The following is a 55,910-nucleotide window of genomic DNA, read 5'->3' as shown; positions in this document are numbered from 1 at the left end:
CCCGTAGAGCTGGATGATGTCGAGCGTCGCCATGGCGAGGCCGGCGCCGTTGACCATGCAGCCGATGGTGCCGTCGAGCGCGATATAGGCAAGATCGTACTTGGACGCTTCGATCTCCTTGGCGTCCTCCTCGGTCTCATCACGCAGCTCCATCAGCTCGGGATGGCGGTAGAGCGAGTTGGAGTCGAACGAGACCTTGGCGTCGAGGCACTTGACCTGGCCCTGCGTCGTCACGATCAGCGGGTTGATCTCGAGCATCGCCATGTCCTTGCCGACGAAGGCGGCATAGATCTGGCCGAGCACGCTCGCGGCCTGCTTGGCCTGGTCGCCGGAGAGCTCGAGCGCCTTGGCGACGGTGCGGCCGTGATGCGGCATGATCCCGGTCGCGGGATCGACCGAGAAGGTCAGGATCTTCTCGGGCGTGTCATGGGCCACCTTTTCGATGTCCATGCCGCCCTCGGTCGAGACCACGAAGGCGACGCGCGAGGTCTCGCGATCGACCAGCGCCGAGAGGTAGAATTCCTTCGAGATGTCCGAGCCATCCTCGATATAGAGGCGGTTGACCTGCTTGCCGGCCGGGCCGGTCTGCGCCGTCACCAGAGTATTGCCGAGCATCTCCTTGGCGTGGCTCTCGACCTCTTCGATCGACTTGGCGAGCCGCACACCGCCCTTGGCGTCAGCCGGCAGTTCCTTGAACTTGCCCTTGCCGCGCCCGCCGGCATGGATCTGGCTCTTTACCACATAAAGCGGTCCGGGCAGCTTCTTCGCGGCCTCGACGGCCTCCGCCACCGATAGCGCCGGGAAGCCGGCGGAGACGGGCGCGCCGTACTCCTTGAGAACCGCCTTGCCCTGATATTCGTGGATGTTCATGCCTGATGTCCTGTGCCGGTAAAGGGAGAGGCGACGGCGTGTTGGCCGAAGACGTTGCCGCCGGCCATCACGCCATCCGTCTGTCTCACGCCAATGACGCGTCGATGCTCTTGCAGGCGTCGATAAGACCCTGGACCGAGGCGACCGACTTGGCCAGCATCTCCTTCTCGGCGCCGTTGAGGCGGATCTTGACGACCCGCTCGACACCCTTGGCGCCGATCACCACCGGCACGCCGAGGAACATGTCCTTGACGCCATACTGGCCCTTGAGCGCGGCGGCCGCCGGCAGGACGCGCTTCTGGTCCTTGAGATAGCTCTCGGCCATGGCGATCGCCGAGGCGGCCGGGGCGTAGAAGGCCGAGCCGGTCTTGAGCAGGTTGACGATCTCGCCGCCGCCCTTGCGGGTCCGGTCGACGATCGCGTCAATGCGCTCCTGCGTCGTCCACTTCATCTTGACGAGGTCGGGCAGCGGGATGCCGGCGACACCCGAGTAACGGACCAGCGGCACCATGTCGTCGCCATGGCCGCCGAGCACGAAGGCCGAGACGTCCTTGACCGAGACCTTGAACTCGTCGGCGAGGAAGTGGCGGAAGCGGGCCGAGTCGAGCACGCCGGCCATGCCGCAGATCATGTTGGGCTTGAGGCCCGAGAACTTCTGCAGCGCCCAGACCATCGCGTCGAGCGGGTTGGTGATGCAGATCACGAAGGCCTTGGGAGCATACTGCTTGATGCCCTCGCCGACCGACTTCATCACCTTGAGGTTGATGCCGATCAGGTCGTCGCGGCTCATGCCCGGCTTGCGCGGCACGCCGGCGGTGACGATGATCACGTCGGCGCCCTTGATGTCCTCATAGGACTGCGTGCCCTTGTAGCCGGCGTCGAAGCCGTCGACCGGAGCGGACTCGGCGATATCAAGGCCTTTGCCCTGGGGGATACCCTCGGCGATATCGAACAGGACGACGTCGCCCAGCTCCTTGAGGCCCGCGAGGTGCGCGAGCGTGCCGCCGATCTGTCCGGCGCCGATGAGGGCGATCTTCTTGCGGGCCATTGCCGAATCCTTGTTGTTGGATGCGAGAGCTGTTGCAGCCGAAAAGCCGTGGGTTCTTTGACCCAAGCCGCTCTCGGGCTCAACCCTGTCGAAAATTGGACATTGGAATGTCCCCAAGCGGCGATTTCGGCCCTCCGATCACGGAATGCCCAGCAAAACCAAGCTGTTAAAAGCTACCCGACGAAAATGCCCCGTCAACCTGCCTCGAAAACGAGCAGTTACATATTACAAAAAATGTCATTTTTTCAGATGACGCCGGTCGCGAGCGTGCGCAGCGCCACCCTGATCAGGGTCGCGAGCCTGGCGTCGACCGAGGCCTGCGGCACATCCGCCTCCAGTTCCAGCGAGGCAGGATGGATGAAACGGTGGGTGGCGTCGATCACGAAGGCGATCGCGCGGTCGCGGTCGCGCGGCTCGAAGGCCCCCGTGGCGATACCGTCGTCGATGACGCGCTCGAACAGGGCGCGTACCCGGGTTCGGTTGCGTCGGCTGATCGCATGGCGCTTCGCCACGGCTTGCGACAGCGCCGCGAACAGATGCGGCTCCTCGTGCAGCAGGGTACGGTTCGCCTTTGCGAGCGCCAGGATCAGGCGCTCGAGCTTGTCCTCAGCCGGATCCGGCCCGTCGGCGATGTCGGCGAGCGAACGCTCAGCCGCCTTCAGCCAGACATCGACCACCGCATCGATCAGCGCCGTGCGCGAGGGAAAATAGCGATAGACATTGGCATGGGTCATGCCCGCCTCTTCCGCCACCGCGACCACGGTGAAACGGCGCAGGCCGTGCCGGCGCAGATGCTCGCCGGCAACCGAGAGAATGCGCATCTCGCTCGGCTCGCGTGACACCATCAGCGCTCAGCCTTGCTCAACCACGGAAGGGAGCGACTTCGCCATCACGATCACCCGCTCCTGCCCATGAAGCTCGTCGCGCAGATGCGCGAACCCCAGTCGACGATAAAAGCCTTCGGCATTGATCGATGATGGCACGAAGAGCTGCCCGATGGCCTGCGCGTCGGCGCGTTCTTCGATTGCTGTCATGAGCCGGGCCCCGATGCCCAGCCCCTGTCGGTCGGGACGCACGAAGACGCTTCGCACCCAGCTGCCATGCAGGCTCGCGGTACCGGCGATCACGCCTTCGACGATGGCGACCAGAACAATCCGATCGATCAGCCTCGCAGCGACCTTCTCTGGAGAAAAACTCTCGACGGCAGAGGCGATGATATCAGCGGAATAGTGTTGCGCGTTGCTCTCGCGCAGACAACGCAGCACCACCGCGCTGATCTCCTCCACGTCTGTGGGCGTCGCCTGCCTGATATCGGCCACACCAAGAGACACGGGACACGCCATCACGTATCGACCAGGCCCGTGGTATCGCCGCTCGCCGCCGAGTCGGCTTGCCCATGCGGCAAAGCGAGATATTCCTCAGAGCGCATTTCGATCAGGCGCGACACCGTCCGGTCGAACTCGAAGGCCTCGCGGCCGTTCTGCGCGACATAGAGGCCAGTCGGCTCCGCCGCCGCCGAGGCGACGAGCTTCACATGGCTCTCATAGAGCGTATCGATCAGGATGATGAAGCGCTTGGCCTCGTTGCGCCGCTCGATGTCCATGATCGGGATGTCGTCGAGGATCAGCGTATGGAAGTGCTGGGCGAGCGCGAGATAGTCGGAGGCGCCATAGGCCTGGGCGCAGAGGTCCTTGAAGCTCGCTCGCGCGACGCCGCCCGCCGCCTGAGGCAGCTTGAGCTCATGACCCTTGATCGCGATCGTCGTGGGCGCGCCCTGCGCCACGCCGGTGAGCTGGCTGAAGGCCTTGTCGAGCGCGGCCTTGGCCCTGTCGTCGGCCGGGACGTGATAGGTCGGCGCGCCACCGAGCTTCTCCAGCCGGAAATCGGTGCGCGCCTCCAGCTTGATCACGTCGACCTTGCTGGCGAGCAATTCGATGAAGGGCAGGAAGAGAGAGCGGTTGAGCCCGCCCTCATAGAGCCGCGATGGCTCGACATTCGAGGTCGCGACCACGATGACGCCGTCGGCGAACAGCTTGGTGAACAGCCGCCCGAGGATCATCGCGTCGGCGATATCGGTGACGGTGAACTCGTCGAAGCAGAGCAGGCTCGCTTCTTCAGCCAGTTCCGCCGCAACCGGCCCGATCGGATCCGGTTCCTTGACCGTCCCTGCCTTGAGTGCCTGGCGGTAGGCGTGGATGCGCTCATGCACATCGGCCATGAAAGCGTGGAAATGCACGCGCCGCCGCGCCGCGACCGGGACCGTCTCGTAGAACAGGTCCATCAGCATGGTCTTGCCGCGGCCGACCGAGCCCCAGATGTAGAGCCCTTTGACTGCCTCCGCAGCCGGCTGCTTGCGGCCGAACAGCCAGCCGAGCGCGCTGCTTTTCTTCGCCAGCTTGCGGCTGGCAAGGGTTTCGGACAGCGCCTGCAGCCGCCTGACGACGGCGATTTGCGCCGGATCGCGCTCGATCGCGCCCGAAGCGACCAGGGCGTCATAACGTTCGGGGAGCGTGGCGGACATGGCCTGGGGGCGGGATAGCAAGAAGGGACGTCGATTTCCGGGTTACGGCAGGGCGGCCCGCCTCGCAACCCTCGGTGAAGCCTGCGGGCTATGCGGCCTGCCGCGGGCGCTGCCAGCCGGCGCGCAGATGGCGGGCAAGCTCACGCGCCGCTTCCGAGGGCTGCGAGCGCGACAGATGCAGCGTGATCGCGAAGGGCGGCAGCTCGGGCAGGCCCTCCGATGACCCGAGAATATCGAGATCGGGCGGGACCGTGCAGGCGAGCCAGGCGGTGATCGCAAGGTCGGTCCTGACCGTCGCGGTGGTCGCATCGATATTGCCGTTCTCGAAGACGCTGCGCCAGGCCTTCCCCTGGCCATCGAGTGCCGCCGTCACAGCCGGACGGAAAGCGCAGCTGTCGGCGACCAGCGAGAGCGGCAAAGGCCGCTTCAGATGGGCCGTGCCGGCCCTGGCGCCGACCCAGACCAGCCGTTCGATGCCGAGGCATTCGCCGCCCGCCGCCGCAAGCGGCTCTTCGACGAGAGCAAGATCGACCTCGCCCTTGCCAAGAGCCTCCAGCAATTGCGGCGAGGAGGCGCAGACCAGCGAGATCTCGATCAGCGGGCTCGCTTCGGCAAAGCCCTTCAGGATCGGCGCGAGCGCGGTGCCGACAAGGTCATAGGGCACGCCGAGCCTAACCGTGCCGGCGCAGCCCGTGGTCATCTCGGCCCAGATCTCGTCATTGAGACCGATCAGCCGGCGCGCCTTCGCGAGGAGGCGATCGCCCGAGGCCGTCAACTTCAGCCCGCGCCGCTCGCGCAGGAACAGGGCCTGTCCGAGCCGCCGCTCGAGCCGCATGATCTGCTGGCTGACGGCGCTCTGCGTCAGATGCAGCGCATTGCCGGCAATGGTCATGCTGCCATGGTCGGCGACGGCGACGAAGGCCCGGATCAGTTCGAGGTCGAGATTGCGCATGCCTTGCATTATGGATCGTAATGCTGAACCGCTTCAACATTCGTTTTTATCATTCGCCTGACGAACCTAATGCGATGGCTCCCAACCGGAGCCGCCCCATGTCGCCGGAATCGATCCTGCCGCTCATCGCCTTCGCCGCCATCTCGACCGTGACACCAGGCGCCACCACGACCCTCGCTACCGCCTCTGGCGCTCATTTCGGCTTCCGTCGCTCCCTGCCCTTCATGATAGGCGTCGCGATTGGATTGGCCGGAATGGCAGTCGCGGCTGCGGCCGGGCTCGCTGGTCTGCTGCTGGCTATGCCCTCGCTCGAACTCGCGATGAAGCTTGCCGGCTCCGCCTATCTGCTCTGGCTCGCAGTCAGGATTGGCCGCAGCGGCCCGCCACATCTCGACAGGAGCATCGCCAAACCGACCAGCTTTCTCGGCGCGCTCTGGATCCAGCTGCAGAACCCCAAGGGCTGGGCGATGACGCTCGGCGCTGCCGCCTCCTTCGGTGAGCTCGCCCGCGGTGCAGGAGAACTCGCCGCCCTGCTCGGCACCGTCTTCGGCGTCCTCGCGCTGTTGTCGCTGATGCTCTGGTGCGTCGCCGGCCTGCTTCTGGCGCGGCTGCTGACACAGGCTTGGCAGTGGCGCGCCCTCAACATCGCCCTCGCCCTGATGCTCGCAGCTTCGATTGCCACGATGTGGCGATAGCGCGCAGTCTTGACCATTCCGGCCATTTTTACAGGCATTTAGCTGTAAATTGCCGCAATCGCGCCACTTGTATTCCCAGATCGGAAGCGCATCTTGCTCTCCGAGTTAGGGAAGACACGCCTCCTTTGGGCAGCGCAACCGCGCTTTCACAGGAGCTGCAATTGAATCGTTCGATCAAGTCTGGCGCAAAGGCCAGGCATGGCGAGGTCAGGCGTCTCTGGCCTGCCGAGCGCGACCTCTTCACCGCCCATCTGCTTCGTCTCGACGCCGGCACTCGGCGCGAGCGTTTCGGGACGGCGGTCAACGATGATTTTCTCCGCGCTTACGCCGAAACCACCTTCGGCGTCGGTGGGCTGGTCTACGCCTATGTCGAGGCCGGCGAGATCCGCGGCGCCGCCGAGTTGCGCGGGCTGGAGGAGATCATCGTCCAGACGGGCGAAGCCGCCTTCAGCGTCGAGCGCGACTGGCGCCGGCGCGGCATCGGCGGAGAGCTGTTCAGCCGCCTGATCACGGCGGCCCGCAACCGCAATATCCGCACGCTCTACATGACCTGCCTGCCGGAGAACGCGGCGATGCGGAATCTCGCGCGCAAGTTCGAGGCCGAAATGGTCGGCGGCTACGCCGATGTCGAGGGCCGGATCGCCACCGGCGCGCCGACGCCGTTCACCCTGCTCGACGAAGCCCTCGACAATGCCCGCAGCTTCGCGACCCTCTCGCTTTCGCTGCAGCGCAAGTTCTGGCCGCAGGCGCTGTTCAGCCGGAGCGCATCACGGCACTGACGCCGCCTCGCAACGACGACGGGCGCCGTGCTTATCGATTCATCGAGAGCCCGGCGCCCGATTTGGTGATCGCGCCGTTCATGGCACCGCCGCTGCCGACGCGCAGGCGCGCCACCACCGAACCGCCGCGCTGATAGAGATAGACCTCGCCGTCGCGGTAATCCCAGGCGTTGACCTGCTGCAGGTCGCGATTGCTGCAGCCCGTGGCGTTGGCGCGGTAGAGGTCGAGCGAAGGTGAGCTCGAGAGCTGCACCCGGCAGGACCCACCGGTCGCCTCCTGCGCCGTCCAGTTGCCGATGACGCCGTCGCGGTTCGAGACCGCGCCGCCGCGCGTCGAGCCGCCGCCGGGCGCTGCGCCTGGATTGGCGTTGGCGATCTGATTGCTCGGTGGCGCCGGCTCGGCCGGGCGCTGCTGCTGCACCGGCGACTGTTGCCCCGGCTGCGCCGCCTGCGGATCGAAGAATGGATCGTTCTGGGGCGGCATGCCGCCCGCGCCCGGCGCGGAGCCGCCAGGGGGATAACCACCCGCCTGCGGTGGCGCACTCGGATAGCCGCCCGGCGGCGGCAGGGGCTCGGAGGTAATCGGAGCCGACTGGATCGGCGGCGCCGACTGGACCGGCTCGCCATAGACCGGCGCGCGCGCGACGGCCTGGCCCGAACCCGAGCCATATCCACCGAAGCGCTGCGATCCCGCGCAGGCGGTCAGCAGCACAAGAGGCAGCAGGCTCGCGGCCCGCAGCAGTGCAGAAGTCCTCAAGCTCATTCCCACCATCTCGACCAGTCGCCCGTCCGCGGCATTGTGCCCATGCCGCCTGAACGCGGCATGAAATATCCGGCGTGCGCGCGGTTCAAGGCTGCAAAACGCACATCGGTCAAGTCTCAACATGGTTTTGCAGCACGCATATGGCGTGGCAGAACGGTGCCCCCGTCATACGGACTGTCTGATGAAGCCGCTCAACCCCTCTTCGACCCGCGCGCCCTTCGCCCGCTACAGCCACGGCATCGAACTGCCGTCCAGCCAGCGGCTCGCCTTCTGCTCCGGCCAACTCGGCATCGCCGCCGACGGGACGATTCCGGAAGGAGCCAGGGAGCAGGCCGATCTCTGCTTTTCCAACATCGCCGCGATCCTGGGCGAAGCCGGGATGACGCTGAAGGACATCGTCCGCATCAACGCCTACGTCACCGACCGCGCCCATATGAAAGGCTATATGGAGTCGCGCGACGCCCATGTCGGCACCCCGCCGCCGGCCTCGACCCTGATGATCGTCTCCGGCTTCACCCTGCCGGAGTTCAAGGTCGAGATCGAGGTGGTCGCGGCCGCACCCGAAAAGCGGCGCAAGCCGACGCGCAGCAAGAGCGCGCCGCAGTTCTAGCCGGTCGCCCTCAGCTCGCGTCGGGTGCCCGCCAGGGGAAGCTCCAGGTCTCGGTCAGGGTCTTGCTGCCGCTCTTCAGGAAGGCGCGCATCTCGGCGAGCTGGCCCGGCTCGACCACGATGTCGATGAAGGCGCGGAAGCCCTCCGTCTTCGGATTCGGCACCAGGAAGGCCCGGTTGATCCGGCCATAGGCGATCGAGGGCACGATCTCGACCTTTTCCGGCTGCTTCAGATAGTAGCCGAGATCGCCGCCGGCGAAGTCGACGATGAAGCGCCTTGTATTCTCGGTCACCGCCTCACCGGAGCCGAGCGCCTTCGGCTTGGCCTGATAGGTGTTGATCGCCCGCCCGCCCGGATGCAGATCGCTGGAGTCCAGCATTGCGGTGAGCTTGTAGCCGAAGCGGAACTCGCGGCCCGGCTCCAGCGCCTGCTTCGGCGCCCAGAGCGCGACGATGTTGTCGTTGGTCTCGTCGGTAGTCGGCAGTTCGATCAGCTCGACCACGCCCTCGCCCCAGTCACCCTGCGGCTCGATCCAGTAGGACGGCCTGAGCTCGTAGTTAAGGTCGAGGTCCTGATAGTGCTCGAACACCCGGTCGCGCTGCATCAGGCCGAAGCCGCGGACATTGCGCTCGACGAAGGAGGAGGCTGCCGGGACGCGGGCGTTGCGCAGGGGGCGCCAGATCCACTCGCCGGTGCCGGAATGGATCAGGAGCCCGTCTGAATCGTGCAGCTCGCTGCGGAAATCATCGTGGAAGCGCCGGTCGTTCTCGCCAGTGAAGAACATCGAGGTCAGCGGCGCCAGGCCGAGCTTCTCGATCGGCTTGCGCGGGAACAGCGCCGCGCCGACATCGATCACGCTGTCGCCATCCGGATAGATATGGAAGCGATAGGCTCCGGCGACGGAAGGCGAATCGAGCAGCGCATAGACCGTGATGCGATCGGCATCGGCTGCCGGCGTCTCCACCCAGAACTCGCGGAAGATCGGAAACTCCTCGCCGCCCGGCACGCCTGCGCCGATCGAAAGGCCGCGCGCCGAGAGGCCATAGCGCTGCCCGCGCCCGAGCACGCGGAAATAGCTCGCGCCGATGAAGGAGATCAGTTCGTCGAAGACGCGCGGATCGTTGAGCGGGTAGTGCAGCCGGAAGCCGGCGAAGCCGAGATTGACCGGCAGCGGCTTGTCGAACTTGGTTCGCCCGTAGTCGAAGAGATTGGCGGCATAGGGCACCGGCGTCGGTACGCCGTCGCGGATCACATTCACCGTCACCGGCCGGGTGAACAGGAAGCCGGGATGGAACATCTGCATGCGGAAGCCGGAATTCGACTGGGCGAGCAGCGCCCGCTCCGGCCGGAAGCGGATCTCGCGCCAGGCGTCGAAATCGAGCCGCGTCAGCGCTTCCGGCAATGCCGGCCCCGCTTCATAGGGCACGGCCGCGATCTCGCGGGCCCGGCGCACCACCTCGTCGAAGCCGAATCGCGGCTGCGGCGGCGCCTGTTCCGGCTGCTGCGCCAGCAAAGCCTGCGGCGCGGCGGTGGCGCACAATGCTGCGCTCAGCCCGGCGAGAACCCGGCGGCGATCGGTAACAGTCATGATCGAAGCTTGCCCCATGGATATAGGCGCGCGAAGGCGCACTACGCCAACGACTTAGGCGATGAAATGGGGCTGGTCTAGGGCGCCGCCATGGCCTCGGCGAGCCAACGTTAAAAGGAAATGAGAGCGGCACCCCGCCGCACCGCCCCGTCCTGTAAAAAATCCGGTCCCGGCCGTCAGAAAAAACTTGAAGCGCGGGGCACCGGTCCGTATATGGGGCTCACCCAATTCGCACGTGCCTGTGGCCGCGTGCTGGTCGGTGGGCATCCGGACAAGAGGCCGGACAGCCGCCAGGGATGGGAAACGGATGGAGGGGGATGGATATCCCCTCAAATCACGCTCCCGGCTCTCGCAAGAGGGCCGCTCCCGAACAGCGACCAGCAGCCGGAGGCGAAACCGGCGAACCCCGAATCTCCACGGGGGACGTAGCTTAAAGCAACGACGGAGCGGGCTTTTTTGGTCTCGTTGGTCCTCCAAAGGCCAACACCGAAGAGGCTTGTCCTTCATTGCCGGGCGTGCGGGGTTAATCTCCCAATCGACGGTGTTTCGGGTCCGGACGTCTCGTCCGCAGTCCTAAGGCGTCTCCACAGCGCCTCGGGTCGCGGTCGCTTCAACCGGCTACACGTCGTATCGGCGCCGCTTGCGTCGAAGAGGAGCAGCGTCTCATGACCGAGCGCATCCGTGAATTTCTGCGTGACCGCCGCGAGGATGGTCCCTGCGTCGTGATCGACCTCGAAGTCGTGCGCGAGAACTATGTCGCCTTCTCCCGGGCGCTGCCGGACACCCGCGTCTTCTATGCGGTCAAGGCGAACCCGGCGCCGGAAGTGCTGCGCCTTCTCGCCAAGCTCGGTTCCTGCTTCGATTGCGCCTCGGTCGTCGAGATCGAGCTGGCGCTTTCGGCCGGCGCCACGGCGGACCGCATCTCCTTCGGCAACACCATCAAGAAGGAGCGCGACGTCGCTCGCGCCATGGAGCTCGGCGTGCGCCTGTTCGCCGTCGACTGCCAGGCCGAGGTCGAGAAGATCGCCCGTGCCGCCACGGCCACCAAGGCCGAGGGCGCACGCATCTTCTGCCGCATCCTCTGCGACGGTGCCGGCGCCGACTGGCCGCTCTCGCGCAAGTTCGGCTGCGTGCCCGAAATGGCCGCGGACGTGCTCGAGCACGGCCATCGCCTCGGCCTGCAGGCCTATGGCATCTCGTTCCATGTCGGCTCGCAGCAGGCCAATGTGAACGCTTGGGATTCGGCCCTGGCCTCGGCCTCGGCCGTGTTCAAGGAGTGCGCCACCCGCGGCCTGTCGCTGTCGATGGTCAACCTCGGCGGCGGCTTCCCGGCGCGCTATCTGAAGCCGATCCCGGGGGTGCCGGCCTATGGCGATGCGATCTTCCAGGCGCTGTCGAAGCATTTCGGCAACCGCCTGCCTGAGACCATCATCGAACCGGGCCGCGGCATGGTCGGCGAAGCTGGCCTGATCGAGGCCGAGGTCGTGCTGATCTCGAAGAAGAGCGAGGACGACCAGGTCCGTTGGGTCTATCTCGACATCGGCAAGTTCAACGGCCTTGCCGAGACGATGGACGAGGCGATCCGCTACCCGATCCGAACGATCCGGGACGGCGACGCCACGGTTCCCTGCGTGCTCGCCGGCCCGACCTGCGATTCGGTCGACGTCATGTACGAGAAGACCCCGTACATGCTGCCGTTCAGTCTAGAGATCGGCGACAAGGTCCTGATCGAAGGCACCGGCGCCTATACGACGACCTATGCGGCCGTTGCCTTCAATGGCTTCCCGCCGCTGAAGCAGTACGTCATCTGACGAAACGGGAGGGCTTGCCGCCCTCCCTCGCTCATCGGGTCCGGCGAAGCGCCCTGCCACCTATCGCAGGCTGCCCGTGAAACCGGGCGGAGCGTTCGTGCCTCCAAGAATGGAGCGCGGACGTGGCTCCCGCCGGCCCCTCTTCCACACAATCCCTAGTTTGTGGCCGCGCTCGCGCGGCGCCGGGAAGGTCCGCGACGAGGCGGACGCTCCGGCAGGAGGTGCGTCATGATCACGATCCGCGACGAGATCGAGACCGATATCCCGGGCCGCGAGGTCCTGCTCGACCGCTGCCTCGGCGAGCGCCGCACGACCAAGTCGAGCGAGCGTCTGCGCGAAGGCCGCCTACCGGCGGAAGGCCTGGCCCTGACCGCCGAGCGCGATGGCGCGATCGTCGCGACCGTCCGCCTCTGGCACGTCGAGGCCGCCGGCAAGCCCGCGCTGCTGCTCGGCCCGCTCGCGGTCTCGCCGGAACTGCAGGGCGAAGGCCTCGGCAAGGCGATGATGCGCGAGGCGATCTGGCGCGCCGCCTGCCGCGGCCATGGCGCGATCCTGCTCGTCGGCGACGCGCCCTATTACGAACGCTTCGGCTTCACCTCCGAGCCGATAGCCGATCTTTCCATGCCCGGCCCGTTCGAGCGCGAGCGCTTCCTCGGCCTGGAACTCCGCGACGGCGCGCTCCAGGGCGCGAACGGCGTGCTCAAGGCCACGGGGGCACTCGTGCCGGCCGCCGGAGCGGAAGGTCTCCGACGTCGCGCAGCCTGAGCTACCGGACACGGCACCATCCTTGACGGGCAGGCCTTAGGGTCTGCCCGTTCTGCGTTTGGGCGATCGTTATTTCACCAGCATCGTCGCCGAAACGTCATCTTGCTTTCACCGGACTGTCGTCCGGCACCGCCATCACCCGCCGCGAAGGCGGGAACAATGGCAGACACGGTTCTGACGAATAGCTTGGTACGGCCTCAAGCTGTGCGGTTCACGAACTGGCGGCCACGCCGGTCGACGCTGCTCGCCTTCGGCTTGCTGGCGCCTTCGCTGATCCTGCTGACACTGTTCACCTACTGGCCGGTCGCGCAGGTCTTCTGGCAATCGCTGCACAACCAGCAGAAGGTCGGTGGGCCGCAGGGCTTCGTCGGGCTCGCCAACTTCGCCGCGCTCTTCGCCGACGCAGCCTTCCGCAAGGCTCTGACCAACAACCTGCTTTACGCGATCGGCACCGTGATCCCGAGCCTCGTGCTGGCGCTCGGCTTCGCCATGGCGCTGGTCCGGTCGAGCCGCGTCAACGCGCTGTTCCGCTCGCTTTTCTTCCTGCCGGTGCTGATCCCGCTCGTCGCCGCCGCTTCGATCTTCCTGTTCATCTTCCTGCCCAATGCCGGTCTGCTCGATTACCACCTCGCCAAGCTCGCGATCTCGGGCCCGAACTGGCTCGGCGATCCTGACATCGCCCTGTACTCGATCATGGGCCTGACGATCTGGAAGAACGCCGGCTACTACATGCTGTTCTTCCTCGCCGGCCTTCAGGCGGTTCCCGCCGATGCCTATGAAGCGGCGATCCTCGACGGCGCCAATCCCTGGCAGCGCCTGCGCTACGTCACCCTGCCCTATCTCAAGCCGACGATCGGCTTCGTGCTGGTGATCGGGCTGATCAATGTCGTCACGCAGGTCGACCACGTCTTCGTGCTGACCAAGGGCGGCCCGTCCGACTCCACCAATCTGCTGCTGTTCTACGTCTACCAGCAGGCGGTCGAGAGCTATGACGCTGGCCGCGCCGCCGCCGGCACGCTCGTCATGCTGGCGCTGCTGCTCGTCATCTCCGCGAGTTCGCTGCGCACGATCGAGCGCTCCTTCGGGGAGCGTGACCAATGATCGAGGCCTCGACCGGCGTCGCCAATCGCGAGATCACACCCAGGCTCGGCTACGCCGCAACCTTGCTGCTCGCGGCGCTCTGGATGGTGCCCTTCCTCTGGATGCTGGTCGCCGCCTTCAACCCGCACACCTATGGCGGCTCGGGCATGGCTTCGCTGATGCCGTCCTATGTCCCGACGCTCGGCAACTTCGCCGAGGCCTGGGGCTCGGCCGATTTCCCGCGCTACGGCCTCAACACCACGATCATCAGCTTTGGCATCCTGGCCGTGCAGATCGTCACCATCACGCTGGCGGGCTATGCCTTCGCCCGCATCAATTTCCCCGGCCGGACGCTCTGCTTCTACCTTTTCCTGCTGCAGCTGATGCTGGCGCCGGTCGTGCTGATCGTCCCCAATCTGGCGATGATCGCCAAGCTCGGCCTCTATGACAGCCTGCTCGGCGTGATGGCGCCCTATTTCGCCTCCGCCTTCGGCACCTTCCTGATGCGCCAGGCCTTTCTGGCGATCCCGCGCGAGCTCGAGGATGCGGCGCTGATCGACGGCGCCAGCGTCTGGCAGCGCATCGGCTTCATCTACCTGCCTTTGGCGAAGCCCTCGCTGATCGCCTTCTCGATCGTCTCCGTCACCAGCCACTGGAACGAGTTCCTCTGGCCGCTGATGGTGATCAATTCGCCGGACCTGCGCCCTCTCACCGTCGGCCTCGCCTCGTTCACGCGCGGCGCCGAGGGCGCGCAGGCCTGGGGCGTCATCGCCGCCGGCACCCTGATGGTCAGCGCACCGTTGCTGATCGCCTTCGCGCTGTTCCAGCGCGCCTTCGTCAATTCCTTCGTCTCGTCAGGCATCAAGTAAGGGGTCCAGACAATGACCAGCACCACCCGCAGATCGGTCCTCGCCAGCGCGGCGCTTGCCGCTTCGTTCGCGGTCGCACCCGCTTTCGCGCAGGCGCCGACCGAGATCGAGCTGTTCTTCCCCGTCCCGGTCGACGGGCAGCTCGCCCGCGACATGACCGCGCTGATCAAGGAGTTCAACGAGAAGAACCCTGCGATCAAGGCGACGCCGGTCTACACCGGTTCCTATGACGAGACGCTGATCAAGACCCGTGCCGCGATGAAGGCCGGCAAGCCGCCGGCGGCCGTGATCATGTCGGCCAACTTCCTGCTCGACCTCAAGATCGAGGGCGAGATCCAGAAGCTCGACGACCTGATCAAGGCCGACGGCAAGACCAACGACACCTATATGGGCCAGTTCTTCCGCGCCCTGCACGGCAATGCGGTGCTCGACCGCTCGGTCTACGGCGTGCCCTTCCACAATTCGACGCCGCTGCTCTACGTCAACGCCGACCACTTCAAGGAAGCCGGCCTTGATCCGGAGAAGCTGCCGACGAACTGGGAGGAGCTTGCCGCTGCCGCCAAGAAGCTGACCAAGCGCGAGGGCGACCGCGTCATCCGCTGGGGCATCATGGCGCCCTCGAACTACGACTACGGCGGCTGGATCCTGCAGGCCCTGACCCAGTCGAATGGCGGCCAGTGGTTCAATGTCGATTACGGCGGCGAGGTCTACTATGACAGCCCGTCCATGCTCGGCGCCCTGACCTTCTGGTCGGACCTCGTCGCCAAGCACAAGGTCCACCCGGCCGGCGTCCAGGCGGGCGGCGCGGTTTCGACCGCTTTCCTCTCCGGCCAGGCCTCGATGATCCTGCTCTCGACCGGCTCGCTGACCCATATCCGCACCAACGCGAAGTTCCCCTACAAGGTCGCCTTCGTGCCGAAGAACGTGAAGAACGAGGTGCCGATCGGCGGCGCCTCGCTCGTCATCCCGACCGGCGTCGAAGGCGAGCGCCGCAAGGCCGCCTGGACCCTGATCAACTGGATGACCTCGCCGGAGAAGTCCGGCTGGTGGAGCCGCGCCACCGGCTATTTCGCTCCGAACATGGCGGCCTACGAGCTGCCGGAGATGAAGGACTTCATCGCCAGGAACCCTGACGCCGGCATCGCCGTCAGCCAACTCGCCTACGCCAAGCCCTGGTTCGCGACCTACAAGACGGTCCCGGTCCGCAAGGCGATCGAGGACGAGCTCCAGGCCGTCCTCTCCGGCAAGAAGCAGCCGAAGGAGGCGCTCGTCTCGGCCCAGAAGACCGCCGACGAGATCATGAAGCCTTATGTCGAGCAGACCGCGCTGAAGCTGCCGACGCAGTGAACCGACAACAGAGCCGTATCCGGACCCAGGCCCGGATACGGCTCGCTCCTCTCCCGAAATGGCCGATCAGAGCCCGGCCGTGACGCCTCCTTATCGGACAAGACGACTATGCTGATCGCCCACATCACCGACCTGCACATCCGCCCGCTCGGCAAGCCGGCCTATCGTGTCTCCGAGACCAACGCCCTGACCGAACGCGCGCTCGACGTCGTCGCAGCCCTGCGCCCGCAGCCGGATGCGCTGGTGATCACCGGCGATCTCACCGATTGCGGCCTCACCGAGGAATACGGACTGCTGGCGAACCTGCTGGAGCGTGTCGAGGTGCCGGTTCTGCTGCTGCCGGGCAATCATGATCGCCGCGAGACCCTGACGGCCGGCCTGAAGCTCGGACCGCACGCCGTGCTCGACGACGGCTTCATCCAGTTTTGCGCCGATCTCGGCGATGTCAGGCTGATCGGCCTCGACACCCTGCTGCCCGGCCAGAGCGCCGGCGCGCTCTGCGACAAGCGCCTCGGCTTCCTGGAGAAGGCGCTCGCCGGTGCGAACGGCAAGCCGGTCGTCATCTTCATGCACCACCCGCCCTTCGACTGCGGCATCATCCACATGGACCGTATCCGCCTGCTCGAAGGCGCCGACGGCTTCCGCGAGATCGTCGCCCGCTACCCGAACGTCGAGCGCATTCTCTGCGGCCACCATCACCGGCCGATCACGACGCGCTTTGCCGGCACGATCGCGCAGATCGCGCCGAGCGTGACGCATCAGGTCACGCTAGACCTCGCGCCCGAGGGGCCGGCGACCTTCCATATGGAGCCGCCGGCCTATTACCTGCACAGCTATCGCGCCGGCACCGGCCTCGTCAGCCACATGGCCTATGTCGAGCGCTATCCCGGCCCCTACCCCTTCGTGCTCGACGCCGACTATCCCGGCGCGCATGCCTGACATCGCGGCCTGGCGCCCCTTCCGGTTGACCCTGGGGACGCCAGGCCATACCAGCGTCCGCTTGTCCACAAACGAACAACCCAGGAGTTGAAAAGAATGACGGATTGGCCCGTATACGGCGAGATCAGCGGCCCGATCGTGATGATCGGCTTCGGTTCGATCGGCCGCGGGACGCTGCCGCTGATCGAGCGGCATCTCAAATTCGACAAGAGCCGGTTCGTGGTCATCGCGCCCGACGACGACAACCGCGCTTTGCTGGACGAACGCGGCATCCGCTTCATCCAGGAAGCCGTGACGCTCGAGAACTACAAGACCATGCTGGAGCCGCTGCTGACCGCAGGCGGCGGGCAGGGCTTTTGCGTCAACCTGTCCTGCGACACTGGTTCGCGCGACCTGATGGAATTCTGCTCCAGCCTCGGAGCCCTCTATATCGACACGGTCAACGAGCCCTGGCTCGGCTTCTATTTCGACGAGACGAAGGGCCCGGGCGAGCGCTCGAACTATGCGCTGCGCGAGATGACGCTCGCCGCCAAGCGCGCCCGTAGCCCCGGCTCGACCACGGCGGTCTCCTGCTGCGGCGCCAACCCCGGCATGGCCTCCTGGCTGGCCAAGAAGGCCCTGCTGAACCTCGCTGCCGACATGCGCCTCAACGTGCCGCAGCCGACCACTCGCGAGGAATGGGCCGGGCTGATGAAGCAGGTCGGCGTCAAGGGCATCCACATCGCCGAGCGCGACACGCAACGCTCGAAGAACCCCAAGCCGCCGGGTGTCTTCGTCAACACCTGGTCGGTCGAGGGCTTCATCTCCGAGGGCGTGCAGCCGGCCGAGCTGGGCTGGGGCACCCATGAGAAGTGGATGCCGGACAACGCCCGCACCCATGAGGCCGGCTCGCAGGCCGCGATCTACCTGATGCAGGCCGGCGCCGAGACCAAGGTGCGCAGCTGGTGCCCGACGCCGGGCCCGCAATACGGCTTCCTGGTGACGCATAACGAGTCGATCTCGATCGCCGACTACTTCACCGTGCGCGACGAGGCCGGCAAGGCGATCTACCGGCCGACCTGCCACTACGCCTATCATCCGGCCAACGATGCCGTGCTCTCGCTGCACGAGATGTTCGGCAATGCCGGCCGCCCGCAGGAGGAGCACCACATCCTCGAGGAGAACGAGGTCATCGACGGCATCGACGAGCTCGGCGTGCTGCTCTACGGCCACGACAAGGGCGCCTACTGGTTCGGCTCTCAGCTCTCGACGGACGAAGCGCGCAAGCTCGCTCCCTACCAGACCGCGACGGGTCTGCAAGTCACCTCGGCCGTGCTCGCCGGCATGGTCTGGGCGCTGGAGAACCCCAAGGCCGGCATCGTCGAGGTCGAGGAGATGGATCTGGACCGCTGCCTTTCGATCCAGATGCCCTATCTCGGGCCGGTGCAGGGCTACTACACTGACTGGACGCCGCTCGATGGCCGCCCGGGACTGTTCCCGGAAGACATCGACACCAGCGATCCCTGGCAGTTCAAGAACATCCTGGTGCGCTGACCTCAAGCTTTTCCGGCAAACCATGGTTTGCCGGAAAAGCTCAGTCTCTTTTAGTCTTGACGCAATTCCGGACGCTGAACCGCTGCACACTTCCGCTGGAATTGCTTTGCAAAGCAAAAGGCCCGCCTCACGGCGGGCCTTTTCATTTCAAACGCGGCGCTCAGTAGCGCGGCGTCGAGAAGCTGTTGGCGAACGGATTGGCGCCCGAGCCGATGCGCGAGGGCAGCGTACCCTCGCCATAAAGCTCGCCCGAAGCCGAATAGACCGGGCTCGCCACGATGTTCTGGGTCGCATAGCGGTTCATGCTGCCGACCGGCACGACATTGCCGGCGTCGAAATAGCTGCGCTTCTGGACGGTGACACGCAGCGGACGGCGCTGCTGCTGCGCCTCGGCCACCGAGGCGGCGAAGGTAACCGCTGCAACGGACAGGGCCAGGCCGGCGGCGAGACGGGAAAGCGAACGCATGACGATCTCCTGAGGCGGTTGCCCCCGCCGAGGCTGCGGCGGATCGGCTATCGCGGACGATACAATTCCAGAGTTAATGCTTTTGTTGCGCTGCGCCAGTGCAGGGTGGCCACACGAGGCCGTTACCGCGCCTGCGCCTGCTTGCTGCTGGTCGGCCGCAGTGCCGGGGCCTTGCCGTCGGCATCGAGCCAGGACCCCTTGCGCCCGGTCGCCGCCAGCCGCGGCACCGAGCAACCCTGCCGGCGGTTGAGCTCGGTGCGGGCGAAATTGGCGCGCAGCTCAGGATCGTCGCCGGCGCTCAGAAGATCGATCCGGTCGATCAGGCAGATCAATTGCGCCCTGTCGGCCGGCCGTGCCTCGCTGCCGCACCACCAGCCGGAGAAGGACAGATGCGCCGCCCCGTCGAGATGGCGGAAGGCGATGCAGGCTCGCCCGGCTTTGCCGTCGCTCAGGCCGATATCGGCGGTCTCGACGGTGCCGAACTTGGTCTCGATCGTGGTGGCCGCGCCGCTGCGCCCGATCGAGAGGCCGCGGGCCGCGCTCTCGCGCACCAGCGTGATCACGAAGGGTTGCGCCAGCCCGGCGAGCGCCTTCTGTACCTGCGCATCGCGATTGACCTGGAACTTGAGCGCCAGGAAGGATTTGCTGTCGCCGAATTCACCGAAGCTCAGCATGTCCTCGCGGCGCTGGCCGTCCTGGCTGCGCCGCGCCTCATAGGCGCTGCGCTTGTCGAGCTCAGGCGACTCCAGGCCGAACAGCGCGATCGGACGGCCGATCATCACCCAGCCTTCCTGCCCGGCGGCGATCGGCAGCGCTTGCAGGCGAACGTCACGGACGAGCGGTGCGGTCGAAGTTTCGGTCGGTGAGGCGAGGCTCGCCAGCGCCGGCTCCGAGGAGCCCGAGGAAAGACCGGCGACGAGCACCGCGGTCAGGCTGACCCCGGTCAGCGCAGCTAGGCCGCGCCAGACAAGGCCGCCGGTCAAGCCGATCGCGCTGGAACGGAAGACACGCCGCACCGGCCGCATGATCCGTGCGAAGCCGGTCTCGGCTGCATCGGCGAGATCCACCAACCGTGCTGCGAGATCGAAGCGGCTCGGCGTCGCATTCGCCAGGCCCTGCAGGTGCGGCTGAAGGCGTTGCCCGCTTTCCTGCAGGCGCAGCTTGAAGCGCTGCCAGATGGCGCTGATCTCGTCCCCGGACACGACAATACCCAACCCGTTGGACGGCCCGCACCCCTGCAAGCCGCTTCGTCCCACTTGCAGGCGAGCTTTCGCCGGGCGCGATGAGCAGCTGGTTACCGGGCGCGTTCCATCGCGAAACAGGGTCAATGGCCGGTAAGGAGGCAGGGTTAATGCCGGTGCGTTAGCAGGACGATTGACTTTTTACGGCAGCTTGTGTTTGGGATTGCGGGCCGGGCACCTATCTCCCGGTTTCGCGATGATGCTCAGGTTGGCTCTGTGACGTTCCGTCTGACGACGAAAACCACGACCAAAACGACGGCCGAGAAAACCCGGACGTCGCACTGACACGTCGCCTCGATTCCGGGATCTCCCTCCCGGCCGGGGTCAACCGGCCGAACCCGCGATAGAGATGAGCGGCGACGGCCTCCCCGGGGAGACTGAACCGGTTTCGCCAGAAGGAATTACCAGAATGAGCTTCAAGGTCGCGATCGTCGGCGCCACGGGCAATGTCGGCCATGAGATGCTCGACATCCTCGCCGAGCGTGCTTTCCCAGTCAGCGAGGTCGTCGCCCTCGCCTCCTCCCGTTCGATCGGCACCGAGGTCTCCTTCGGCGACAAGACGCTGAAGGTGAAGGCGCTCGAGCACTACGACTTCTCCGACACCGACATCTGCCTGATGTCGGCGGGCGGCGCGGTCTCGAAGGAATGGTCGCCGAAGATCGGCGCGCAGGGCGCGGTCGTGATCGACAACTCCTCGACCTGGCGTATGCACCCCGATGTGCCGCTGGTCGTGCCGGAAGTGAACGCCGCCGCAGCCGCCGGCTTCACCAAGATGAACATCATCGCCAACCCGAACTGCTCGACCGCGCAGCTCGTCGTGGCGCTGAAGCCGCTGCATGACCGCTTCGGCGTCAAGCGCGTCGTCGTCTCGACCTATCAGTCGGTCTCCGGCGCCGGCAAGGAGGCGATGGACGAGCTCTTCAACCAGACCCGTTCGGTCTTCGCCGCCGGCGAGGTCGAGGTAAAGAAGTTCCCCAAGCGCATCTCTTTCAACGTCATCCCGCACATCGACGTCTTCATGGAAGACGGCTTCACCAAGGAAGAGTGGAAGATGATGGCGGAAACCAAGAAGATCCTCGATCCGAAGATCAAGCTGACCGCCACCTGCGTGCGCGTGCCGGTCTTCATCGGCCATTCCGAGAGCGTCAACATCGAGTGCGAGAAGCCGGTCACCGCCGATGAGGCACGCGAGGTGCTGCGCACCGCCCCCGGCATCCTCGTCATCGACAAGCACGAGCCCGGTGGCTACATCACCCCGCACGAGGCTGCCGGCGAGGATGCGACCTATATTTCGCGCATCCGCGAGGACGCCACGGTCGAGAACGGCCTCGCCTTCTGGTGCGTCTCGGACAATCTGCGCAAGGGTGCCGCGCTCAATGCGGTCCAGATCGCCGAAGTGCTGGTCAACCGCAAGCTGATCCAACCGCGCAAGCAAGCAGCCTGAGTTCAGGCCGGCTGATTTAAAGAAAATTTCAAGGCGGGCCTCGTGCCCGCCTTTTTCTTGCGCGCACGCATGGCGGCCGTGCCGGATTTGCGCGAGGGATCGCCCCGATCATCGGCTAGGGTCGGCTTCTCATCGAGATTCGCCGAAGACCTTGCCCGACACCTTGACCAGAGTGCCTCTGCCGGTCGAACCAGCCCCGGCCGAGCCGCCGCAACGTCCCGCGCCGCGACGTGACAACAGCCTGCGCGGCATCGGCCTGATGCTGCTCGGCAGCGTTTTCCTCTCAGCCGCCGACGTCGCCTCGAAATACCTCACCGCCACGACGCCGGCGATCCAGGTCGTCTGGCTGCGCTATGCCGCCTTCGCCCTGATCATGCTGGCCGTGGCCGCTCCGAGCGGCTTCAAGCAGCTGAAGCCACGGCGCGCGAGCATGCAGATTCTGCGCGGCGTCGCCGTCACGGTCTCCTCGATCCTGTTCGTCTCGTCGCTGAGATACCTGCCGATCGCCGACGCGACCGCGACGAGCTTCGTCTCGCCGCTCTTCGTCACCGCCTTGTCGATCCCGATCCTCGGCGAGAAAATCGGCTGGCGGCGCTGGACCGCGACGGCGGTCGGCCTGATCGGCGTGCTGATCGTCGTGCGTCCCGGCGGCAGCGATTTCCAGACAGCCTCGATATTGCCGGTGCTGTCGGCCGTGACCTGGGCCTTCGCGCTGATCGTCACCCGGATGATGAGCGCGACCGAGAACCCGGTGACGACGCTCGCCTGGTCGGCAGTCGTCGGCTGCATCGTGCTCTCCGCGCTCCAGCCCCTGACCTGGCAGCCCTTGTCGACACAGGCGCTGCTGGTCGGCCTGTTCATCGGCGTCTCCTCGACCGTCGGCCACTGGTTCGTGATCCAGGCCTTCCGGCATGCCGACGCCTCGCTGCTGGCGCCATTCTCCTATGTCCAGCTGCTCTGGGCTTCCGCCTTCGGCTTCATCCTGTTTTCAGTGCTGCCCGACGCCGTTACCTGGTTCGGCTCGGCGATCATCATCGCGTCAGGCCTCTATACTGCCCATCGCGAACGCATCAGAGCCCGCAAAGTCACCGGGCGATAGGCGCGGCCTGCATCCGGTTGGCGGGTAGCGCTCTATCCAGAGTCTCGCCCTCATCCTAGCCTCGCAGCACAATGACCTCTCTCATCCGGCTCGGCCGCCGAGCCTTCCTCGCCACCGGCTCGGCCTTGCTATCGGCCTGCTCGCCGCTCGGCTTGCTCAATGCGTTCACGCCGGCCGATGCCGGCAGCCGCCTGGCTGCGAGCGGCATCGCCTACGGCCCGGACGAGCGCCACAGGCTCGATATCTACCTGCCGGAGCGAGGCGCGGGCCAGGCGCCGGTCCTGGTCTTCCTCTATGGCGGCGGCTGGAACAACGGCGAGCGTGCCGATTACGCCTTCGTCGGCCGCGCCTTCGCGGCGCGGGGATTCGTCACCGTCATTCCCGATTATCGCCTCGTGCCGCAGGTGCGCTTCCCCGCGTTCGTCGAGGACGGTGCGCTGGCCCTGCGCTGGGTCCGCGACCAGATCGCGTCTTATGGCGGAGATGCCAGCGGCATCGCGCTGAGCGGTCATTCAGCCGGGGCCTACAATGCGATGATGTTGGTGCTGGACCGCCGTTTCCTCGCTCGCGTCGGGCTACGCCCGGGCTTCGTGCGCAGCGTCTCCGGGCTCGCCGGCCCCTACGATTTCCTGCCGCTCGACGACCCCCGCAGCATCGCCGCCTTCGGCGAGTTCCCACGCCTCGCCGAGACACAACCGGTCACCTTTGCCAGCGCCCTTGCGCCACGCGTCTTCCTTGCCACTGGCGATGAGGACGAGACGGTCAGGCCGCGCAACAGCGTCTCACTCGCACAGAAGCTCCGCGCGGCGGGGGCAACGGTCGAACTCAGGACCTATCCCGGCCTCGGCCATGCCGGCATTCTGCTCGCGCTCAACGCCGGCTTTCGCGACCGCGCCCCGGTCCTTGCCGATATGGTGCGCTTCACGCGCGCTCAGGCGCCCTTGGCCACGACGCCATAGCGCGCCATGAAGGTCGCCACCGCCTCGCCGACGACGTAAGCGATCTCGTCCTCGCCCGGCGGCATGCGCTCAGCATTGAACAGGCGTGGGCGCATCAGGGTCGACTGCGAGAGATCGACGAACTGCGCCGCCGCCAGGGCCGTGTTCTCGATCGCCAATTCGCCCTTGGCGACGCGCTGGTCGAGAAAGGCCGCCAGATGCTGCGCGCCCTGCATCGGGCCGCGCTCGTAGAATTCGCGACCGAGATCGGGCATGCGCTCGGCGACCCCGAGTACGATGCGATGGGCGCTCAGCGCGAAGGGACCGGTCAGCAGGCGCACCAGTCCGCTGCCGAAATTCATCAGCGCCAGATCGAGATCGGGCTCTTCGGCCAGGACCGCATACATGCCCTGCTTCTGCTTCTCGCGCTCGCGCTCGATCAGCGCGACGAAGAGATGCTCCTTGTCCTCGAAATAGACATACAGCGTGCCCTTGGAGACATTCGCGGCCGCAGCGATGTCGTTCATGCTGGCCGCATCGAAACCGCGCGCCGTGAACACGGCATGCGCCCCTTCGAGGATCTGGTGGCGTTTCTCGGGATCTGCACCGGCGACCCGCCGGTTGCGGGAAATCGCCTTGACATGTCGCGGCTCAAGCGTCGCGCTCATCCTGTTCCATCCGTCTCGCGCATGATCGCGCTTGCAAAAATAATCGAACCGACCGGTTCGATTTCCTCTTGATATGCACCCCGGACGGCGCTATTTCAAGCGCAATCGAACCGAGCGGTTCGAAACCAGATTGTCAGGGCATTGTCACCATGACTGCCGAAACCACCATTGAAAAGCGCCTTGAGCCACGCCGCGACCGTTTGAAGCTGGTCGATCCTGCGCTGGAACAGACTCCCGCGCCCGTGGAAGGCCGCAAGGCGAGCGAGGATGTCGCCGCTCCGTCCCAGGCCGCCGAAAAGCCAACGCGCAAGCGTAGCGGTGTCAAGCGCGTCGCGCTAATCCTCGTCGCCGGCACGGCGCTTACCGCCGGTCTCTGGTATGGCATCGACTGGTGGCGCAATGGCCGCTTCATCGTCTCGACCGACGACGCCTATGTCGGCGCCGAGATGGCGACGATCTCGGCCAAGCTGCCCGCCAACATCGCCACGATCGCGGTGACGCAGAACCAGGAGATCAAGGCCGGCCAGCCTCTCGTCAAGCTCGACGATGGCGACCAGCGCATCGCGCTGGAGAGTGCCCAGGCCAAGAGCGCCACCGCCAAGGCCACGCTCTCGCGCATCGACGCGCAGATCGAAGCTGCCCGCGCCAGCCTGCAGCAGGCCCAGGCGCAGCAGATTTCGGCCGAGGCCGCCGTCACCCGCACCACCGCCGATTTCGACCGCGCCCACAACCTCGCTGCCAAGTCCTATGGTTCGCAGGCGACGCTCGACGCCGCCACCGCCGCGCGCGACCAGGCTGCCGCCTCGCTCGCCAGCGCCAAGGCCGGCGTTGTCCAGGCACAGGCCAATATCGAGGTGCTGAAGGCACAGCGCGTCGAGGCTGCCCGCCAGATCGACGAGCTCAAGGTCGCCGAGGACAAGGCCGCGCGCGATCTCTCCTTCATGTCGATCTCGGCGCCGATCGACGGTCTCGTCGCCAACACCAACATGCAGCTCGGCGACCTCGTCAGCGCCGGCAAGCGCCTGATGTCGATCGTGCCGCTCGACAAGGTCTATGTCGACGCCAACTTCAAGGAGACGCAGGTCGGCCCGCTGAAGATCGGCGACAAGGCGAAGATCACCGTCGACGCCCTGCCCGGCCAGGCTTTCGACGGCACCGTCAGTGGCATTGCCGGCGGCACCGGCTCGGTCTTCACCTTGCTGCCGCCCGACAACGCCACCGGCAACTTCACCAAGATCGTCCAGCGCGTGCCAGTCCGCATCGCCCTGTCGCCGGAATCGGCCGGCAAGCACATTCTGCGCCCGGGCATGTCCGTCGTGGTCTCGATCGATCCGCGCGGGAACGTCGCGAAGTAACCAGAGCCCGTTCCGATCGGCTTGCACGCAAGCTGATCGGAACGGGCTCTTACTCAAAGTGAGAGGCGGATTCACCGATCAGGTCGTTCCGGCCTGATCGGATCCGGCTCTCGCCGGGCCCTCGACCCGAGGAGCCATTTCCGACCGGGAAATGGCGATGTGCCAAGGCTCAATCGCCCCTTCTGAGCCAAAGCGCACCGCGCCTCACGGCGCTCCTCGGGCCGGGGGCCCGGCTCCGTAAACCAGACAGAAATCTCCTGTCGAGGAGGCCGCATGGYCACCGCCACGACCGCCATCCCAGCCGCCGCCGCGCCGGCTGCCGACGCCATTCCGCTGCGCCGGATCTTCGCCTTCCTGGCGATGGTCTTCGGCATGTTCATGGCGATCCTCGACATCCAGATCGTCTCGGCCTCGCTCGCCGAGATCCAGGCCGGCCTGTCCGCGTCCAGCGACGAGATCGCCTGGGTCCAGACCGCCTACCTGATCGCCGAAGTCATCATGATCCCCTTGTCCGGCTATCTCAGCCGGGCGCTCTCGACCCGTGTCTTCTTCTCGATCGCCGCCGCCGGTTTCACGGTCGCGAGCATCCTCTGCGCCACCTCGAGCTCGATCAACGAAATGATCCTCTGGCGCGCGATCCAGGGCTTCATCGGCGGCGGCATGATCCCCGGCGTCTTCGCCGCGGCCTTCACCATCTTCCCGGCCTCGAAGCGGCCGATCGTCTCGCCGCTGATCGGCCTGATCGCCACGCTCGCCCCGACGATCGGGCCGACCGTCGGCGGCTATCTCAGCCATGCTTTCTCCTGGCACTGGCTCTTCCTGGTCAATGTCGTGCCCGGCATCGCCGTCACCATCGCCGCCTGGACGTTGATCGACTTCGACAAGCCTGACCACAGGCTGCTGCGCCGCTTCGACTGGGTCGGCCTCGGCGCCATGGCCGCCTTCCTCGGCAGCATGGAATACGTGCTCGAGGAAGGCACGCGGCTCGACTGGTTCGAGAGCCACGAGATCGTCCTGTTCTCCTTCGTGATGGTGATCGGCGCCGTGCTGTTCTTCTGGCGGGCGCTGACGCGCGACGATCCGCTGGTCGATCTCTACGCCTTCAGGAACCGCAACTTCGCCTTCGGCTCGCTGTTCTCCTTCACCATGGGCATCGGCCTCTACGGGCTGACCTATCTCTATCCGGTCTATCTCGGGCGCATCCGCGGCTATGATGCGCTGATGATCGGCGAGACCATGTTCGTCACCGGCCTCGCCATGTTCCTGACGGCGCCGATCGCCGGGCGCCTCTCGGCCAAGCTCGACCCGCGCATCATGATGATGATCGGCTTCGGCGGCTTCGCGCTCGGCACCTACATCGCCTCTGGGATCACCGCCGATTGGGACTTCTACGAGCTCCTGGTGCCGCAGATTCTGCGCGGCTGCTCGCTGATGCTGTGCATGGTGCCGATCAACAACCTCGCCCTCGGCACCTTGCCGCCGCAGCAGCTCAAGAATGCATCCGGCCTCTACAACCTCACCCGCAATCTCGGCGGCGCGGTCGGGCTCGCCGTCATCAACACCTTGCTCAACAACCGCACCGACCTGCACATCACCCGTCTGCACGAGGTTGTCGCCGCCGGACGCCAGATCGCCGAGGAGAACCTCGCCTTGATGACGCAGCGCTTCATCGAGTATGGCGACGCCGCCCAGTCGATGGCGCTGAAGCTGCTGACGCAGCGGGCCCACAAGCAGGCACTGGTCATGGCCTTCGGTGACGTCTTTCTCGGCCTGACCGTGATCTTCGGCGCTCTGGTGCTGCTGTCCCTGTTCATGACCAAGCCGCCGGCTGCCAAGCCGGCAGGTGGCGGCGGCGGGCATTAAAGCTCTCCATCGTCTTTCCGGGGCAGGCCGCAGGCCTGAGCCCGGAACCCAGAACCGATGCCACCTCCGGAAGGGCGCGTCGATCGTAGCGGCAAGATTGCTACCGGCATCGGTTCTGGGTTCCGGGCTCGCTGCTGCGCAGCGCCCCGGAATGACCGCTCCTGCGCCGTGGACAACCCCCTGATGCGTCTTGCCGCAGGTGCGAAGAGATTGACAGTCGGCTTTGGAGAAGGCAAAAATACTAACAATATCAGTAGTTTAGATAAATTCTAAACTACAGTGGCACCGATCTTCGAGTTGGAAGGCGTTCATGAGCATTCTGTCCCTCAAGGATGGCAGCCCGGCGCGGGCCCAGGCGGAGCAGATCCCCTGGCCGCAGAAGGCCCCGGCTGCCTGCCCGATCAGCGCGGTCAAGGCACGCCTGCGCAGCGTCGGCCTGCGTCCGACCCGCCAGCGCATGGCGCTGGGCTGGCTGCTCTTCGCCAAGGGCGATCGCCATGTCAGCGCCGAGATGCTCTATGAGGAGGCGTTGCGCGCCCGCGAGCCGCTCTCGCTCGCCACCGTCTACAACACGCTGCGTCAGTTCTCCGAGGCCGGCCTGCTGCGCCAGGTCTCGGTCTCCGGGCCGAAGACCTTCTTCGACACCAATGTCTCGGAGCATCACCACTTCTACAACGAGGACGACGAGACCGTCGTCGACATCCCCGGTTCCGAGATTCACGTCTCGGGCCTGCCGGTCGCGCCGGAAGGCATGATGATCTCCTCGGTCGAGGTGATCGTGCGCCTGCGTCGCGCCGATGGCGAGGAGACGGTGACGAAGGTCGCCGGGGGCCACCGGGCGTGATCGTCTGCTCCTGCAACGTTCTTTCCTGCCGGCAGATCAAGGGCACGATCGCCCCTGACGGCAGCGGTCCGCGCACTGCGGGCGAGGCCTATGATTGCCTCGGCTGCAGCCCGGATTGCGGACGTTGCGCCCGCGAGGTCCGCTCCTTGCTCGCTGAGGCGCGCGCCGCTTGCGCCAGCCAGTGCCATAGCTGCGCCGGCCGCGATATCGAATGCGCCGTGCATGTCTCGGTCGGCCTGATGATGGCCGGCCTCGAGGAGAACGACGACCGCGTCGCCGCCTGATCCGGCACAACGCGTTTTCTCGCGCCAGGCGCGCAATCTGCCCTTCCCTTTCCGGTCGAGCCGCTCTACATTAGGATCATTCTAATGTAGTTGATTGCGAGGAGAGCGGCATGAAGGGCGACAAGAAGGTCATCGAATACCTCAACAAGGGCCTGCGCTCCGAGCTCACGGCCATCAACCAGTATTGGCTGCACTACCGGATGCTCGACAATTGGGGGCTGAAGGACATGGCCAAGACCTGGAAGAAGGAATCGATCGAGGAGATGGTCCATGCCGACCGTTTCGTCGACCGCATCCTCTTCCTCGAAGGCTTCCCGAATCTCCAGACGCTCGACGCGCTGCGCATCGGCGAGAACGTCAAGGAAGTGATCGAGTGCGACCTCAAGGCCGAGGTCGAGGCGCGCGCGCTCTATCAGGAAGCGGCGAAATACTGCCGCGATGTCGGCGACTACCCGTCCGAGGACCTGTTCAAGGCCCTGATGAAGGATGAGGAAGGCCATATCGACTTCCTCGAGACCCAGCTCGACCTGATCGGCCGCATCGGCCTCGAACTCTACACCCAGAAGCATGTCGGCGGGCTCGAGGGCGACGAGCACTGACCTGCGGCAGCCGTTTCAAAGGGGCGATCGACCGGGCCTGGTGACAGGCCCGGTTTTTTGTTGCGCATAGCATCGGACCGAAAAGTGGAATCCACTTTTCGGAAGAATCCGATGCGATGACAATGTGATAGATCATCGTGACCGCATCCATCCGGATGCGCGATGATCTAAGCGCCTCCCCAAACACCGCAACGCGTGTCAGAAACCGGCCACCCTGATGGAGGACCGAACGAATGGCTGAGATCGTCGCCGTAGCTCGGGATGAAGGCCACCGCTTCAGCAAGCCGCTCCTGCCGGCGATTCGCCTGCTCACGAGCCTCGGCGTCGAAGGCGATGCCCATTGCGGCGGGACGGTGAAGCATCGCTCGCGTGTCGCCGTCGATCCGACGCAGCCGAATCTGCGCCAGGTCCATCTGATCCATGCAGAGCTTTTCGAGGAGCTCGCCGCCGGCGGTTTTTCGCTCCGGCCCGGCGATATGGGCGAGAACGTCACCACGCGCGGGCTCGACCTGCTCGCTTTGCCCGCCGGCGCCCGCCTGCGGCTCGGTGCCGAGGCGCTCGTCGAGATCACCGGCCTGCGCAATCCTTGCGTCCAGATCGAGGCCTTCCAGCCCGGCCTGCTCAAGGCCGTGCTCGGCCGCGATGCGGACGGAAAGCTGATCCGCAAAGCCGGCGTCATGGCAATCGTGCTGGAGGGCGGCGAGGTCCGTCCCGGCGATTCGATCGAAATCAGCTTGCCCGCTTTGCCGCACCGGGCCCTAGAACGCGTTTGAGGCGGCGGAGCCTTTCGGCCCGCCGCCTCACCGAAGCGTCAAGATCATAGACCGGTCAGGCTGATGCAGCCTGACCGGCGAGATGCGCTCGCGACCAGCTTCTCAGATGAAGCTGATGTTCGCGGCCTCGGGGCCCTTCTTGCCGGCGCGGATCGAGAAGCGCACGCGCTGCCCGTCCATCGGCGGCTGCAGGCCGCTGCGGCTCAGCGACGAGACGTGCAGGAACACGTCCGGCCCGCCCTTGTCGGGGGCGATGAAGCCGAAGCCGCGGTCGGTGTTGAAGAACTTCACTGCGCCGTCGAACGGGCCTTCCATCGGGGCGCTGGCGCCACGATCGAAGCCGCCGCGATCGCCGCGGTCGAAGCCACCACGGTCGCCACGGTCATAGCCGCCGCCACCGCCGTAGCCGCCGCCACCGAAATCGTCGCGCGACGGGCGCGGCGAGAACGGGCGGCCACCACCGCCACCCGGACCGCCGGCGCCACGCGGCGCGGCAGGGGCTGCGGTCGAGGCATCGATCTCGTGGACGGAGACGACCTGCAGGCCGCGCCGGCCTTCGCCGAGATCACAGATGATGGTCGCACCGGGCTGCAGGTCCTGCGGATCCTGCGGGCCGATGGCCGAGATATGGAGAAAAACGTCGCCGGAGCCGTCCGCCGGAGAGGCAAAGCCGAAGCCTTTCTCCGGATCGAACCACTTGACCTTGGCTTCGATATTCTCGTGGGTGACGAAGGGCGCCGGGGCGGCGGGCTTACGACGATCGAACATGCAGCTTCAACGATAGTGACCGGGAGCACGCAATCTAGCGCAAGCTTCCGGGTTCGTCATCGGTGCGGCGCAGCAAAAATGCTTGTCCGGCGAAATCATGCCGGATTGCAAATTTTTTCCCCAGCGACCGCCGTTTCAAGCGGCGGATCGACTAAAACTCACCCGTTCCGGAGCAGACGTCAACCGTCCTGTCCCGGCGCAGCTTCCGAGCAGCGGATCATCTGCACTTTCTTAGGCATCTCGCCGACCGCCGGGACGAACTGTCCGGTCTGCGGATCGAGCAGCATCAACATGCCGCTGGCGACCGCGAAATAGGCGCCGTGCAGGTGCAGCCTGCCCTTGCTCTCGAGGATGTTGATGCAGGGGAAGGTGCGCAGGTTCGCGAGCGACTGCTGGACCGAGAGCAAAGCGAGGCGCTCCACATAATCGTCCAGGGTCTCGTTTCGGCCGCGCCCGCCCGAGCGCCTGGCCGCGGGTTCGACCAGCGTGATCCAGCGGCCGATGAAATCGCCGGACGACAGCGGTCCCTGCGTATCGTCGGCAAAGGCCCTGATGCCGCCGCAGCGGCCATGCCCGAGCACGACGATATGCTCGACCCTGAGCCCTTGGACGCCGTATTCGAGCGCGGCCGAGGTGCCATGCAGCTGATCGTCAGGCGAGAAGGGCGGGATCAGGTTGGCGATATTGCGGACCACGAACATCTCGCCCGGGCTCGCATCGAAGATCACCTCGGGCGAGACCCGCGAATCGCAGCAGCCGATCAGCATGATCTTCGGTGTCTGGCCGCTTTCGGCGAGCTTTTCATAGCGGCTCTGCTCGCGGACGAAGCGATCATCGAGGAAGGAGCGATAGCCTTCCGTCAGGCGCTGCGGGAACGGCTGGGGGGCTGGCTGGTCCATGGCTCAGTTGGGCCAGAAGCCGACGGCCCTCGTCAAGAGCCCGTCCAGCTGATTCTGCTGCAACGCAGCATCAAATCTCGCAAAACTGCTTCTGCAATCGCGCCGCCAGCGCCTGCGCGTCGCCGCGAATCAGGATGCGCTTCAATCGCGCGCTCGCGCCGGCCGTCAGCGAAATCTGGGAGCGGGAGACCGAAAACTCCTTGGCCAGCAGCGCGATCAGCGCGGCATTGGCCTCGCCCTCGCTCGGAGCCGCCCGGACCCTGGCCTTCAGCACGTCGCGCCCATCGGCCAGCGTCTCGACGCCGTCGAGGCCATCGCGCCCGCCGCGCGGCGTCAGGCGGACGGAAAGCGCGAGCCCGTCCGGCGTGACCGACCAGGCGGCCATCCAGCCTAGAAAACGTTCGGGTAGATGTAGCGGGTGATCACGCTCTGGATGAAGAAGATCAGCAGCAGCAGGATGATCGGCGAGATGTCGATGCCGCCGAGATTGGGCAGCATGTTACGGATCGGCCGCAGCGCCGGCTCGGTGATGCGGTAAAGGAAATCCCAGACCGTCGAGACGAACTGGTTGCGCGTGTTGACGACGTTGAAGGCGATCAGCCAGCTCAGCACGGCCGAGGCGATCAGGATCCAGACATAGAGGTTCAGCGCCAGCATCACGACGTCGAGAACGGCACGCATCGAGCAGCATCTCCGAGAAGGCCGGGCACTCTGCGACAAGCACCCACAAAACTCCCGCCGCAAGCAATTGACAGGAGCGCAACGCAGGGCCTAGAAGGCCAGCGCCCTGGGGGCTGTAGCTCAGATGGGAGAGCGCTGCAATCGCACTGCAGAGGTCAGGGGTTCGAATCCCCTCAGCTCCACCAGGCCGCACGTAACGTGTTGATCTCCCAAAAAATTGTTTGATTGCAGCGGCTTGGCGTGCTCTGTGGTACACATTCGTGGTACACAACAGCATGCGAACCCTGAATGGCGCGACGCTCTGAGCATCTGCAACTTCGCGGCAGCACTTGGTGGCTGCGGGTCCGGGTCCCGGACGAGCTGCGTCAAATCATCGGCAAACGAGAAGTTCGCCGGACCTTAGGCACCTCCGATACAAGCGAGGCCAGGCGCCGGGTTCGTATCGAGCGCATCAAGGTTGAAGCGGATTTTCACACTGCCCGCGCGAGCTTGGAGCGACAGCGCGCGGCAGCTGCGGGTGTCGCGGCAACCCAGATCGTGTTGACGGAGGAACAGGTTTGGGCGCTGGCAACCCGTTGGTTCGTCGATCAAGAGCGGTTGGGCGCTAATCGCAGGATTGAGATCGGCGACGAAGAGGTCATCCAGAACCTCAGCGAGGACCTCGCTCACGTCGAGCAGTTCGACGAGGTCTCGATGTCCGTCCACGAAGAGGTCAACAAGCTGTTGGCGGAAGCCGGTATCCAATCAGGGAATTGCTCGGTCGAACCTGCGGGCCGCGCAAATCTCGCGGGCGCCATCCATGCAGCAATGGTCGAGCGAGAAAGGCGTCTGCTGAACCGCTTGACCGGCCGCGCGGAAGTGACGCTCAACCCAAACTTCCATGGGCTGTCTGCCGGGACAGAATTGAAACCCGTTGCAATTTCCACGGTGACACTCGCGGACCTGATCAAGCGGTACAATGCCGATCCGACGCGGGCGGCGCCCTCTGCCAAAACGAAGCGCAAGCAGGATGCCCAGGCTCGGCTGTTCAAGGACGTGATCGGCGGAAAGACGCTGGTCTCTGCCATCGATCGCGAGAAGGCGCGCAAGTTGCTCAACACGGTGAAGGTCTTACCGGCCAACACGGTAAAAAAGTTCAAGGGTAAGACGGCATCGGAAGTCGCGCGCATCGCTGAGGAGAGGCAGCTCACTCCGATGTCGGTCACAACCGCCAACAGCTATATGGCAGCCTTTGTCTCCCTCCTCGACTTCGCCGTCGCGGAGCAGATCGTCCAGAAGAACCCGGCGACGGGTCTGCGCCTCGCCAGCGATGGGGTGAAGCGCAAGGATAAGCGGCTTCCCTTCGCTGTCGGCGACCTCAACGCCATCTTCGCAGCGCCCCTCTACAGCGGTTGTTTGGACGACGGCCGGGGCTACGGGCGGCTTGGTCCCAATCGGCCGCGTAGGGGCCGTTTCTGGGTCCCTCTGGTATCGCTCTTCTCAGGGATGCGTCTCAACGAAATCTGTCAGCTCACGGAAGATGACATTGCCGTCGAGGATGGCACCGACCTCATTCTGGTCAGGGCTAACGAAAATGAGGAAGATGATGTGGTGAAGCGGGTTAAGACAGCCGCTGGCCATCGCTTCGTCCCGATCCACCCCGAGTTGAAGCGGGTCGGCTTCCTCGACCATGTTGCCGCGGTTAGGGCGACACAGCCGGCAAGGGCGCGTCTCTTCCCCGATTTAACCACCGCTAGTACCGGCTACATCTCAGACAATTTCAGCAAATGGTTCGCTCACTTCCTCGACAAAGTCGAGATCAAAGACGAGCGAAAGAACTTCCACTCCTTCCGACACACGTTCCGGGACGCTTTACGCGAAGCCGAAATCCCACAGGACCGTGTGCGGGAGCTGGGCGGTTGGTCGAGCGGGAGCACTGAGGACGACTACGGATCGGGCACGCGTCCGAGCACGCTGGCGCGCGAAATCGCCAAGGTCCGTTATGAGGGGCTCGACCTCGTCAGATTGGGGCTGATACCCACGTGTGTTCCTACTTAAGCGGGTGCGAGATCGTCGAGAGTGCGACACCTAGCCATTGAGGTCTTTCCTGATTGTGCGGCGCCGTAGCAGCTTCGCCGGAAGATCGGCGCCTCGCAGCCTGCGCATGGGCTATTGGAAACAGTTGCGCCGTAGCGAAGCGCCCAGTAGCTGGCGAGCATGGCAACGCCTCCCGTGATCCGTAAGCGCACCCGCATTCTTCCGCCGCCGCTGGAGCCAACTCCTCATCCGAGGCTCTCGCTAGGCTTCCACGACCGTATCGTCGTCGAAGGCATTGGTCGGGTAGTCTCGGCGGACTTCGCAGAACTGCCGACCCGATTGCGCAGGTTCTATCGGCCTGCGCGACCTGGGCGCGCCCACAAACCTGTGATGGAGTATCGCAAGGGCGAACAGCCTACGCCCCATTCCGTGAAGCTTATTGGTCGAGAAGGCACCCTGCTTGCTGGGACCGTCATCGAAATTGCTCGCGAAGCTGGACCCCAAGGTCACCGCATTCACAGTCGGTTTGTCCTCAATCCAACGCGCTTCTTTCGCTACAACGGGCGCTCGCTCGACGTCTCAACGGACAGCGTCGCGCCTGACATCCTGGCGATACCCACGCCTGTTTCCGGCCGCGGCTCGCTCGACGACAATGACAATTGGCTTGATGGAGAAGACATCGGGAGGGCTGCAGCTCGATGGCAACAATGTCTGACAACCTACCTTGACGCGGCTTTTTCACGAGTATCGGCCGAACTCTCTTACGCGTGCCGGGGGGTGATTTCGGCCGAAGCGGCTCAACTTTTCGCCGAGAGGCAATGGATCGCTCAGGCGGAAGTGTATTGGGAGTTCCTCGCCCCGGAGGCACAAGATCGAGCTGCCTACTTCGGTAGGTCGATCCATGCTGCGATGGGGACGCCGAGCAGCAAGACCCTTCGTACAACGGTCGAGTATCAACACAATGCTGCCTCCTACCGAACCCGGCTGAGCACGCGCCAGCCTCTGTGGTTTTCGACCTACGCCAAGACGCCATCGCGCGTTCGGTTCGAGGTTCAGTATAAAGGTGATATCGGGCAAACGGTCCGGTACGACGGCGTGACAGACCTGATTGCTCGGCTTGAGCGGATCAGGCAGCATGCCCACAGAAAGGCCCTTGAAACCCTGAGGTTCGTTCCGAAGGACAATTCAGAGCACTTTTCGCCTCGCGCGGGGCTTACAGACTTGCTGGCTCGGGTGTCGGTTGCTTGCGAAGGTGAGCCGTTCGCTATCGGCCGAACACTCAGCGCGCTGATCGCTGCACGCCGTGTCATCGTTCCCGATGCAAGCATACCCGAAGAGCGTCTGAGCCGCCTTGTCGCTCAGGGCGTTCTGATCGAGCAGCGTCGGCTAATGCGGACGAACCCTCCGCCGCGATACCGTTTGGCTCCCCTCTATGAGTGGGTAGTCGACCGACTAGACCAAGCCTTTCCTGCGGGCAGGACCGGGCGCTGGACCGGCCCTATAGCCAGTGGCGAAACGAGCGATGTTTAACTGCTGCCAGCGCCAACTCCGAAATTGATCCGGGTTGCAAACAAAGCAGGCCGAACTCGGCGCTCGACCAGACGTCAATCAGATACTCAGCTTGAAGGCTGGCGTCGAATGGCCGAGATAATGTCGATGGCCAGATTTAGGTTGCGATCCGAAAGGCCGTGGCACAGCATTTTCAGTTGCCACTCCAGCTCCTGGCGCTCTGGTGACCTTTCCGGCGACTGAAGCTCCTCCACAAGGACGGCAGCGCTGATCGACAGCGCGCGGCAAATGTCGATGAGGGTGTCCAGCGAGGGAAGATTGATCCCGCGCTCGATATTCGAGATGCCGTCGACGGACCTGCCAACCTTCTCCGCCAGTTCTTCCTGAGACAGCTTTGCCTGCCGGCGGGCATCCCTGAGACGCGCCGCGAGTGCCGATTTCATGTCGCCCGCCATGGCAGGACACTGGTCGGCGCGATCAGGCTTGACCACGGATCATGCTGCGGTAATCGATTGTTATATCCGTAATTTAGTACGGGTAATTGGCGCCGAGCCCTTGATGCAACCCACGCCCCCAAGTCATGTGACGTCGCTACAGCGATCCGGCACGCATCGGGGTCCGGCCTTCCCCTCCCATCCCCGAGATCAGAACCGCTGGCCGAGTGTCAGCGATGCCTAGGAGCCCCAATGTTCCGCGCCGCCGTGATCGCCGTTACCGCTGCACCGCTCGCTATCGCTTCGCCTGCGAACGCTCAGAACCCCGTTCTCGCCGTCGATCTCGTGTCGATGTACTGGGCCTACAAGGACTTCTGCGCGAGCGAGACCGATCCTCTGTCCAAGGAGGACGTCAGTGGGCTTAGCGTCGTTGTCAGCAGGCTCGGTTTTGAGATGAGCGACCCTGACATGGTCGCGCTCGCCAGTCGCAATCAGACCAAGCACACCCATCGCTGGATCGACATGGGTAAGTTCACCGGCTGCACGGAGGCCCGTGTCTTCCTGCGCGGGGTCGCGAAGAAGGGGATGTAGCGCCAGCCGACCGGTTTCTTGCTGGTGTGCCGCGCCCAAGACGGGTGTTGCCCGGTCGCCCAAAACTTCGGGAGCTTTCTGCGTGATAAATTTTGAAACTAGGTGCAAACGCCCGTATCGGCTCCCGACCTACAATGGCTTCACGCACGAGCAGCGGGTCGCCACCTTGCTGGTCCAGAAGGCCGCTGCGGCTTCGGGCGCCTGGGCGCACCCGGCGCGCTGTTCGATCTGCGGTTTCTCCGATCCCGGCGACCCGCGCGGGCGCGGCTACATCTTCGCTCACCTTGAAGACTACGACCGTCCCCTCCGCGTCCATCCGGCGTGCCGCTCGTGCCACGCAGCCCTGCATGCTCGTTTCAGCGATCCTACACGATGGCTCGCGGTCAGCGCCCTATACGGCCATGGCGGCTCGTGGTTCCGATTGCTGACCATGAACCCAGCCGATCAAGCCGCAAGCTTCTGGGACATCTACCCGGAGGACCTTCCAGGCGCCGACTAGTCGTGCATTCGAGAGAGTTGCGATACTTGATCTTCGCCATAACGTGACCTGGTAATGCCCGGTCTCGACCCTCAGCGGACCTTCCCCGCCGGCGTTTCCGCAGGTAACTTCGGTCGTGGTGGCGTATCGCCCGCACCCGCACTATGCCTAGCTCTTTCAAGCGTTCTGACGACGGTCTTCTATGCCTGCTCACTCCGAATTGATGCTTTTTATGCTCAACACTTGGGAGGAATGGAATGAACACGACCAGACGCGATTTCACGAAAGGTTCGGTGCTGGCTTTCAGCTTCCTAGGACTTGGCACCGCGCCCGCACACGCTCAGAACGCAACGCCCGCTGAAGCCCGCGCCATCGCGAAGGAGGCCTACATTTACGGCTTCCCGGTGGTCGACGACTACCGCATCCAGCACGCCTATTTCGTCGATACCAACAACCCCGAATACAAGGGGCCGTTCAATAAAATCATCAACACCCCCCGTGTCTACACGCCGGCCGACACGGCGGTGCAGACACCGAACTCGGACACGCCCTATTCCTGGCTCGGCCTGGACCTACGCGCCGAACCAATGGTGCTCACCATGCCGACCATGGAGGCGGGTCGCTATTTCAGTGTCCAGCTCATCGATGCCTACACGTTCAATTTCGACTACATGGGCAGCCGCACAACCGGCAACGAGGGGGGCAGCTTTCTCGTCGCCGGGCCGGGCTGGAGAGGCGAGACACCCGCAGGCATCAAGAAGGTCTACCGTTCCGAGACCGAGTTTGTACTGGCGGTATATCGCACGCAGCTTTTCAGCCCCGATGACATCGACAACGTGAAAAAAGTCCAGGCTGGCTACAAGGCAGAGCCACTGTCGGCTTTTCTCGGCAAACCCGCCCCAGCGGCCGCGCGGGCGCTTGATTTCATTAAGCCGCTAACTCCAGACGAAGAGAGGAAGTCGCTTGAATTCTTCAACATCCTGAACTTCGTTTTGCAGTTCGGCCCGACCGATCCATCCGAGACCGATTTGATGGCGCGTTTCGCCAAGATCGGGGTCGGCGCAGGGAAGACCATCGATGTTGGCGCGCTCTCGCCAGAGATGAAGACGGCCATGGAGCAGGGCGTAGCCGACGCCTGGGCCGCGCTTGCGGAATTGGAGAAACTGAAAGTTAGCACGGGGGAAGTGACCTCCGGCGACCTCTTCGGCACGCGTGAGGCTCTGAAGAACAATTATCTATATCGGATGGCGGGGGCAGTGCTCGGCATCGGCGGCAATTCAAAGCAGGAGGCGATGTACCCGATGTATTTGGTCGATTCCGCCGGTCAAAAGCTCGACGGCGCTAATCGATACGCGGTGCGCCTCGCGCCTGGCCAGCTACCGCCTGTCAACGCGTTCTGGTCGCTGACGATGTACGAGATGCCTCAGAGCCTGCTCGTCGCCAACCCGATCAACCGCTACCTGATCAATTCACCGATGCTGTCGAAGTTGGTGAAGGATGCCGATGGCGGCCTAACGCTCTATGTCCAGAACGAGGCTCCGGGCAAGGACAAGGAGCCTAACTGGCTACCGGCGCCTAAGGGTCCCTTCGTTGCTGCGATGCGCCTCTATTGGCCGAAGGAAGCAGCGCTCGAAGGTAAATGGAAGCATCCGCCGATGACGAAGGTCCAGTGAGCGATGGTTGTGTCGGGCAGGCCCAAGGGCCTGCTCGCCGGAATGACCGCCTTCCCCCCAACTGTAACATTCGCGGCGTGACCTGATCGCTCAAAAGCGGTGCATTGCGGACGTCCGGAGCGACCGGTTTTGGACAATCCGACTGACGGGGCACCACAATCAACAGGCTGTCCCGATCCCAACGTCATTTGATATATGGCAGGCGAACTGCGAAAGATCGCACGATAGTGACAGTCATTTGAAAATTGTTCTGCGCTATCGTCATCAGTAAATTGTCTGACCGGAGGTGTCCCCGATGGATCCGGTACAGTTCACGACGCATAATCTCCCGCAGAACGAGCAGCTTACGGCCTGGCGGGCGTGGTATGACGGAATATTTGACGTCGAGGTTAGCGACAATCGGACTGCGTGCCCGTGCTCAACAGCCGCCTGGTCTCTCCCGGAATTTGGTGTATCGACCGTCAAGGCGCCCCATCTCACGATGACACGAGAGATGGCGCATCTGCGTTCCAACCCTATCGACCACTGGGTCATCACGATAGGAATGCGCCGGACTGTCGGTTCAGCCTCTGGATTGCCCCTGAACGTGCCGCCTCAGATCCCGTTCGTTGTTTCGCTCGGCCGGCCGCTAACAAGTCGAAGGTCCGCTGACGAGCGAACCCATCTCTTTCTTCCCCGCGACGCCTTTAGAGAGCTCGCGTCGCTGCTCGATGCGGCTGAGGCGACCCCTCTGGAATCCCGGCTCGGTCGTCTGCTGGGCGATTACATTCTCCTTCTCCGGCAAAGCCTGCCCGATCTGGCGTTGTCGGACATGGCCCGATTTGCAGGCGCGGTTCGGTCGATGGTGCTAGCTTGCATGCTGCCATCAGCTGACCGGCTTGAAGAGGCTGGCGTTCAGGTTAATCTAACCAGGCGTGAGCAGATCCGCCGGTTCATTGATCAGCACCTCCGTGAACCGCGTCTTGGCGCTCACAAATTGTGTCGCGAGCTAGGTATGTCGCGGACGCAGCTTTATCGCCTCCTTGAGCAGGATCGAGGCGTGGCGCATTACATTCGCCACAGGCGCTTATTGAGGTGTTACGGTCTTCTGGCGGATCCCTCGAACATATGCCCGATCAATGTGATTGCGGATCAGCACTGCTTCGAAGACGCATCGAGTTTCAGCCGTGCGTTCAAGCAGGAGTTCGGATGCAATCCCCGAGAGGTGCGCGCCGCATCGGTGTCCGGCCAGAAAATCGCTAAAAAACGCCCCGAGTTGGCCAGCGAGTACCGAACCCTGGACGAGTATCTAAAGGGCCTATGATCCATTCCTCGTACGGTTGGGAAAGCAGGCGAACCGGGAGCACAGCAATGAACACCGAGCGAGGCGCATTGCTGCTGTCGATGGTTGCAGCCCTGGTGGTTGGCGTGGCTGCATTGGCCATCGGCTTCATTACTGGTTCTGGCGCAATCCTGTTAGACGGGGCTTTCAACCTCTGCTTTTTCGCAACCGCGGTTTTTACATTGAGGGTGGCACGTCTGCTCAAGAACCCCGACGATGCACGCTATCCCTTCGGCTACGTGCAATTTGAGCCTCTCATCAATTTGATAAAGGGGCTCCTCATCCTTGGTGTTGGATGCTTTGCTCTGATCGATGCCGCCCTGAGCATCAGTCGAGGTGGGAGTGCGGTTTCGGCGGGAATCGCTTTGAGTTATGCCGGTGTTGCCCTCGCGTTGTGCGGGGCCGTGTTGCTCACTCTGCGTAAGGCAGCCGCCAAAGTGGCGAGCCCTCTGGTTGAGGGAGACGTCGAGAACTGGGGTGTGAATACGGCTATCTCAATCGGCATGCTGGTGGCATTCCTGCTCGCAATCGGGCTGAGTTTTTTTGGATGGGAAAGCGCCGCTCGCCTGGTGGATCCTGCATTGGTGATCCTGGTGGTCTTGGTCACTATCGGTGTGCCTCTTAGGATGGCGTATCGCGGCATGGCGGCTTTGTTGTTGCGCGGCGTGGACGACAAACTTGTTCAAGAGGCTGCGAGCCGAGTGAAGCAGGCGCTAGCAGTTGTTGCGCCCAAGGATGTGTTAGTGCGCATTCTTCAGCCGGGGCGCACGACCTACATTCTGGCACATGTCATTGTTGATCACACTCAAAGCTCTCTGAGCATCGCTGAAGCGGACGCTCTACGAAGTGCGATCCTCATGAAGCTGTCGGAAAAATTCGCACCCGTCATCGCGGACGTGATTTTCACGACTGTGCCGGCTTTCTCCGCACCTACGACAGGTTGGCCCCCGGGCGATGTTGAGGCCATGCGGAGAAGGCCCCGTACGTCAATCGGGTAAGGGATCGCAATTGGGGCGAAGGTGCCTGCATTGGGACGCAGGCCGGCGTATCACTCATGGTGTGGTACCAGTTTGCCACTGACGCGCGGCGGAAGTCTGCTTCCAGGCAAAGCTAAAACGTCGGGTTGTGCGCGGGTCGGCAGAAACTGAGCGTGTCGCTGAACTTCCGCTCCCCACCCGTTGCTGACGTGCTGAGCGGTCTATGGTGATCGCCCGCGGGCGGCGCATTTCCTTGGTCGCGTTTGAGACCCGCGTGTGATCTTGGCGATAGGTTTTGAAAATTTACCCGACGGCACGCCCAACCGTTCCATAGACCTTGGTCTAGTGGGGCACGAGCAAGGCCGTTGGGGCGGGTCTAATAGAGCGGTCTGAAACGATGCGATCTCAATTCCCGAAAAGCCTAAGGCTTCAACGGTACAGACGCGCGAAATCCTCCTTGCCATCGACGTCGATTCTGTTACGTTTGTAGCAACGTTCGTAGATTTAAATGTAACGAAAGGGTACGTTGAATGGCGGACGGATTCTTCGTCTCATATCTCCGCGTTTCAACGAGCAAGCAGGGCGTCAGCGGCCTCGGCCTAGAAGCCCAACGCGAGACAGTGCGTACGTTCCTCAACGGCGGCTCCTGGGAACTGATGGGGGAGTTCGTCGAGGTCGAGAGCGGGACCGCCAAGGGGGACAACCGGCCGGAGCTCGACAAGGCGCTAGCCCGGTGCCGGATCATGGGCGCAACTCTCGTCGTCGCCAACGTATCCCGGCTTACCCGCAATCCCGATTTCATGGCCCGATTGGTGGCGGCGGGGGTCGAGGTCCGGTTTTGCGATCTGCCGAAGATCGAAGGCCCGGCGGGGCGTTTCATGCTCCGCCAGATGCTCGCGGTAGCGGAACTCGAGGCCGGGCTGATCTCGGAACGCACTAAGAAGGCGCTGATGGCTGCCAAGGCGCGAGGCGTGAAGCTGGGCGGTGACCGAGGCAATCTTCCTGCTGTGGCCAAACAGGGCCGGGCCGTCAGCCTCGCCGTGCGGCAGGGCAAGGTCAAGCGCCGTGCGACCGACCTCGCCGCGATCATGGCGGAGGTGCGAGCTTCTGGAGCTTCCTCCTTGCGCGAGATCGCCGCCGCCCTAAACGCACGTCGCATACCGACAGCGCGGAGCGGTGCGTGGTCTGCCATCCAAGTAAAGCGGCTCCTGGAACAGATTTGAATCCGGTTTCAAACGCTGTCGACAGGGCGGGGTACGTATTTCGGCGATCACCGGGCCTTTCGCTTGGAATTGCATCGGTCAACCGCAACTTGCCGGGCGGAGCTTAGCCGAAAAAGAATCTATTTCGCGGCGCCTGTCTGCCATTTCCGTGCAAATACCTGCCGATGGCGAGCAAGATATGACGGGTGTGGCCAGTCACTCCGGCTTTTCGGAAGGTGTACAGGATGATCTGGAAAGCACTGGAAGAGTGCCCGAAGTTCGCTGGGCACTCGATTTTCTGCGAGTATCAAACGGTAATCGTCGGAAAACGTTATGAGGTGGTGGTCTAATAGCCAGTGCGCAGTCGCACAAAGTGCTATACCATTCTGAACGACGTCGGGACCGCCCTCTGCAACTGGCCAAATGTGCGCAGCGTGAACTTCTGAGCGCCCTTGCATGTTGATCATACGAAGGCCTGTTATAGAGCACCGGTCATCATAGGCGCGGCACACGGATCGGCGGAAACTGGCGTCCCGTACAACTCGGTTTTGTAGTGCTACGCATATTCGCCAGGCGCGCTCACCTGCGGGCACGCCGGGGTCAAAACCGCCCAGATCGGCAGCATCGGCGGGCAATTCATAACGATCCGCGTTCGCGGGGTTGACGGTGTCTGTCAGACCGGCAGTTACGATATTAGCAAAGTCATCGTCACTGATGGGTCGAACCGAGCGACCGCGCAGATAAACTCCGACTTGCGGACGCGGCAGGTTCCGAAGGGCATTCTCAGCATAATTGTCACCCACCATCCACGGCACGGGTATATCAAAAGGGAGAAAGTCTTCGAGGCGTGCGTAGGCCAAATTTGTTGCGTTGGGATCAGGATCGACCCGCGCTACTCTGGCGGTTGCGAAATAGGCGAGATTGCCGCCGTTGGCGCGCGGACGTCTAAGTACAACCCAGTCGTTCGTCGCCGCCAAGACGGTTCCGGCATATCGGCGTGGGAAATGATATCGCTGTGATACCTCATCATCGTAGCCAGAGCCGGGCTTCGTATCGAAAACGGCCTTCATCGATCCTATCCGTCAGCAAGGTCCTTGGGAGACAAAGCGAATATCTCTATCAGACGTTGAGTGGCCATCTCCTGCGTCTTGATCTGGCATTCCCAAAGTATCTCCACTCTCCAACCGAGAACCGAAAGCTCATTAGCTACCTCGCGGTCCCGCTCGACGTTGCGGTCGAATTTGGCGAGCCAAAACTCCTCACGTGACTTGGGGATTGATGCCTTTCGACAACCGGGATGTCGATGCCAAAAACATCCATGGACGAACAGTGCAAGACGATACTTTGGGAACACTAGGTCTGGTGTCCCGGGCAGATCGGCGCGATGAATACGAAATCGTAGACCGAGTGCGTGTGCTGCGCGTCGAACGCGCATTTCAGGAGAGGTGCCCTTCTGGCCAACTCGCGACATGAGCCACGAGCGTCGCTCGGGCGTCAGTCTGTCCACCATGGCTCACTCAGCTGCCACGGATAGCATCGAAGTTGCACCGAGCCTCGCTGAAATCGCAGAAAATATGGCGTGAGCCATAATGGGTGAGACGCTGTTTCCGATCATCCTAAAGCTGTGCCAAACCGTAGGATGAAATCGGTGGGCATCGGGAAAGCCTTGAAGCCTAGCGGCCTCTCGGACCGTGATGACCCGTGGCTCATCGGGATGAATTGGGCGGACCGCTTGGTATGACCCGCGATCCGAGCCTGTGCCAGCACGCAAAGTGGGACACAGCCCAGCCCACGACAGCTTAGGGTGTCGGCCGATAGGATCGGTTGTGCCCGGCGTCAGGGCCGCGAACCTTGCAGCTATCTCCGGACGGTGCACCGTCTGCAAATGACCGGTGAAATGCCCATGGACGTCGCGCATAGCGGCCGCGTACTTTGACGGTCGGCCAGCTCGACCTGTCCGCCAGACGTCGTAGCCATCATCGTCCTCGAGGCGCACAGCTTCCGCGAGATCAGAAATAGCGGCCTTGATGGTAGTCGGCGACGCCTTCCTTCGCTCCATATCGGTATCGGTGAGCGCGTCGCCGCGATCCTTATGGATTCCAATAACGAAAAGGCGTTGACGACGCGTAGCAGCGCCGAACTGGGATGCGTCCCAGATGGATGGCCCCAGCAGCGCATAACGATCCGTGACGAGTTTCAAAGCCTCGTCGAGCACATGACGAGCGTCAGAGTACGCAAGGCCTCTTACGTTCTCCATCACGAAGAAAGTTGGTTCGACTTCCGCGACGAGACGGAAAAAATGGCTAAGAAGCTGACGTCGGGGATCATCTACATCGCGGCGGCCAATATCGCTGAAACCCTGGCAGGGCGGCCCGCCGAATATGCCGTCGACTGCTCCGGACGCAGCCTCGATAAGCGCGGAACCTTTGAGCAATGCGATGTTCTCTAGATGGACAGCTGTGGCTGGGAAATTCCTAACAAAAGAGAAAGTGAGGTTGGGATCGATGTCGTATGCGGCGGCCACGTGGAAGCCAGCTTGATGGGCACCCAGCGAGAACCCGCCGCACCCGCAAAATAGATCGATAAGCTTCACGAGGCTGAGTACCGATTTAGAGTGTGCTTTTCTGCCCTATCGCACATTTCCAGCGCCCTGGCGATCGCCGATCTGAACCTATCCAACGATCTGCGCGAAAGCAGGATAATGGCGGTAGTAGGTCTCGAATGCCTCAAGCTGCCCATCGTCGAGATCGAAGCCCAGTGATCGAACCAGATCGCGATCCAATCTTGTCCCCCGAGGAAGTTGGCTTTGCAGCACCACGGCCTCGCGAATTGTAAGGTGAGGTGCCACGATGGGCATTGTTGGCCTACAATTCCATGTAGGCTCTGCCACCACTTCTCCTGCGGCCTTTGCCGCTCCCCTAGCTGGTAAGATGCCGCCGACAGTGACCATGGGCGAACCGTCGCGATAAATTAAGCGAAAGGCAGGGATGAACCCACCGGGCCGCGCGAGTTCGTTGGCCGTGGATTGCATGAAATCTCGGGCTAGGTCGGCAAGCGTTTCTTGCATTTTTTCGTCACGGCATGACCGCTTCGACAAGTCATCCGGAACAACGGCGCCAAACAGCTCACGCAAGCGTTGGGGTCGGTCGGGGCCTGCTCCGTATTTCATCTCCTGACCGTTGAAGGTCACAAGGAGGATGCTATTCATCGGTGCGTTCTCGATGATGGCCGTAACGTCGTCACGCATCCCCTCGTCGAACTGGTAGTCGTAATCGAGCCAAACAAGCCAAGGTCTGCCACGAATTACGTCATCGTCATAAAGGGTGGGTAATACATCAGACGACCTTCCGTGAATTACCCTTACGGTGGCGTACGGGGAATTAAAAACAGCTCGCCTGTATCCAACTTCATTACTCTCGATCGAAACCATGTCGTCTACGCCAAGTAACTTGTGCGCAAGAACGAAATCGGTAAACCAAATAGAGCCGAAGCCGATATAGACCATCCGGTCGAGATCAAGATCGAGCTTGAGGCGAGCTATACCCTCAAATACAAGCTGACGTTGAATGCTTTTGCTCGGCCTAAGGCTATAATTTACAACGTCGAACGACGCCATCAGTCTTCTCCGATCAAGTCGGAGTGGGTATAGTCAAACGTCTTTATGCCGACTTCTCGATACGGCATGTTTATGTTGCCTAGTTCCTTCGCTAATTTCTTGAGGCGCGCGATGGGAACCGAATAGCTGATGTTTGCGACCTTCTCTGTCGGCTTAGCTACGAGCGTAGGAAGTCTGACGGCGGACTGTTTCGCTACAGAGTAAAGGGGGATTGCGACGGCGACGCTTTCTTTTTGCCGCGCTTCTTCGAGGGCTTGCTTGCGCTGATTTGTGTAAGCGATCCATTGCTTTGAGACTTCGCGCATGTGGGGGCGGGCGCGACGAAATACTTCTGATGACGTGTCGACGCTGCGTTTAGTCGTCGTTAACGGCAGCGCCGATGCCTTAGCGGCTGTAAACAAAATTATCCCAATGAAGCCGGCGTACTGATAGTGCCACTGCGGCCAGCCATCTGTACCCCAACCAGTTATTGCAGATTTATCAGCCGCGAGAACAATGCGGCCGTTACAGATTACATACCAACCGAACCGCCGATCACCTTCCTGGCTTTCATCGGGTTCATTACTCTCGGGCGGGGCGGCTGCCATACCTCCGAATATCTCAATCGAGACGGGGTCTCCCTCGACCTCGTCCGGATAGTCAATGCGCATTGGAACGAAGTCGGCGCTCTGCCGCAATTCAATCGCCCAGCCGGGAATTGCGTCGCCATTTAGCGAGATTTGAAGGCCGCGCTGTAAATGGAGAGAATAATCACGACCAATAGTTCTTCTAAGGTTCTGTAGGAACACAGGGCTGCCGAAGGAGTTCTCCGACCCGGCTGTCAGTCCAGTTACGACGATCTCGACACCGTCCTCTACGAGTTCTTCATCGTCAACGATGTCAAAATCCCATGGCGGTGCATCATTTTGCATCCATTCGTCAACTTTAATGGGCACTGCGAAAGCAAGCCGCTCGCCATTTTCTTGGCGGAAAGTGCTGCGAATGCGAACGTCTGTGCCAAGCTTGAACATCGCGCGCTTCATGCCGATGCCGTAGACACCAATACTAAAGTCGTCGTGTTCGGCCATCGAGCTTCTGCCGAAGCTAAAGGCGTGATCAGCAGCATTATTTAGGGACATGCCGCCGCAGTTATCGCGGATCATGAAGCGTTCGGGGCTTGCCTCGATGTCAATGCGGTAAGCGGACAGGTCTGCGCCGTCCGCCAGCCCCATTGGCCGGCTGCCCTCCTGCCGCCACGCGCCGTCAACGCTGTTGTCGATCAGGTCGAGGATGCAATCGTCTAAGCTAATATCCCGGGTGATCATTCGGACGAAGAAGGCCTTAGTGGGATAGGCAAGCGCCCTCGTTTTGCCGTCGACCGTCATACTTCGCCCCCCACCGAGCGCTTGTACGCTCGTTCGAAACGGTACGATGCCACGAGGCAGCTAACAATGGATTTCGACCTTTGGTTGCACTACTCGATAGTTGCATGCCGACTTATTCGAAGCCGATCCATCATTGGTACACATCCGTGCGGCATACTATCTATTTTTTGCTCATAAGTCATTGAAAAATAAGTATTTAATATTTCTCGGTTCTCGTCCCCTCAGCTCCACCACCTTGCCATGCGCGTTGAAATTACGCGACGCAAGGTGGTGGTTCGCAACCGCCACCACCTTACCAATCGCACCATTTGAGGCCCGCAAAGCGCTGTGACGCGCTGAGGCGGCCTTTCTTCCCGAACTTTCCGGTTTCGCGGCGTCCGGCAATCCGGCGACAGGCCGAATCTGTTTCAGATCGAGCTCCTGATCCTTTTTGCGGTCGACCGAGACATTCAGAATCCCGGCGAGATCGCCGTACACATCGATCAGCAACCCATCCGACTGAGAATCAGGCGTCAGCTCGATCCGGTCGATCAACGAACGGATCAGGTCCGCCGCCTCGCTGCGGTGATCGTATTCGTTGAGTGCCCGCACCAGCGCGACGACTTCCTCCCGATAGCGCTGCGCCATATTCGGGTGGAAAAGTCCCGGCGCCTCGTCCGTCTCGGAGATCAATCTAACGAGCTCGTTCTGGTGTGCGACCAGTCTTTCCATTTCCTCCTTCAGCTGCGGAGAAGCGAAGCCGTCCATGATCGCGCGGACCATCTGCTTGTCGCGCCTGCGCAGCTTTGCCAGCTCGGCGTGGTAAGCGTGGATCGAAGCGTTCTGCTCCATGCGGAGCTTGTTGATGTGCGCCGTGTACTCCTCGCAGAATTTCTCAACGAGGCCGGGGTCCATCAGGCTTTCCTGGAGAACCTTCAAGACACCGAGAACCGCCCCCGTTCCATCCCCCCGGCCATTGGCCCGGATTTCGGCATTGAGCCTGCACCGGGCCAGTGCACCGTTCCGCCGGTGCATCACATGTCAAGCAGCGGGCCAGACCTTGCGCTGCCTGATTGGAACGCAGCCCTATTCTGCGGCCATGGCCACACGCGGTTTCGGTTCGTCCGGCAAAGCCTCGCGGTTCCCGGTCGTGGTCGGTTTGACCCTGAACCACGCGGCATAGAGCGCAGGCAGGAACAGCAGGATCAGCACGGTGCCGACAGCAGTCCCGCCGATGAGCGTATAGGCCATCGAGCCCCAGAAGACGGAATGCGTCAGCGGGATGAACGCGAGCACCGCGGCGAGTGCGGTCAGGATTACGGGCCGCGTGCGCTGCACCGTCGCTTCGATGACTGCGTGATAGTCGTCGAGGCCGGCAGCCTGGTTCTCCTTGATCTGGTCCGTCAGGATGAGCGTGTTGCGCATCAGGATGCCGGCGAGTCCGATCAGGCCCAGGATCGCGTTGAAGCCGAAGGGCTGGTTGAAGACAAGCAATGTCGGGACCACGCCGATCACGCCCAGCGGGGCGGTGAACAGCACCATCGTCATCATCGAGAAAGATCGCACCTGGAGCATGACTACGATCAACGTGGCGGCGATCATCATGGGAAAGATCTTCCCGAGCGCATCGTTCGCCTTGGTCGCTTCCTCGATCGAGCCGCCCATATCGATGCGGTAGCCGGCGGGGAGCGATGCGATCAACGGCTGAAGCGCCGTCAGGACCTGCTTGGAGACTTCTGGCGGCTGAGTCGCCTCGTTGATCTCCGAGCGGACCGTGATCGTGGGCACACGGTCGCGGCGCTTCAGGATTGGCTCCTCCAGGCGAATCTCTGAATGTCCGATCTGGTCGAGCGGGACCTGTCGGCCGTCCCGGCTCATCAGCGAGAAGTCGGCGAGACGGGTCGGGTCCAGCCGCTCGCCGCCGGCGCTACGCGCGACGACGGGTACGTTGCGGATATCCTCGCGGACCTGCGTGACCGCGATGCCGGTCAGCAGGAACTGGAGCTGCTGGCCGACCTGTGCCGGCGAGAGGCCGATGAGGTTGAGGCGGTCCTGGTCCGGGACAAAGCGAAGCACAGGCGTGCGATTGCCCCAGTCGCGGTTCGCCTCCCTGACGTCGGGAACACCGCGCATGATCTCCAGAGCCTTTTCGGAAATCCTGTAGAGCTCGGAAGGATCGGGGCCCGTCACGCGGAATTCGACCGGGAACACCGAAGGCGGCCCGAAGACGAACTGCGTGGCGCGGACATAGGCTTCGGGCGCAAGCCCGTTCGATACGGCGTCGCGCAGCCGATGCTTCAGGGCCTCGCGCGTTTGCGCATCCGGTGTCAGCACGACGATCTTGGCGAAGGCCGGATCGGGCAGCTCCGGCGACAGCGCCAGGAAGAACCGCGGGGCGCCCTGGCCGACATAACTGGTGACAATCTTGGCCTCAGGCTGCTTTTCGAGCCAGTGCTCGACCTTTTCGACTGCAGCGGTCGTCGTCTCGATGCTGCTGCCTTCCGGCAGACGGATTTCGACGAGTACCTCGGGGCGGTCGGAGGTGGGGAAGAATTGCTGCTTGAGGCCGCCCATACCGATGCCGGAGAGCGCAAAGGCGACGCCGACGATCGCGCAGGTCAGGAACTTGTGATTGACCGCGAAGGTGATGAGCCGCCGCAGACGCCGATAGTTCGGAGTGTTGTAGATGGCGTGATGACCGCCTTCGACCGGCTTGATCTCCGGCAGCATCTTGACGCCGAGATAGGGCGTGAACACGACCGCTACGATCCAGGACACGATCAGCGCGAAGCCGACGACCCAGAAGATGTTGCCGGCATATTCGCCGGCAGTCGAGCGCGCGAAGCCGACCGGCAGGAAGCCGGCAATCGTGACCAGCGTGCCCGACAGCATCGGCGCGGCCGTGTGGCTCCACGCATAGGCAGCCGCCTTGATGCGGTCCATGCCCTCTTCCATCTTAACGACCATCACCTCGATGGCGATGATGGCGTCGTCGACGAGAAGCCCGAGCGCCAGGATGAGCGCGCCGAGCGTGATGCGGTCGAAGAAGCGGCCGGTCTCCAGCATGATGAAGAACACGACGGCCAATGTGATCGGAATAGCGGCCGCCACGACGATGCCGACACGCCAGCCAAGGCTGAGCAGGCTCACCAGCAGGACGACGCCGAGTGCCATCGCGAACTTCATCATGAATTCATCGACGGCCGAGGAGATGTTGACCGCCTGGTCCGTCACCTTGTCGAGCGTCATCCCGAGCGGCAGCGTCTGGGCGATCGCGGCCGTCTTGTTCTCCAGCGCCTTTCCGAGCGCGAGACCGTCCCAGCCCTCCTGCATGACGGCAGCGAGCATGATTGTGGGCTCGCCCTGATGCCGGATGATAAAGGTCGGCGGGTCTTCGTAGCCGCGGCGAACCTCTGCGGTGTCGGAAAGTTTCAGCGTGCGTCCACCCGCGACGATCGGCGTGTCGGCGATCGCCTGGACACTGTCATACGCACCGTCGATCCGGATGAAGACACGCGGCCCTTTCGTATCGATCGAGCCGGCCGGCGTAACAGCATTTTGCCGCTGCAAGGCGGCGACGATGTCCTGCGCCGAAACGCCGAGAGTCGCGAGCTTGGTGTAGGAAAATTCGACAAAGATCTGTTCGGGGCGCTCGCCCAGGATGTTGACCTTCTTGACGCCGGGCACATGCAGAAGATCCTGGCGGATGGTCTCGGCCTGCCGGGCCAGCTCCCGCATCGGCATGCCCTTGGCCTTCAGCGCGTACAGGGCGAAGCTGACATCTGAGTATTCGTCGTTGACGAAGGGGCCGAGCACGCCGGGCGGCAGGTTGCGCGCCTCGTCTGCCAGCTTTTTACGAGCCTGATAAAACTCCTCCTGCACGGCGGATGGCGGCGTGCTGTCTTTCAGGTTGACCGTCATATAGGCGTAGCCGGGGCGCGTCGTCGTCTCGACGCGGTCATACCAGGTCAGCTCCTGGATCCGCTTCTCCAGCGGCTCGGCGACGAGGTCCTGCATCTCGCGCGCCGTCGCACCCGGCCAGACGGATGTGACGGTCAGCGTCTTGATGGTGAAGTTCGGGTCTTCCGCCCGTCCGAGCTTGACGAACGCATAGGCGCCGGCAGCGACGAGCAGGATGATGGAGAACAACGTGACCGCCCGTTCGCGAACGGCGATCGCGGAAAGATTGAAGCTCATCGGCTGCTCCCGTTCTGGGAGGCAGTCCTGACACGGACGCCGTCCTGCAGAAGGTGGGCGCCAAGGGAGACAACCGGCTGGCCGGCGTTAAGGCCGGAAATCACAGCCGTCTCGTTCGTCACCCGCACAAGCTTGACGGCGCGGAACTTCACCGTCGAGGTCGTCTCATCCAGCAGCCAGACGCCTGTCTTCTGGCCATCGTCCAAAACGGCGCCGAGCGGCACTTCCGTCTCCGGCTGGCTCGCCTGATTTGACAGCCGGATGGTGACGGTTGCCCCGAGCGGCGCCGCCGCGGCTTCGCCTGCAAGCACATAGCGCGCTTCGTAGGTGCGTGTCTGAAGGTCGGCCGAATCCGAGAGCTGCCGCAGTGTGGCGGCGTAGCGCCGGGCGTCGGCCCCGAAGAGGTTCGCCTCGGCAGCAGAGCCGATGACCGGCCGGATCGTCTCGGGAAGTGCGACAACCGCTTCACGGGGACCGGCCTGGGCAAGCCGGATGACGGTCTGACCGGCGGTGACGACCTGTCCCGGCTCGCCCAGCGTTTCGACGACGATTCCATCGGCGTCGGCAACCAGCACGGAATAGCTGGAGCTGTTTTCCGCAACCTTCTCGTCCGCTTCGGCGGCGGCGAGCTGGGCCGCGGCTGTGTCCAGCGCCGCTTTTGCCTGCTCGTAGCGCTGCGGGCTCGCAGCGAAGCCGTCCTTGACCAGAACGGCGTAGCGCTTCTCGTCGGCTTTCGCCTGAATCAGGACGGCGCGCGCCGCAGCAGTGGCGTTGCGCTTTGCAGTGAGCGCGAGCCGAAGGTCCGTCTCGTCGATCCGCATCAGCGGCTGACCGGCTGTCACGGCTTGTCCGACATTCACAAGCCGTTCGACGATCTTCCCGGCAACGCGAAAGCCGAGATTGCTCTGCACCCTGGCGGCGATGACGCCTGTGAAGCGGCGCTCGGATTCGGCAACCGGTGTTGCCGTCGCGAGCCTGACGATCGGCGCATTCTGTCGCGGGTCGTTCACGGCAGAGGCGTTCTGCGGCCGCGCCGAGAGCGTGACGAATGCCGCCACTGCTGAGGCTGCGAGCACAACGCCCGCCGCGGCCATAACCGATCTCTTTTTCTTTCCCATCGCCCCGTACCAATTAGATTGCATTCGACCACTATACCTGTTATAGATTATGAATGCAATCTAATTTGAGAGATCCCAGATGCGCGTCAGTCGGCAACAGGCAGAGGAAAACCGGCAAACGGTTATCGATGTGGCAAGCCGCCTTTTCCGCGAGCATGGCTTCGACGGCATTGGGCTCAAGGATCTGATGGCGGGCGCCGGGCTGACGCAGGGCGCCTTCTACAAGCAGTTTGAATCCAAGGACGATCTGGCGGCGCAGGCCTCTAAGCGCGCCTTGGAGAGCGCCTCGGGCAGGTGGTCAGCCGCTGCCGGGTCCAACCCTCAAGACCCGCTATCGGCCGTGATCGAGTTCTATCTCAGCATGGGTCACCGCGCCGAGAAAGCGGATGGCTGTCCGGTCGTCGCGCTCGGTTCGGATGCGGCCAGGCAAGGCCCGGACGTGAAGGCGGCGTTCGAAGGCGGGATCAAACATTATCTTGAAATGATGGGCAGCTGGGTCGGCGAGGAGGAAGGCGAGGAGCCCGGCAGCAAGGCCATGGCCATTCTGTCGACGATGGTCGGTGCGGTGGTTCTCGCGCGCGCCGTCAATGACGAGCAGATGTCGAAGCGGTTCCTGCAAGCGGCCGCCGAGAGCGTGCTGCCGGGATCGTCTGCGAATGATGCCGGGCAAGGAGCGCGCCAATGACGACGTCTCCGGCCGAAGCGCGCAGCGCCACTGTTTCAATCGCCGAGCTGGCGGGCTGGTCCGGGCTCGAGCTCGTTGCGCGGCTGGCGGACGGCAGCATCCGCCGCCCGCCGATGGCGGAAACGCTGCCTTTCACCTTGCTTCCTCCGGAGGAAGGCAAGGTCGCACTCCTGGCCACGCCCGAGCCGCGCTTTTGCAACCTGACCAATACGGTCCATGGCGGCTGGATCATGACGATGCTCGACACCGTCATGGCGCTTGCCGCCCAGACGACGCTTGCGCCCGGCGAAACCTGCCCGTCGCATGAAACTACCGCCAAGTTCGTCCGCCCGCTCTTTGCCGATTCCGGCGAAGTGCGTGTGAGCGGTCATGTGGTCTCGCGCGGCCGGAGCGTCATCACGCTGGAGGGCAGGATCGAGGACGTGCATGGGCGGCTCTGCGCGCATGGCACGTCGACCTGCCTGGTCGTGGGCAGGAAGCCATGATGTCCGCGCGTTCGATCGCAACCCCGGCCCCTTCCGAGCGCCACCTGACCGGCGGAACCCTGTTCCTGCTCGCGGGTCTGGCCGCGCTCGGGGCGCTCGCCACCAACATCATCCTTCCGGCCTTTCCGGGAATGGGCGCCGAGCTTGCGGTTTCCTCAGCGGAACTCGGTTTCCTGCTCAGCAGCTTTTTCGTTGCATTCGCCCTCGGGCAGCTTGTGGTCGGGCCTCTCTCCGACCGCTTCGGCCGCAAATGGCTGGTGCTGGGAGGCCTTGCGGTCTTCGCCGCGGGCAGCGTCGTTTGCGCACTGGCCGGTACTTTGCCCCTGCTGGTTTTAGGTCGGGTCATTCAGGCGCTGGGGGCTTGCGCGGCCTCCGTTCTCTCGCGCGCCATTGCACGCGATCTGTTTGACGGCGAGGCGCTCGGCCGGGCTCTGGCGCTGACCATGATCGCCGGGGCGGTGGCGCCGGGCTTTTCGCCGCTGCTCGGCAGTATCCTGTCCGGCCTGTTCGGTTGGCGGATCACCTTTCTCGTCGTTGCAGTCTTCGGCGTAGCGCTCGCGTTGCACTATGTCGCTCGCATCGGGGAATCCCATCCTCTCGATCGCAGAACGCCGCTGAGGCTTGCGGCCGTGGCATCCGCCTATGGCCGCCTCGCCTCCGATACCCGCTTTTTGCTGCCCGCGCTTGCGGTGAGCCTCGTCATCGGCGGGCTCTACAGTTTCTTTGCGGCCGCTCCCGGCGTCCTGATGAATGAGCTGGGGTTGAGCGCGGTTCAGCTCGGTTTGTCGTTCGCGGCGACCGTTCTGGTCGTCTTCCTGGCAGGCTTTCTCGCGCCGCGGCTGGCGCATCGCCGGGGCCAGCGTGCCATCGGCTTGATCGGCCTCTTCATCGCGCTCGCGGGCAGCGTCGCAATGTTCGCATTCGCGGCCGCGCCGACCTTCGCGACCTTCACCATCGCCATCGTGCTTTATCTGTTCGGGATGGGTTTGATCAATCCGCTCGGCACTGCGATTGCGCTCACTCCCTTCGGGCGGCAGGCCGGATTGGCATCGGCGCTGCTCGGCTTCTTGCAGATGGGCTGCGCCGCCATTGGCGCGTCGTTCGCCAGTACGCTGCCATTTCCGCCGTCCGTTTCCCTGGCCGTCGTCCTGACCGCGGGTTCGGTGCTTGCCCTTCTGGTCTTCCTTCCAGTCGCGCTGCGTCAGCGGCAGACCGAGCCCGGCGGTTTAGGCGGCATGCAGGAATCGACAGGACGAGCTGACTGCCGGGAGCGGCGGAGGGAGCTCATGACGCACGCAGGCCGCGAGGGCTCGTAGCGCTTCGACGTCGCCAGTCTAACAAAAAGAAAGAGACGGTTTTCATGAACAAGAACAATCCCCCCGTGGCCCTGGTGACAGGAGCATCCTCCGGCATCGGCCGCGTCACGGCCAAAGCGTTACAGGGCGCGGGGTATCGCGTGTTCGGAACGAGCCGCAGGGCAGCTGCCGAGAGCGTCGAGGGCGTCACCATGCTGGCCTGCGACGTGACCGATGATGAGTCCGTGGCGAAGCTGGTCAATGAGGTGGTGGCTAGGGCCGGACGCATCGACCTGCTCGTCAACAATGCCGGCATCGGGCTACTCGGTGGCGCGGAGGAATCCTCGATCGAACAGGCGCAGGCGCTGTTCGACGTGAACGTCTTCGGCGTTCTGCGCGTGACCAACGCGGTTCTGCCGGTCATGCATCGCCAGAGGCAGGGCAGGGTCATCAATCTGAGCTCGCTGCTCGGCCTGATTCCGGCTCCCTATTCCGCGCTCTATGCGGCTACCAAGCATGCCATCGAAGGCTATTCTGAATCGCTCGACCACGAACTGCGCGCATTTGGAATTCGGGTTGTGCTGGTCGAGCCGGCCTATACCCGCACCTCATTCGAAGAGAATCTCGTAAGGCCCGACCGGGAGCTCGACATCTATGACACCGCGCGCGCCGGCATGAACGGCGTCCTGCGCAAAGCGATCGAAACCGGCGATGCGCCTGAAGTCGTGGCCAGGACGATCCTTGAAGCCGCGACCAGTTCTGCTCCGAAGCGGCGCTATGCAGCGGGGAAAATGGCGCGCCAGATCAGCTTGCTGCGCCGTTTCGTTCCGGCATCCGCATTCGACAAGAGCCTGCGAAAGCAGAACGGATTGCCGGCC

54 protein-coding genes and 1 tRNA gene (2 of these 55 running past the window's edge) are annotated in these 55,910 nt (G+C 63.5%); 31 read left to right on the top strand and 24 right to left on the bottom strand.

Annotated features, from left to right (window positions below):
- From sucC to AC1DS0_RS20930, 6 genes are all read right to left on the bottom strand, one after another.
- A protein-coding gene (sucC, locus tag AC1DS0_RS20955) for an ADP-forming succinate--CoA ligase subunit beta (protein WP_152011888.1) crosses the window boundary here: on the bottom strand, window positions 1–870 show its 5' portion. It extends 327 nt beyond the left edge of the window; 870 of the gene's 1,197 nt are visible here — the first part of the coding sequence; it begins with the start codon at window positions 868–870; its stop codon lies off the left edge, out of view.
- 85 nt (window positions 871–955) lie between these two features.
- Window positions 956–1,918: a malate dehydrogenase gene (mdh, locus tag AC1DS0_RS20950; protein ID WP_152011887.1), complete on the bottom strand. Its 963-nt coding sequence runs from the start codon at window positions 1,916–1,918 to the stop codon at window positions 956–958.
- Between the two features lie 245 nt (window positions 1,919–2,163).
- Entirely contained in the window at window positions 2,164–2,763 is a 600-nt protein-coding gene (locus AC1DS0_RS20945; RefSeq protein ID WP_476816213.1) for a TetR/AcrR family transcriptional regulator, read from the bottom strand.
- A 6-nt stretch (window positions 2,764–2,769) separates the two neighbouring features.
- The gene (locus AC1DS0_RS20940) at window positions 2,770–3,204 is read right to left on the bottom strand and encodes a GNAT family N-acetyltransferase (RefSeq protein WP_476816212.1); all 435 of its coding nucleotides are present in this window, start codon (window positions 3,202–3,204) and stop codon (window positions 2,770–2,772) included.
- Between the two features lie 56 nt (window positions 3,205–3,260).
- On the bottom strand, window positions 3,261–4,439 hold the full coding sequence (gene zapE / locus AC1DS0_RS20935; RefSeq protein ID WP_476816211.1) for a cell division protein ZapE: 1,179 nt from the start codon (window positions 4,437–4,439) through the stop codon (window positions 3,261–3,263).
- Between the two features lie 88 nt (window positions 4,440–4,527).
- Window positions 4,528–5,391, bottom strand: a complete 864-nt coding sequence (locus AC1DS0_RS20930; RefSeq protein ID WP_476816210.1) for a LysR family transcriptional regulator — start codon at window positions 5,389–5,391, stop codon at window positions 4,528–4,530.
- 98 nt (window positions 5,392–5,489) lie between these two features.
- Between AC1DS0_RS20930 and AC1DS0_RS20925 the strand changes: the two genes are divergently transcribed.
- Entirely contained in the window at window positions 5,490–6,086 is a 597-nt protein-coding gene (locus AC1DS0_RS20925) for a LysE family translocator (RefSeq protein WP_476816209.1), read from the top strand.
- 161 nt (window positions 6,087–6,247) lie between these two features.
- Window positions 6,248–6,865 (top strand): N-acetyltransferase family protein, encoded by a 618-nt coding sequence (locus tag AC1DS0_RS20920; protein ID WP_476816208.1) that lies wholly within the window; start codon window positions 6,248–6,250, stop codon window positions 6,863–6,865.
- A gap of 31 nt (window positions 6,866–6,896) precedes the next feature.
- Here the strand turns inward: AC1DS0_RS20920 and AC1DS0_RS20915 are convergent, their stop codons facing one another.
- Window positions 6,897–7,628 (bottom strand): AprI/Inh family metalloprotease inhibitor, encoded by a 732-nt coding sequence (locus AC1DS0_RS20915; protein ID WP_476816207.1) that lies wholly within the window; start codon window positions 7,626–7,628, stop codon window positions 6,897–6,899.
- Between the two features lie 178 nt (window positions 7,629–7,806).
- Between AC1DS0_RS20915 and AC1DS0_RS20910 the strand changes: the two genes are divergently transcribed.
- Window positions 7,807–8,238, top strand: coding sequence for a RidA family protein (locus AC1DS0_RS20910; protein WP_476816311.1), 432 nt, complete (start codon window positions 7,807–7,809; stop codon window positions 8,236–8,238).
- A 10-nt stretch (window positions 8,239–8,248) separates the two neighbouring features.
- On the opposite strand, the gene AC1DS0_RS20905 is transcribed toward AC1DS0_RS20910, so the two are convergent.
- On the bottom strand, window positions 8,249–9,826 hold the full coding sequence (locus tag AC1DS0_RS20905; protein ID WP_476816206.1) for an OpgD/OpgG family glucan biosynthesis protein: 1,578 nt from the start codon (window positions 9,824–9,826) through the stop codon (window positions 8,249–8,251).
- Window positions 9,827–10,491: 665 nt separating this feature from the next.
- Between AC1DS0_RS20905 and AC1DS0_RS20900 the strand changes: the two genes are divergently transcribed.
- The 7 genes from AC1DS0_RS20900 (at window position 10,492) to AC1DS0_RS20870 (ending at window position 18,170) form a co-directional block, all read left to right on the top strand.
- A complete protein-coding gene (locus AC1DS0_RS20900; RefSeq protein WP_346357010.1) occupies window positions 10,492–11,637 on the top strand; it encodes a type III PLP-dependent enzyme in 1,146 nt (381 codons plus the stop codon).
- 228 nt (window positions 11,638–11,865) lie between these two features.
- Window positions 11,866–12,402 (top strand): GNAT family N-acetyltransferase, encoded by a 537-nt coding sequence (locus AC1DS0_RS20895; protein ID WP_476816205.1) that lies wholly within the window; start codon window positions 11,866–11,868, stop codon window positions 12,400–12,402.
- A gap of 204 nt (window positions 12,403–12,606) precedes the next feature.
- Window positions 12,607–13,503 (top strand): carbohydrate ABC transporter permease, encoded by an 897-nt coding sequence (locus AC1DS0_RS20890; RefSeq protein ID WP_476816204.1) that lies wholly within the window; start codon window positions 12,607–12,609, stop codon window positions 13,501–13,503.
- On the top strand, window positions 13,500–14,351 hold the full coding sequence (locus AC1DS0_RS20885) for a carbohydrate ABC transporter permease (protein ID WP_476816203.1): 852 nt from the start codon (window positions 13,500–13,502) through the stop codon (window positions 14,349–14,351). Before AC1DS0_RS20890 ends, AC1DS0_RS20885 begins: the two co-directional genes overlap by 4 nt.
- Window positions 14,352–14,363: 12 nt before the next feature.
- Window positions 14,364–15,698: an ABC transporter substrate-binding protein gene (locus tag AC1DS0_RS20880; protein WP_476816202.1), complete on the top strand. Its 1,335-nt coding sequence runs from the start codon at window positions 14,364–14,366 to the stop codon at window positions 15,696–15,698.
- A gap of 108 nt (window positions 15,699–15,806) precedes the next feature.
- Window positions 15,807–16,637, top strand: a complete 831-nt coding sequence (locus AC1DS0_RS20875; protein ID WP_476816201.1) for a phosphodiesterase — start codon at window positions 15,807–15,809, stop codon at window positions 16,635–16,637.
- A 96-nt stretch (window positions 16,638–16,733) separates the two neighbouring features.
- Complete coding sequence (locus AC1DS0_RS20870; protein WP_476816200.1) at window positions 16,734–18,170, top strand: homospermidine synthase; 1,437 nt, start codon at window positions 16,734–16,736, stop codon at window positions 18,168–18,170.
- A gap of 160 nt (window positions 18,171–18,330) precedes the next feature.
- Here AC1DS0_RS20870 and AC1DS0_RS20865 read toward each other — a convergent pair whose 3' ends face one another.
- Window positions 18,331–18,636: a hypothetical protein gene (locus AC1DS0_RS20865; protein ID WP_476816199.1), complete on the bottom strand. Its 306-nt coding sequence runs from the start codon at window positions 18,634–18,636 to the stop codon at window positions 18,331–18,333.
- A gap of 122 nt (window positions 18,637–18,758) precedes the next feature.
- Entirely contained in the window at window positions 18,759–19,838 is a 1,080-nt protein-coding gene (locus AC1DS0_RS20860; protein ID WP_476816198.1) for a hypothetical protein, read from the bottom strand.
- Window positions 19,839–20,286: 448 nt separating this feature from the next.
- Here AC1DS0_RS20860 and AC1DS0_RS20855 point away from each other — a divergent pair, with 448 nt between their 5' ends.
- The 3 genes from AC1DS0_RS20855 to AC1DS0_RS20845 all read left to right on the top strand — a co-directional run bounded on the left by AC1DS0_RS20855 (window position 20,287) and on the right by AC1DS0_RS20845 (window position 23,379).
- Window positions 20,287–21,321 carry an aspartate-semialdehyde dehydrogenase gene (locus tag AC1DS0_RS20855; protein WP_476816197.1) on the top strand — a complete coding sequence of 345 codons (1,035 nt, stop codon included), beginning with the start codon at window positions 20,287–20,289 and terminating at the stop codon, window positions 21,319–21,321.
- A 172-nt stretch (window positions 21,322–21,493) separates the two neighbouring features.
- Window positions 21,494–22,420: a DMT family transporter gene (locus AC1DS0_RS20850; RefSeq protein ID WP_476816310.1), complete on the top strand. Its 927-nt coding sequence runs from the start codon at window positions 21,494–21,496 to the stop codon at window positions 22,418–22,420.
- Between the two features lie 71 nt (window positions 22,421–22,491).
- A complete protein-coding gene (locus AC1DS0_RS20845) occupies window positions 22,492–23,379 on the top strand; it encodes an alpha/beta hydrolase (RefSeq protein WP_476816196.1) in 888 nt (295 codons plus the stop codon).
- Here AC1DS0_RS20845 and AC1DS0_RS20840 read toward each other — a convergent pair.
- Window positions 23,352–24,026: a TetR/AcrR family transcriptional regulator gene (locus AC1DS0_RS20840; RefSeq protein ID WP_476816195.1), complete on the bottom strand. Its 675-nt coding sequence runs from the start codon at window positions 24,024–24,026 to the stop codon at window positions 23,352–23,354. The two genes, AC1DS0_RS20845 and AC1DS0_RS20840, sit on opposite strands and share 28 nt — an antisense overlap.
- A 149-nt stretch (window positions 24,027–24,175) precedes the next feature.
- On the opposite strand from AC1DS0_RS20840, the gene AC1DS0_RS20835 reads away from it, so the two are divergent.
- The 6 genes from AC1DS0_RS20835 to AC1DS0_RS20810 all read left to right on the top strand — a co-directional run bounded on the left by AC1DS0_RS20835 (window position 24,176) and on the right by AC1DS0_RS20810 (window position 29,744).
- Window positions 24,176–25,381 (top strand): HlyD family secretion protein, encoded by a 1,206-nt coding sequence (locus AC1DS0_RS20835; RefSeq protein ID WP_476816194.1) that lies wholly within the window; start codon window positions 24,176–24,178, stop codon window positions 25,379–25,381.
- A 273-nt stretch (window positions 25,382–25,654) separates the two neighbouring features.
- On the top strand, window positions 25,655–27,244 hold the full coding sequence (locus tag AC1DS0_RS20830; protein ID WP_476816193.1) for a DHA2 family efflux MFS transporter permease subunit: 1,590 nt from the start codon (window positions 25,655–25,657) through the stop codon (window positions 27,242–27,244).
- A 310-nt stretch (window positions 27,245–27,554) separates the two neighbouring features.
- Window positions 27,555–28,088, top strand: coding sequence for an iron response transcriptional regulator IrrA (gene irrA / locus AC1DS0_RS20825; RefSeq protein WP_326875793.1), 534 nt, complete (start codon window positions 27,555–27,557; stop codon window positions 28,086–28,088).
- On the top strand, window positions 28,085–28,372 hold the full coding sequence (locus AC1DS0_RS20820) for a (2Fe-2S)-binding protein (RefSeq protein WP_476816192.1): 288 nt from the start codon (window positions 28,085–28,087) through the stop codon (window positions 28,370–28,372). The genes irrA and AC1DS0_RS20820 overlap by 4 nt, the downstream gene beginning before the upstream one ends.
- A gap of 110 nt (window positions 28,373–28,482) precedes the next feature.
- Window positions 28,483–28,971 (top strand): bacterioferritin, encoded by a 489-nt coding sequence (gene bfr / locus AC1DS0_RS20815; RefSeq protein WP_092156792.1) that lies wholly within the window; start codon window positions 28,483–28,485, stop codon window positions 28,969–28,971.
- A 233-nt stretch (window positions 28,972–29,204) separates the two neighbouring features.
- Entirely contained in the window at window positions 29,205–29,744 is a 540-nt protein-coding gene (locus AC1DS0_RS20810; RefSeq protein ID WP_476816191.1) for an MOSC domain-containing protein, read from the top strand.
- Between the two features lie 102 nt (window positions 29,745–29,846).
- Here AC1DS0_RS20810 and AC1DS0_RS20805 read toward each other — a convergent pair whose 3' ends face one another.
- From AC1DS0_RS20805 to AC1DS0_RS20790, 4 genes are all read right to left on the bottom strand, one after another.
- The gene (locus tag AC1DS0_RS20805) at window positions 29,847–30,512 is read right to left on the bottom strand and encodes a cold-shock protein (protein ID WP_476816190.1); all 666 of its coding nucleotides are present in this window, start codon (window positions 30,510–30,512) and stop codon (window positions 29,847–29,849) included.
- A gap of 179 nt (window positions 30,513–30,691) precedes the next feature.
- Entirely contained in the window at window positions 30,692–31,411 is a 720-nt protein-coding gene (locus AC1DS0_RS20800) for a carbonic anhydrase (RefSeq protein ID WP_476816189.1), read from the bottom strand.
- Between the two features lie 70 nt (window positions 31,412–31,481).
- Window positions 31,482–31,796 (bottom strand): DUF167 family protein, encoded by a 315-nt coding sequence (locus AC1DS0_RS20795; protein WP_476816188.1) that lies wholly within the window; start codon window positions 31,794–31,796, stop codon window positions 31,482–31,484.
- A 5-nt stretch (window positions 31,797–31,801) separates the two neighbouring features.
- Entirely contained in the window at window positions 31,802–32,092 is a 291-nt protein-coding gene (locus AC1DS0_RS20790; RefSeq protein ID WP_091836582.1) for a YggT family protein, read from the bottom strand.
- Window positions 32,093–32,201: 109 nt separating this feature from the next.
- Between AC1DS0_RS20790 and AC1DS0_RS20785 the strand changes: the two genes are divergently transcribed.
- The 3 genes from AC1DS0_RS20785 (at window position 32,202) to AC1DS0_RS20775 (ending at window position 35,638) form a co-directional block, all read left to right on the top strand.
- A tRNA-Ala gene (locus tag AC1DS0_RS20785) sits at window positions 32,202–32,277 on the top strand.
- Window positions 32,278–32,380: 103 nt separating this feature from the next.
- Window positions 32,381–34,129: a DUF6538 domain-containing protein gene (locus tag AC1DS0_RS20780; protein WP_476816187.1), complete on the top strand. Its 1,749-nt coding sequence runs from the start codon at window positions 32,381–32,383 to the stop codon at window positions 34,127–34,129.
- Between the two features lie 159 nt (window positions 34,130–34,288).
- Window positions 34,289–35,638 carry a hypothetical protein gene (locus AC1DS0_RS20775; protein ID WP_476816186.1) on the top strand — a complete coding sequence of 450 codons (1,350 nt, stop codon included), beginning with the start codon at window positions 34,289–34,291 and terminating at the stop codon, window positions 35,636–35,638.
- An 86-nt stretch (window positions 35,639–35,724) separates the two neighbouring features.
- On the opposite strand, the gene AC1DS0_RS20770 is transcribed toward AC1DS0_RS20775, so the two are convergent.
- Window positions 35,725–36,060, bottom strand: coding sequence for a helix-turn-helix domain-containing protein (locus AC1DS0_RS20770; RefSeq protein WP_476816185.1), 336 nt, complete (start codon window positions 36,058–36,060; stop codon window positions 35,725–35,727).
- Between the two features lie 243 nt (window positions 36,061–36,303).
- Between AC1DS0_RS20770 and AC1DS0_RS20765 the strand changes: the two genes are divergently transcribed.
- The 5 genes from AC1DS0_RS20765 to AC1DS0_RS20745 all read left to right on the top strand — a co-directional run bounded on the left by AC1DS0_RS20765 (window position 36,304) and on the right by AC1DS0_RS20745 (window position 42,314).
- Window positions 36,304–36,642, top strand: a complete 339-nt coding sequence (locus AC1DS0_RS20765; protein WP_476816184.1) for a hypothetical protein — start codon at window positions 36,304–36,306, stop codon at window positions 36,640–36,642.
- 735 nt (window positions 36,643–37,377) lie between these two features.
- Window positions 37,378–38,793, top strand: coding sequence for a DUF1254 domain-containing protein (locus AC1DS0_RS20760; RefSeq protein WP_476816183.1), 1,416 nt, complete (start codon window positions 37,378–37,380; stop codon window positions 38,791–38,793).
- Window positions 38,794–39,088: 295 nt separating this feature from the next.
- On the top strand, window positions 39,089–40,096 hold the full coding sequence (locus AC1DS0_RS20755) for a helix-turn-helix domain-containing protein (RefSeq protein ID WP_476816182.1): 1,008 nt from the start codon (window positions 39,089–39,091) through the stop codon (window positions 40,094–40,096).
- A 47-nt stretch (window positions 40,097–40,143) separates the two neighbouring features.
- A complete protein-coding gene (locus tag AC1DS0_RS20750) occupies window positions 40,144–41,112 on the top strand; it encodes a cation diffusion facilitator family transporter (protein ID WP_476816181.1) in 969 nt (322 codons plus the stop codon).
- Window positions 41,113–41,621: 509 nt separating this feature from the next.
- Window positions 41,622–42,314: a recombinase family protein gene (locus AC1DS0_RS20745; protein ID WP_476816180.1), complete on the top strand. Its 693-nt coding sequence runs from the start codon at window positions 41,622–41,624 to the stop codon at window positions 42,312–42,314.
- A 119-nt stretch (window positions 42,315–42,433) separates the two neighbouring features.
- Here AC1DS0_RS20745 and AC1DS0_RS20740 read toward each other — a convergent pair whose 3' ends face one another.
- The 8 genes from AC1DS0_RS20740 to AC1DS0_RS20705 all read right to left on the bottom strand — a co-directional run bounded on the left by AC1DS0_RS20740 (window position 42,434) and on the right by AC1DS0_RS20705 (window position 52,543).
- Window positions 42,434–43,363 (bottom strand): HNH endonuclease, encoded by a 930-nt coding sequence (locus AC1DS0_RS20740; RefSeq protein ID WP_476816179.1) that lies wholly within the window; start codon window positions 43,361–43,363, stop codon window positions 42,434–42,436.
- 5 nt (window positions 43,364–43,368) lie between these two features.
- A complete protein-coding gene (locus tag AC1DS0_RS20735; RefSeq protein WP_476816178.1) occupies window positions 43,369–43,803 on the bottom strand; it encodes a very short patch repair endonuclease in 435 nt (144 codons plus the stop codon).
- A gap of 3 nt (window positions 43,804–43,806) precedes the next feature.
- Window positions 43,807–44,886, bottom strand: coding sequence for a DNA cytosine methyltransferase (locus AC1DS0_RS20730; protein ID WP_476816177.1), 1,080 nt, complete (start codon window positions 44,884–44,886; stop codon window positions 43,807–43,809).
- Window positions 44,887–44,964: 78 nt separating this feature from the next.
- Window positions 44,965–45,909 (bottom strand): O-methyltransferase, encoded by a 945-nt coding sequence (locus AC1DS0_RS20725; protein WP_476816176.1) that lies wholly within the window; start codon window positions 45,907–45,909, stop codon window positions 44,965–44,967.
- Window positions 45,909–47,273, bottom strand: coding sequence for an ATP-binding protein (locus tag AC1DS0_RS20720; protein ID WP_476816175.1), 1,365 nt, complete (start codon window positions 47,271–47,273; stop codon window positions 45,909–45,911). The genes AC1DS0_RS20725 and AC1DS0_RS20720 overlap by 1 nt, the downstream gene beginning before the upstream one ends.
- A 171-nt stretch (window positions 47,274–47,444) precedes the next feature.
- Window positions 47,445–48,167 (bottom strand): hypothetical protein, encoded by a 723-nt coding sequence (locus AC1DS0_RS20715; RefSeq protein WP_476816174.1) that lies wholly within the window; start codon window positions 48,165–48,167, stop codon window positions 47,445–47,447.
- A gap of 171 nt (window positions 48,168–48,338) precedes the next feature.
- Window positions 48,339–51,449, bottom strand: a complete 3,111-nt coding sequence (locus AC1DS0_RS20710) for an efflux RND transporter permease subunit (protein ID WP_476816173.1) — start codon at window positions 51,447–51,449, stop codon at window positions 48,339–48,341.
- The gene (locus AC1DS0_RS20705; protein WP_476816172.1) at window positions 51,446–52,543 is read right to left on the bottom strand and encodes an efflux RND transporter periplasmic adaptor subunit; all 1,098 of its coding nucleotides are present in this window, start codon (window positions 52,541–52,543) and stop codon (window positions 51,446–51,448) included. Before AC1DS0_RS20705 ends, AC1DS0_RS20710 begins: the two co-directional genes overlap by 4 nt.
- A gap of 103 nt (window positions 52,544–52,646) precedes the next feature.
- Here AC1DS0_RS20705 and AC1DS0_RS20700 point away from each other — a divergent pair, with 103 nt between their 5' ends.
- The 4 genes in view from AC1DS0_RS20700 to AC1DS0_RS20685 are tightly spaced (at most 44 nt apart) and all read left to right on the top strand, a layout consistent with a single transcriptional unit that may run on beyond the window.
- Entirely contained in the window at window positions 52,647–53,252 is a 606-nt protein-coding gene (locus AC1DS0_RS20700) for a TetR/AcrR family transcriptional regulator (RefSeq protein ID WP_476816171.1), read from the top strand.
- Window positions 53,249–53,737 (top strand): PaaI family thioesterase, encoded by a 489-nt coding sequence (locus AC1DS0_RS20695; protein ID WP_476816170.1) that lies wholly within the window; start codon window positions 53,249–53,251, stop codon window positions 53,735–53,737. Before AC1DS0_RS20700 ends, AC1DS0_RS20695 begins: the two co-directional genes overlap by 4 nt.
- Window positions 53,737–55,053 carry a multidrug effflux MFS transporter gene (locus AC1DS0_RS20690; protein WP_476816169.1) on the top strand — a complete coding sequence of 439 codons (1,317 nt, stop codon included), beginning with the start codon at window positions 53,737–53,739 and terminating at the stop codon, window positions 55,051–55,053. The genes AC1DS0_RS20695 and AC1DS0_RS20690 overlap by 1 nt, the downstream gene beginning before the upstream one ends.
- Before the next feature lie 44 nt (window positions 55,054–55,097).
- Window positions 55,098–55,910: the 5' portion of an oxidoreductase gene (locus AC1DS0_RS20685; protein WP_476816168.1), read on the top strand. It continues 3 nt past the right edge of the window; only the first 813 of its 816 coding nucleotides appear in the window; it begins with the start codon at window positions 55,098–55,100; its stop codon lies off the right edge, out of view.

This window comes from Allobosea sp. P4_H5, assembly GCF_056400825.1.
This window is presented reverse-complemented; position numbering and strand designations above follow the sequence as displayed.

Coding starts and splice junctions, on each gene's coding strand:
- AC1DS0_RS20715 (WP_476816174.1), bottom strand. CDS start 48,167: ATGGACCCCGGCCTCGTTGAGAAATTCTGCGAGGAGTACACGGCGCAC.
- irrA (WP_326875793.1), top strand. CDS start 27,555: ATGAGCATTCTGTCCCTCAAGGATGGCAGCCCGGCGCGGGCCCAGGCG.
- zapE (WP_476816211.1), bottom strand. CDS start 4,439: ATGTCCGCCACGCTCCCCGAACGTTATGACGCCCTGGTCGCTTCGGGC.
- AC1DS0_RS20780 (WP_476816187.1), top strand. CDS start 32,381: ATGGCGCGACGCTCTGAGCATCTGCAACTTCGCGGCAGCACTTGGTGG.
- AC1DS0_RS20885 (WP_476816203.1), top strand. CDS start 13,500: ATGATCGAGGCCTCGACCGGCGTCGCCAATCGCGAGATCACACCCAGG.
- AC1DS0_RS20870 (WP_476816200.1), top strand. CDS start 16,734: ATGACGGATTGGCCCGTATACGGCGAGATCAGCGGCCCGATCGTGATG.
- AC1DS0_RS20690 (WP_476816169.1), top strand. CDS start 53,737: ATGTCCGCGCGTTCGATCGCAACCCCGGCCCCTTCCGAGCGCCACCTG.
- AC1DS0_RS20770 (WP_476816185.1), bottom strand. CDS start 36,060: ATGAAATCGGCACTCGCGGCGCGTCTCAGGGATGCCCGCCGGCAGGCA.
- AC1DS0_RS20835 (WP_476816194.1), top strand. CDS start 24,176: ATGACTGCCGAAACCACCATTGAAAAGCGCCTTGAGCCACGCCGCGAC.
- AC1DS0_RS20805 (WP_476816190.1), bottom strand. CDS start 30,512: ATGTTCGATCGTCGTAAGCCCGCCGCCCCGGCGCCCTTCGTCACCCAC.
- AC1DS0_RS20725 (WP_476816176.1), bottom strand. CDS start 45,909: ATGGCGTCGTTCGACGTTGTAAATTATAGCCTTAGGCCGAGCAAAAGC.
- AC1DS0_RS20880 (WP_476816202.1), top strand. CDS start 14,364: ATGACCAGCACCACCCGCAGATCGGTCCTCGCCAGCGCGGCGCTTGCC.
- AC1DS0_RS20895 (WP_476816205.1), top strand. CDS start 11,866: ATGATCACGATCCGCGACGAGATCGAGACCGATATCCCGGGCCGCGAG.
- bfr (WP_092156792.1), top strand. CDS start 28,483: ATGAAGGGCGACAAGAAGGTCATCGAATACCTCAACAAGGGCCTGCGC.
- AC1DS0_RS20745 (WP_476816180.1), top strand. CDS start 41,622: ATGGCGGACGGATTCTTCGTCTCATATCTCCGCGTTTCAACGAGCAAG.
- AC1DS0_RS20700 (WP_476816171.1), top strand. CDS start 52,647: ATGCGCGTCAGTCGGCAACAGGCAGAGGAAAACCGGCAAACGGTTATC.
- AC1DS0_RS20775 (WP_476816186.1), top strand. CDS start 34,289: ATGGCAACGCCTCCCGTGATCCGTAAGCGCACCCGCATTCTTCCGCCG.
- AC1DS0_RS20710 (WP_476816173.1), bottom strand. CDS start 51,449: ATGAGCTTCAATCTTTCCGCGATCGCCGTTCGCGAACGGGCGGTCACG.
- AC1DS0_RS20720 (WP_476816175.1), bottom strand. CDS start 47,273: ATGACGGTCGACGGCAAAACGAGGGCGCTTGCCTATCCCACTAAGGCC.
- AC1DS0_RS20925 (WP_476816209.1), top strand. CDS start 5,490: ATGTCGCCGGAATCGATCCTGCCGCTCATCGCCTTCGCCGCCATCTCG.
- AC1DS0_RS20735 (WP_476816178.1), bottom strand. CDS start 43,803: ATGGTGGACAGACTGACGCCCGAGCGACGCTCGTGGCTCATGTCGCGA.
- AC1DS0_RS20930 (WP_476816210.1), bottom strand. CDS start 5,391: ATGCGCAATCTCGACCTCGAACTGATCCGGGCCTTCGTCGCCGTCGCC.
- AC1DS0_RS20755 (WP_476816182.1), top strand. CDS start 39,089: ATGGATCCGGTACAGTTCACGACGCATAATCTCCCGCAGAACGAGCAG.
- AC1DS0_RS20750 (WP_476816181.1), top strand. CDS start 40,144: ATGAACACCGAGCGAGGCGCATTGCTGCTGTCGATGGTTGCAGCCCTG.
- AC1DS0_RS20845 (WP_476816196.1), top strand. CDS start 22,492: ATGACCTCTCTCATCCGGCTCGGCCGCCGAGCCTTCCTCGCCACCGGC.
- AC1DS0_RS20790 (WP_091836582.1), bottom strand. CDS start 32,092: ATGCGTGCCGTTCTCGACGTCGTGATGCTGGCGCTGAACCTCTATGTC.
- AC1DS0_RS20915 (WP_476816207.1), bottom strand. CDS start 7,628: ATGAGCTTGAGGACTTCTGCACTGCTGCGGGCCGCGAGCCTGCTGCCT.
- AC1DS0_RS20795 (WP_476816188.1), bottom strand. CDS start 31,796: ATGGCCGCCTGGTCGGTCACGCCGGACGGGCTCGCGCTTTCCGTCCGC.
- AC1DS0_RS20740 (WP_476816179.1), bottom strand. CDS start 43,363: ATGAAGGCCGTTTTCGATACGAAGCCCGGCTCTGGCTACGATGATGAG.
- AC1DS0_RS20865 (WP_476816199.1), bottom strand. CDS start 18,636: ATGCGTTCGCTTTCCCGTCTCGCCGCCGGCCTGGCCCTGTCCGTTGCA.
- AC1DS0_RS20945 (WP_476816213.1), bottom strand. CDS start 2,763: ATGGTGTCACGCGAGCCGAGCGAGATGCGCATTCTCTCGGTTGCCGGC.
- AC1DS0_RS20855 (WP_476816197.1), top strand. CDS start 20,287: ATGAGCTTCAAGGTCGCGATCGTCGGCGCCACGGGCAATGTCGGCCAT.
- AC1DS0_RS20875 (WP_476816201.1), top strand. CDS start 15,807: ATGCTGATCGCCCACATCACCGACCTGCACATCCGCCCGCTCGGCAAG.
- AC1DS0_RS20705 (WP_476816172.1), bottom strand. CDS start 52,543: ATGGCCGCGGCGGGCGTTGTGCTCGCAGCCTCAGCAGTGGCGGCATTC.
- AC1DS0_RS20765 (WP_476816184.1), top strand. CDS start 36,304: ATGTTCCGCGCCGCCGTGATCGCCGTTACCGCTGCACCGCTCGCTATC.
- AC1DS0_RS20840 (WP_476816195.1), bottom strand. CDS start 24,026: ATGAGCGCGACGCTTGAGCCGCGACATGTCAAGGCGATTTCCCGCAAC.
- AC1DS0_RS20900 (WP_346357010.1), top strand. CDS start 10,492: ATGACCGAGCGCATCCGTGAATTTCTGCGTGACCGCCGCGAGGATGGT.
- AC1DS0_RS20760 (WP_476816183.1), top strand. CDS start 37,378: ATGAACACGACCAGACGCGATTTCACGAAAGGTTCGGTGCTGGCTTTC.
- AC1DS0_RS20905 (WP_476816206.1), bottom strand. CDS start 9,826: ATGACTGTTACCGATCGCCGCCGGGTTCTCGCCGGGCTGAGCGCAGCA.
- AC1DS0_RS20800 (WP_476816189.1), bottom strand. CDS start 31,411: ATGGACCAGCCAGCCCCCCAGCCGTTCCCGCAGCGCCTGACGGAAGGC.
- AC1DS0_RS20695 (WP_476816170.1), top strand. CDS start 53,249: ATGACGACGTCTCCGGCCGAAGCGCGCAGCGCCACTGTTTCAATCGCC.
- AC1DS0_RS20810 (WP_476816191.1), top strand. CDS start 29,205: ATGGCTGAGATCGTCGCCGTAGCTCGGGATGAAGGCCACCGCTTCAGC.
- mdh (WP_152011887.1), bottom strand. CDS start 1,918: ATGGCCCGCAAGAAGATCGCCCTCATCGGCGCCGGACAGATCGGCGGC.